The 55,052-nt window shown below is 45.1% G+C and carries 48 protein-coding genes, 2 tRNA genes and 1 pseudogene; 30 read left to right on the top strand and 21 right to left on the bottom strand.

Translation table 11 applies throughout. The features are described 5' to 3' along the window. Positions 1 to 1,874: gliding motility-associated C-terminal domain-containing protein (locus tag ACIQ6T_RS06555; protein WP_395785109.1), on the top strand; the 1,874-nt coding region annotated here is incomplete at its 5' end. Positions 1,875 to 1,996: 122 nt separating this feature from the next. Further along, a complete protein-coding gene (locus ACIQ6T_RS06550) occupies positions 1,997 to 2,989 on the top strand; it encodes a type IX secretion system membrane protein PorP/SprF (RefSeq protein ID WP_395785108.1) in 993 nt (330 codons plus the stop codon). A gap of 75 nt (positions 2,990 to 3,064) precedes the next feature. On the opposite strand, the gene ACIQ6T_RS06545 is transcribed toward ACIQ6T_RS06550, so the two are convergent. Further along, entirely contained in the window at positions 3,065 to 4,030 is a 966-nt protein-coding gene (locus ACIQ6T_RS06545; RefSeq protein ID WP_395785107.1) for a zinc-binding alcohol dehydrogenase family protein, read from the bottom strand. Between the two features lie 297 nt (positions 4,031 to 4,327). Between ACIQ6T_RS06545 and ACIQ6T_RS06540 the strand changes: the two genes are divergently transcribed. Beyond that, on the top strand, positions 4,328 to 5,377 hold the full coding sequence (locus ACIQ6T_RS06540) for a Fic family protein (RefSeq protein ID WP_395785106.1): 1,050 nt from the start codon (positions 4,328 to 4,330) through the stop codon (positions 5,375 to 5,377). 156 nt (positions 5,378 to 5,533) lie between these two features. Beyond that, on the top strand, positions 5,534 to 6,889 hold the full coding sequence (gene hemN, locus ACIQ6T_RS06535; RefSeq protein ID WP_395785105.1) for an oxygen-independent coproporphyrinogen III oxidase: 1,356 nt from the start codon (positions 5,534 to 5,536) through the stop codon (positions 6,887 to 6,889). A gap of 169 nt (positions 6,890 to 7,058) precedes the next feature. On the opposite strand, the gene ACIQ6T_RS06530 is transcribed toward hemN, so the two are convergent. Together ACIQ6T_RS06530 and ACIQ6T_RS06525 are read right to left on the bottom strand one after the other, a co-directional pair. Next, entirely contained in the window at positions 7,059 to 7,220 is a 162-nt protein-coding gene (locus ACIQ6T_RS06530; protein ID WP_395785104.1) for a hypothetical protein, read from the bottom strand. 45 nt (positions 7,221 to 7,265) lie between these two features. Further along, positions 7,266 to 8,309: a Fic family protein gene (locus tag ACIQ6T_RS06525; protein WP_395785103.1), complete on the bottom strand. Its 1,044-nt coding sequence runs from the start codon at positions 8,307 to 8,309 to the stop codon at positions 7,266 to 7,268. Between the two features lie 157 nt (positions 8,310 to 8,466). Here ACIQ6T_RS06525 and uxuA point away from each other — a divergent pair, with 157 nt between their 5' ends. From uxuA to ACIQ6T_RS06490, 7 genes are all read left to right on the top strand, one after another. Continuing rightward, positions 8,467 to 9,651, top strand: a complete 1,185-nt coding sequence (uxuA, locus tag ACIQ6T_RS06520) for a mannonate dehydratase (RefSeq protein WP_395785102.1) — start codon at positions 8,467 to 8,469, stop codon at positions 9,649 to 9,651. Positions 9,652 to 9,658: 7 nt separating this feature from the next. Next, positions 9,659 to 10,420: an SDR family NAD(P)-dependent oxidoreductase gene (locus ACIQ6T_RS06515; RefSeq protein ID WP_395785101.1), complete on the top strand. Its 762-nt coding sequence runs from the start codon at positions 9,659 to 9,661 to the stop codon at positions 10,418 to 10,420. Next, positions 10,420 to 11,688: an MFS transporter gene (locus tag ACIQ6T_RS06510; protein WP_395785100.1), complete on the top strand. Its 1,269-nt coding sequence runs from the start codon at positions 10,420 to 10,422 to the stop codon at positions 11,686 to 11,688. Before ACIQ6T_RS06515 ends, ACIQ6T_RS06510 begins: the two co-directional genes overlap by 1 nt. 4 nt (positions 11,689 to 11,692) lie before the next feature. Further along, the gene (locus ACIQ6T_RS06505; RefSeq protein ID WP_395785099.1) at positions 11,693 to 12,625 is read left to right on the top strand and encodes a DUF1080 domain-containing protein; all 933 of its coding nucleotides are present in this window, start codon (positions 11,693 to 11,695) and stop codon (positions 12,623 to 12,625) included. Between the two features lie 104 nt (positions 12,626 to 12,729). After that, positions 12,730 to 13,983 (top strand): YeiH family protein, encoded by a 1,254-nt coding sequence (locus ACIQ6T_RS06500; RefSeq protein WP_395785098.1) that lies wholly within the window; start codon positions 12,730 to 12,732, stop codon positions 13,981 to 13,983. An 82-nt stretch (positions 13,984 to 14,065) separates the two neighbouring features. Beyond that, on the top strand, positions 14,066 to 14,773 hold the full coding sequence (locus ACIQ6T_RS06495) for a DUF2490 domain-containing protein (protein ID WP_395785097.1): 708 nt from the start codon (positions 14,066 to 14,068) through the stop codon (positions 14,771 to 14,773). A gap of 325 nt (positions 14,774 to 15,098) precedes the next feature. Continuing rightward, positions 15,099 to 17,387, top strand: coding sequence for an NADP-dependent malic enzyme (locus ACIQ6T_RS06490; protein ID WP_395785096.1), 2,289 nt, complete (start codon positions 15,099 to 15,101; stop codon positions 17,385 to 17,387). Positions 17,388 to 17,582: 195 nt separating this feature from the next. Here the strand turns inward: ACIQ6T_RS06490 and ACIQ6T_RS06485 are convergent, their stop codons facing one another. The 4 genes from ACIQ6T_RS06485 to ACIQ6T_RS06470 are packed head-to-tail and all read right to left on the bottom strand — an operon-like array spanning position 17,583 to position 19,626. Next, the gene (locus ACIQ6T_RS06485; protein ID WP_395785095.1) at positions 17,583 to 17,852 is read right to left on the bottom strand and encodes a hypothetical protein; all 270 of its coding nucleotides are present in this window, start codon (positions 17,850 to 17,852) and stop codon (positions 17,583 to 17,585) included. Next, positions 17,849 to 18,568 carry a pirin family protein gene (locus ACIQ6T_RS06480; RefSeq protein ID WP_395785094.1) on the bottom strand — a complete coding sequence of 240 codons (720 nt, stop codon included), beginning with the start codon at positions 18,566 to 18,568 and terminating at the stop codon, positions 17,849 to 17,851. The genes ACIQ6T_RS06485 and ACIQ6T_RS06480 overlap by 4 nt, the downstream gene beginning before the upstream one ends. Next, positions 18,555 to 19,055 carry a DUF4442 domain-containing protein gene (locus tag ACIQ6T_RS06475; RefSeq protein WP_395785093.1) on the bottom strand — a complete coding sequence of 167 codons (501 nt, stop codon included), beginning with the start codon at positions 19,053 to 19,055 and terminating at the stop codon, positions 18,555 to 18,557. Before ACIQ6T_RS06475 ends, ACIQ6T_RS06480 begins: the two co-directional genes overlap by 14 nt. Position 19,056: 1 nt before the next feature. After that, positions 19,057 to 19,626 carry a methyltransferase family protein gene (locus ACIQ6T_RS06470; protein WP_395785092.1) on the bottom strand — a complete coding sequence of 190 codons (570 nt, stop codon included), beginning with the start codon at positions 19,624 to 19,626 and terminating at the stop codon, positions 19,057 to 19,059. Here ACIQ6T_RS06470 and ACIQ6T_RS06465 point away from each other — a divergent pair. After that, on the top strand, positions 19,625 to 20,077 hold the full coding sequence (locus tag ACIQ6T_RS06465; RefSeq protein ID WP_395785091.1) for a GNAT family N-acetyltransferase: 453 nt from the start codon (positions 19,625 to 19,627) through the stop codon (positions 20,075 to 20,077). The genes ACIQ6T_RS06470 and ACIQ6T_RS06465 overlap by 2 nt on opposite strands. A gap of 132 nt (positions 20,078 to 20,209) precedes the next feature. Here the strand turns inward: ACIQ6T_RS06465 and ACIQ6T_RS06460 are convergent, their stop codons facing one another. Continuing rightward, entirely contained in the window at positions 20,210 to 20,722 is a 513-nt protein-coding gene (locus ACIQ6T_RS06460) for a gamma carbonic anhydrase family protein (protein ID WP_395785090.1), read from the bottom strand. Continuing rightward, positions 20,713 to 21,222 carry a KdsC family phosphatase gene (locus tag ACIQ6T_RS06455; RefSeq protein ID WP_395785089.1) on the bottom strand — a complete coding sequence of 170 codons (510 nt, stop codon included), beginning with the start codon at positions 21,220 to 21,222 and terminating at the stop codon, positions 20,713 to 20,715. The genes ACIQ6T_RS06460 and ACIQ6T_RS06455 overlap by 10 nt, the downstream gene beginning before the upstream one ends. A 96-nt stretch (positions 21,223 to 21,318) precedes the next feature. Between ACIQ6T_RS06455 and ACIQ6T_RS06450 the strand changes: the two genes are divergently transcribed. The 10 genes and pseudogenes from ACIQ6T_RS06450 (at position 21,319) to ACIQ6T_RS06405 (ending at position 32,814) form a co-directional block, all read left to right on the top strand. Continuing rightward, the gene (locus ACIQ6T_RS06450) at positions 21,319 to 25,746 is read left to right on the top strand and encodes a hypothetical protein (protein WP_395785088.1); all 4,428 of its coding nucleotides are present in this window, start codon (positions 21,319 to 21,321) and stop codon (positions 25,744 to 25,746) included. Position 25,747: 1 nt separating this feature from the next. Next, complete coding sequence (locus tag ACIQ6T_RS06445) at positions 25,748 to 26,527, top strand: lysophospholipid acyltransferase family protein (protein ID WP_395785087.1); 780 nt, start codon at positions 25,748 to 25,750, stop codon at positions 26,525 to 26,527. After that, the gene (gene recO, locus ACIQ6T_RS06440; RefSeq protein ID WP_395785086.1) at positions 26,521 to 27,207 is read left to right on the top strand and encodes a DNA repair protein RecO; all 687 of its coding nucleotides are present in this window, start codon (positions 26,521 to 26,523) and stop codon (positions 27,205 to 27,207) included. Before ACIQ6T_RS06445 ends, recO begins: the two co-directional genes overlap by 7 nt. Continuing rightward, positions 27,204 to 28,682 carry a hypothetical protein gene (locus ACIQ6T_RS06435; RefSeq protein ID WP_395785085.1) on the top strand — a complete coding sequence of 493 codons (1,479 nt, stop codon included), beginning with the start codon at positions 27,204 to 27,206 and terminating at the stop codon, positions 28,680 to 28,682. The genes recO and ACIQ6T_RS06435 overlap by 4 nt, the downstream gene beginning before the upstream one ends. 31 nt (positions 28,683 to 28,713) lie before the next feature. Then, on the top strand, positions 28,714 to 29,085 hold the full coding sequence (locus ACIQ6T_RS06430; protein WP_395785084.1) for a helix-turn-helix domain-containing protein: 372 nt from the start codon (positions 28,714 to 28,716) through the stop codon (positions 29,083 to 29,085). A 31-nt stretch (positions 29,086 to 29,116) separates the two neighbouring features. Then, complete coding sequence (hemB, locus tag ACIQ6T_RS06425; protein WP_395785083.1) at positions 29,117 to 30,088, top strand: porphobilinogen synthase; 972 nt, start codon at positions 29,117 to 29,119, stop codon at positions 30,086 to 30,088. Between the two features lie 2 nt (positions 30,089 to 30,090). Then, on the top strand, positions 30,091 to 31,260 hold the full coding sequence (locus ACIQ6T_RS06420) for an AIR synthase related protein (protein WP_395785082.1): 1,170 nt from the start codon (positions 30,091 to 30,093) through the stop codon (positions 31,258 to 31,260). Between the two features lie 107 nt (positions 31,261 to 31,367). Further along, positions 31,368 to 31,682, top strand: coding sequence for a 50S ribosomal protein L21 (gene rplU / locus ACIQ6T_RS06415; RefSeq protein ID WP_395785081.1), 315 nt, complete (start codon positions 31,368 to 31,370; stop codon positions 31,680 to 31,682). 38 nt (positions 31,683 to 31,720) lie between these two features. Beyond that, a pseudogene (gene rpmA, locus ACIQ6T_RS06410) lies at positions 31,721 to 31,978 on the top strand (50S ribosomal protein L27); the annotation flags it as partial. A 236-nt stretch (positions 31,979 to 32,214) separates the two neighbouring features. Continuing rightward, positions 32,215 to 32,814: a NifU family protein gene (locus tag ACIQ6T_RS06405; protein WP_395785110.1), complete on the top strand. Its 600-nt coding sequence runs from the start codon at positions 32,215 to 32,217 to the stop codon at positions 32,812 to 32,814. Between the two features lie 220 nt (positions 32,815 to 33,034). On the opposite strand, the gene tpiA is transcribed toward ACIQ6T_RS06405, so the two are convergent. Further along, positions 33,035 to 33,796: a triose-phosphate isomerase gene (tpiA, locus tag ACIQ6T_RS06400; protein ID WP_395785080.1), complete on the bottom strand. Its 762-nt coding sequence runs from the start codon at positions 33,794 to 33,796 to the stop codon at positions 33,035 to 33,037. 105 nt (positions 33,797 to 33,901) lie between these two features. Between tpiA and ACIQ6T_RS06395 the strand changes: the two genes are divergently transcribed. From ACIQ6T_RS06395 to ACIQ6T_RS06380, 4 genes are read left to right on the top strand one after another with little or no spacing between them, the layout of a single operon-like run. Beyond that, on the top strand, positions 33,902 to 37,012 hold the full coding sequence (locus tag ACIQ6T_RS06395) for a glycoside hydrolase family 3 N-terminal domain-containing protein (protein WP_395785079.1): 3,111 nt from the start codon (positions 33,902 to 33,904) through the stop codon (positions 37,010 to 37,012). Further along, complete coding sequence (locus tag ACIQ6T_RS06390; protein WP_395785078.1) at positions 37,012 to 37,887, top strand: TIGR01777 family oxidoreductase; 876 nt, start codon at positions 37,012 to 37,014, stop codon at positions 37,885 to 37,887. Before ACIQ6T_RS06395 ends, ACIQ6T_RS06390 begins: the two co-directional genes overlap by 1 nt. Next, on the top strand, positions 37,880 to 38,461 hold the full coding sequence (locus tag ACIQ6T_RS06385; protein WP_395785077.1) for a TIGR00730 family Rossman fold protein: 582 nt from the start codon (positions 37,880 to 37,882) through the stop codon (positions 38,459 to 38,461). The genes ACIQ6T_RS06390 and ACIQ6T_RS06385 overlap by 8 nt, the downstream gene beginning before the upstream one ends. Then, on the top strand, positions 38,443 to 40,053 hold the full coding sequence (locus ACIQ6T_RS06380; RefSeq protein ID WP_395785076.1) for an OmpA family protein: 1,611 nt from the start codon (positions 38,443 to 38,445) through the stop codon (positions 40,051 to 40,053). Before ACIQ6T_RS06385 ends, ACIQ6T_RS06380 begins: the two co-directional genes overlap by 19 nt. Here ACIQ6T_RS06380 and ACIQ6T_RS06375 read toward each other — a convergent pair. The 5 genes from ACIQ6T_RS06375 to ACIQ6T_RS06355 all read right to left on the bottom strand — a co-directional run bounded on the left by ACIQ6T_RS06375 (position 40,048) and on the right by ACIQ6T_RS06355 (position 44,019). Further along, the gene (locus ACIQ6T_RS06375) at positions 40,048 to 41,205 is read right to left on the bottom strand and encodes a helix-turn-helix domain-containing protein (RefSeq protein WP_395785075.1); all 1,158 of its coding nucleotides are present in this window, start codon (positions 41,203 to 41,205) and stop codon (positions 40,048 to 40,050) included. The two genes, ACIQ6T_RS06380 and ACIQ6T_RS06375, sit on opposite strands and share 6 nt — an antisense overlap. Positions 41,206 to 41,272: 67 nt before the next feature. Continuing rightward, positions 41,273 to 42,274 carry a glycosyl transferase gene (locus tag ACIQ6T_RS06370; protein WP_395785074.1) on the bottom strand — a complete coding sequence of 334 codons (1,002 nt, stop codon included), beginning with the start codon at positions 42,272 to 42,274 and terminating at the stop codon, positions 41,273 to 41,275. A gap of 132 nt (positions 42,275 to 42,406) precedes the next feature. Further along, positions 42,407 to 43,663 (bottom strand): serine hydrolase domain-containing protein, encoded by a 1,257-nt coding sequence (locus ACIQ6T_RS06365; protein WP_395785073.1) that lies wholly within the window; start codon positions 43,661 to 43,663, stop codon positions 42,407 to 42,409. Positions 43,664 to 43,815: 152 nt separating this feature from the next. Next, positions 43,816 to 43,901: transfer RNA gene (locus tag ACIQ6T_RS06360), tRNA-Leu, on the bottom strand. Positions 43,902 to 43,946: 45 nt separating this feature from the next. Continuing rightward, a tRNA-Gly gene (locus tag ACIQ6T_RS06355) sits at positions 43,947 to 44,019 on the bottom strand. Between the two features lie 99 nt (positions 44,020 to 44,118). On the opposite strand from ACIQ6T_RS06355, the gene ACIQ6T_RS06350 reads away from it, so the two are divergent. Next, positions 44,119 to 44,589: an Lrp/AsnC family transcriptional regulator gene (locus ACIQ6T_RS06350; RefSeq protein ID WP_377983256.1), complete on the top strand. Its 471-nt coding sequence runs from the start codon at positions 44,119 to 44,121 to the stop codon at positions 44,587 to 44,589. Here ACIQ6T_RS06350 and tgt read toward each other — a convergent pair whose 3' ends face one another. The 6 genes from tgt to ACIQ6T_RS06320 all read right to left on the bottom strand — a co-directional run bounded on the left by tgt (position 44,590) and on the right by ACIQ6T_RS06320 (position 53,005). Further along, the gene (tgt, locus tag ACIQ6T_RS06345) at positions 44,590 to 45,723 is read right to left on the bottom strand and encodes a tRNA guanosine(34) transglycosylase Tgt (RefSeq protein ID WP_395785072.1); all 1,134 of its coding nucleotides are present in this window, start codon (positions 45,721 to 45,723) and stop codon (positions 44,590 to 44,592) included. 130 nt (positions 45,724 to 45,853) lie between these two features. Continuing rightward, positions 45,854 to 49,459, bottom strand: coding sequence for a PVC-type heme-binding CxxCH protein (locus tag ACIQ6T_RS06340; protein ID WP_395785071.1), 3,606 nt, complete (start codon positions 49,457 to 49,459; stop codon positions 45,854 to 45,856). A 3-nt stretch (positions 49,460 to 49,462) separates the two neighbouring features. Then, entirely contained in the window at positions 49,463 to 50,575 is a 1,113-nt protein-coding gene (locus ACIQ6T_RS06335) for a Gfo/Idh/MocA family protein (RefSeq protein WP_395785070.1), read from the bottom strand. 106 nt (positions 50,576 to 50,681) lie between these two features. Beyond that, positions 50,682 to 51,554, bottom strand: coding sequence for a DMT family transporter (locus ACIQ6T_RS06330; protein ID WP_395785069.1), 873 nt, complete (start codon positions 51,552 to 51,554; stop codon positions 50,682 to 50,684). Then, the gene (locus ACIQ6T_RS06325) at positions 51,555 to 52,631 is read right to left on the bottom strand and encodes an LptF/LptG family permease (RefSeq protein ID WP_395785068.1); all 1,077 of its coding nucleotides are present in this window, start codon (positions 52,629 to 52,631) and stop codon (positions 51,555 to 51,557) included. It abuts the gene before it with no gap. Further along, a complete protein-coding gene (locus ACIQ6T_RS06320; protein WP_395785067.1) occupies positions 52,628 to 53,005 on the bottom strand; it encodes a DUF983 domain-containing protein in 378 nt (125 codons plus the stop codon). Before ACIQ6T_RS06320 ends, ACIQ6T_RS06325 begins: the two co-directional genes overlap by 4 nt. A gap of 113 nt (positions 53,006 to 53,118) precedes the next feature. Here ACIQ6T_RS06320 and ACIQ6T_RS06315 point away from each other — a divergent pair, with 113 nt between their 5' ends. From ACIQ6T_RS06315 to ACIQ6T_RS06305, 3 genes are read left to right on the top strand one after another with little or no spacing between them, the layout of a single operon-like run. Next, positions 53,119 to 53,556: a hypothetical protein gene (locus ACIQ6T_RS06315; protein WP_395785066.1), complete on the top strand. Its 438-nt coding sequence runs from the start codon at positions 53,119 to 53,121 to the stop codon at positions 53,554 to 53,556. Positions 53,557 to 53,560: 4 nt separating this feature from the next. Beyond that, the gene (locus ACIQ6T_RS06310; protein ID WP_395785065.1) at positions 53,561 to 54,073 is read left to right on the top strand and encodes a D-glycero-alpha-D-manno-heptose-1,7-bisphosphate 7-phosphatase; all 513 of its coding nucleotides are present in this window, start codon (positions 53,561 to 53,563) and stop codon (positions 54,071 to 54,073) included. Further along, a complete protein-coding gene (locus ACIQ6T_RS06305) occupies positions 54,070 to 54,951 on the top strand; it encodes an aldo/keto reductase family oxidoreductase (RefSeq protein ID WP_395785064.1) in 882 nt (293 codons plus the stop codon). The genes ACIQ6T_RS06310 and ACIQ6T_RS06305 overlap by 4 nt, the downstream gene beginning before the upstream one ends. The last annotated feature ends 101 nt before the right edge of the window (positions 54,952 to 55,052 follow it).

The raw sequence follows: 55,052 nt of genomic DNA, 5'->3' as shown, positions 1-55,052 counted from the left end.
GCGATACAATTCCAGATAGTTGGGAGGGTGCCGACCGCTGTCCAAGCTGCACCGGCCTACAAGATGACCAAGGTGATGGCTACGACGACCGCAAGCAATTCAATTCTCCTGCACCTATTGATACCGACAAAGATGGCAAACCTGATTTCTTAGATTTAGATTCGGATAATGATGGTATCCCAGATCGCGTGGAATTAGGAGCAGATCCAGATGGCGATGGCCGACCAAACTTCCGGGATGTGGACTCAGATAATGACGGCATTCCAGATAGTGTGGAGGCGGGGAAAGACCCAAGCAATCCGGTGGATACCGACGGGGATGGAAAGCCGGATTACCAAGATACCGACTCAGATAATGACGGATTGCCGGATAGCTTAGAAGCAGGCAAAGATCCGACAAAACCAGTGGATACCGACGGCGACGGTAAGCCAGATTATTTGGATATTGACTCAGATAATGACGGTATTCCAGACAGTGTGGAAGCGGGTAAAGATCCGTTGAAGCCAGTGGATACGGACGGCGATGGTAAGCCAGATTATTTGGATACAGACTCCGATAATGATGGTATTCCGGACAGCGTGGAAGCGGGTAAAGATCCGACAAAACCAGTGGATACGGACGGCGATGGTAAGCCGGATTACCAAGATACTGACTCGGATAATGACGGTCTTCCAGATTTTGTTGAGGCAGGAAAAGATCCAACGAAACCGGTGGATACTGATGGAGATGGCAAGCCGGATTATTTGGATACCGACTCGGATAATGATGGCATCCCGGATACGCTTGAGGCAGGAACTGATCCTTTAAAGCCAGTTGACACAGACGGCGACGGTAAGCCAGATTACCAAGATACCGATTCCGATAATGATGGTATTCCGGATGCGGTGGAAGCGGGTAAAGATCCGTTGAATCCGGTGGACACCGATAAAGATGGCAAGCCTGATTACTTGGATACCGATTCCGATAATGACGGCATACCAGATGCGGTTGAAGCTGGTAAAGACCCAGCGATTCCGGTTGATACGGATGGCGATGGCAAGCCGGATTATTTGGATACCGACTCGGATAATGATGGTATTTCGGATACCGTGGAGGCAGGCAAAGATCCAACCAAACCAGTTGACACGGATGGTGATGGCAAGCCGGATTACCAAGATTTGGATTCCGATAATGACGGCATTCCAGATGCGGTGGAGGCAGGACCAAATCCGAATAAACCGATCGATACTGATGGGGATGGCAAGCCGGATTACCAAGATACAGACTCCGATAATGATGGCATTCCAGATGCGGTTGAGGCAGGTAAAGATCCATCGAAACCAGTGGACACCGACGGCGATGGACTACCAGATTACCGTGATTTGGATTCCGATAATGATGGATATAGTGATGCGTATGAGGCAGGTCCAGATAAGAATAATCCGGTGGATACCGACAAAGATGGCAAGCCAGATTATCAAGATACGGATTCAGATGGTGATGGCATTGAGGACAAGTTGGAGGATGACGTGAACTATGGCGCATTGCCAGATTGTGATAAAGATGGTATTGAAAACCGATTGGATCCGGATGATTGCGCGGACTTTGCACCGCAAGGTATTTCGCCAAACGGGGATGGTTTGAATGACGTCTTAATCATTCCGGGAATCCTGCGGCGTCAGCCAAACAGGTTGACCATCTTTAACCGTTGGGGCAATGTGGTTTATGAAACCGAGAATTATAAAAATGACTGGGGCGGTAAAACCGACCGTGCATTTAGCCTCTTGGAAGATGACCAATTATTGCCTGACGGAGTGTATTACTATGTGATTGATTACCGCGGCAAATGGCCGGATATCGGGCAGTACGTGTATATCAATCGGTTAGCAAAATAAGTCATCAGTGGTCAGTAGCCAGTGGTCAGTAGCCTGTAATTAGTATTTAGTTCTCACTGACGACTGGCTACTGATTACTGGCTACTGACCACTGATTACTGACTACTATTAAATTTATTTAAATGAAAAACATTACCCAACTCGCCTTAGGCATCCTATTTTTGCTGATTTGTTCAGTGGAAATTGCGCATGCCCAAATAGAGCCGCAGTACAATATGTATCGCTTAAATCCGCAGGTGTATAATCCGATGACGGCGGGAAGTCGGGGCGATACCAGTGAGGTTTTTGTGATGTATCGCCAGCAGTGGTTGGGGATACAGGGCGCGCCCCAAACGTTCTTTTTTAATGGAAATTTTAAGTGGAAGGAGCGTCGCGGGATTGGAGTCAATGCGATGTTGGACCAATTAGGCCCCGTCAAAATGACGACTTTTTCAGGAGATTTTGCGTACCATACGCGCCTATCAGAAAAGTGGATTTTGTCTGGGGGTATCCGTTTGGGCTTGGCTAATGTGGCGTTGAATTTTACCGGTTTGGCATTAACAAATCAAGGGGATCCGCTCTTTAATGCGGATCGGTCCACGGGCCTGAAATTCAATACGGGCTGGGGTGTTAAGATCAGTAAGCAGGATGGATTTTTTGTGAGTTTTGCGATGCCAAGAATTATTAAGTATGATTTTGGTGAGCTTTCTGGAGGCTATCAAGACGCAACCTACATGTATACGATGCTGGGGACGAAGCTTGAACTAAGCGATGATCTAACCTTATATCCGAATGCCATGGCGCGCATTGCGACTGACTTTCCACTGAGCTGGGATGTTCAATTAATGGCGAATCTTCGCGGAAAGTTAGATGCGGGATTGAACTACCGTCACCAAGAAAGTATTGGTATTCGGTTGGGCATACAGGCGAGTAAGAAGTTTTATTTGGGCTATGTGTATGAAATGCCAACGGGCGTAGTGTCCAAAATTAGTAACCAAACGCACGAATTTGCCTTGCGCTTTTTCATCTTGAAAGACAAATCGCAGCGCACTACTTCGCCGGATATTGATCCACAACGTGGCCCGCGCCAAGCGCCTAAAGTCCAGTCGACGCTGAAGGAGATTCAACCGAGGTAGGGAGTAGTCAGTTTGTAGAGACGCGATACTTCGCGTCTATTTTATTTGGTTTTTAAGACGCGAAGTATCGCGTCTCTACAAGTCCTTCGGACTGACAACTGCTTTGATCACTCCCATCTCCGGCAGGTGAATCTTCGGAAATACCTCAGCGACTGCCGACCAAGCCACGTGGTGGCTGATGAAATCACGCGCGTTAATTTGCTTATTCCGAAGTAAATCCATGACATACAGGAAGTCTTCAGTAGTGGCGTTGCGGCTACTCATGAGCGTCGCTTCGCGTTTATGGAATTCGGGGTGGATGAAGGAAATGGCCTCTTTTTGTAGCCCAATGAGGATATATTGGCCGCCGTGGGCGATTTTGGCAAAACCAGATTCGATGGCTGCGCGGTTTCCGGTGGCGTCGATGACCGTTTGATAGCTCGATTGTGAAGCTGCAGGGATGCCTAATTTTTGCGTACAAAATGCTAATCGCGCCGCATTCGGTTCAGCCACTTCGACCTGTGCCCCTTGGATTTTGGCGAGTAAAATGGTGAATAATCCGATGGGCCCGGCACCCATGACAAGCACCTTTTCGCCCGCCTGAATTTTTCCACGACGTAGGCCATGTGCGGCGATGGATAAGGGTTCTACTAGGGCTAGTTCGTCTGCCGAAAGCCCGTTCCCGGCTAAGATAAATCGGTCCTCTACGGCGATATATTCCCGCATTCCGCCATCGGTATGCACGCCAAAAACCTGAATATGTTCACAACAATTCGGTTTGGCTTGTTGGCACGCGGAGCAAGTCCCACAATTAAAATAAGGGATAATCGTCACTAATTCACCGCTTGAAAATCGTTCGGATTCCACGACTTCGGCCGCCAATTCATGCCCTAAAATTCGGGGATATTGAAAGAAGGGTTGGTTCCCAGCAAACGCGTGTATGTCGGTGCCACAAATTCCAATCGCGCGGACGCGCAACAGCGAATATCCTGCAGGACGATGAGGTATTTTTGTTTCTTGTAATTCAAAAGTTCCCGGTTGGGCGCATGACCAAGTTTGCATCAGGATTAAATCGGTTTAGGTTTCTGAAATTAGCAATTTAAATTAAATTAGTTTTTATAATTCTATTGCCTTTTCTCTAATGGTCTTTGGTATGAGTGACAAATTCGTGAGGAATAAAAAATCCAAAACGGGTTCTTACTCGCTTATGAATTTGAATACTTCCTTGATTAACGGATGTTCCTATTGATGGATCATTGGGCGGGCGGCGATTTTGTCGATCATAAAAAACTGATTTATTGATCAAAAAAGCAAACATTACGATCGACAATATGTATTTTTGCGATCGATAAAAAAGTAATGCCCAAAAAACGTATTAATAGAGACTCAGAGATCATTCAGTTTGTGAAAGATCATCCCCAAAGTTCTTCGCAGGAAATTTTGGATGGGTTACAGTTGCCTTTCAGTGTAATTACGTTAAGAAGATCGCTTCAGCATTTGGTTGCGCAAGGACTTTTGAATCGAATAGGGGAACTGAAAGGTAGTCGATATGCAGTAAGTCCAGGTTTTAGCGTGTTAAGCCCAATCGATTTAGGCGATTATTTCAGCCAAGAAATTGATGATCGAACGATTCAGGCATCATTTAATTTGGACTTAATTCGTGAGACCTTTAAGTATCTGACGCTTTTCACGGAAAGAGAATCGGCTTTGTTGCAAGTTTTGCAAGAGAAGCATAAAGCTAATACGGCTAAATTATCAGAAGAGGGATATAAAAAAGAATTGGAGCGATTGGCGATTGATTTGAGCTGGAAATCATCGCAGATAGAGGGTAATACGTATTCTTTGTTGGAAACGGAGCGCTTATTAAAGGATAAGGAAACCGCGGCAGGGAAAACGAAGGATGAAGCAATCATGCTATTGAATCACAAGGAAGCGATTGATTTTATCATCCAAAATCCCACGTATATTAACCCGCTGACGGTTTCGAGCATCGAGGATATTCATAGTATTTTGGCCAAAGAATTATCCATTTCTAGAAATATCAGGAATAGTCGCGTGGGAATATCCGGGACGAATTACACGCCTTTGGACAACGAATATCAAATTAGAGAGGCTCTGGAGCAGATGTGTCAGCTAGTAAACACGAAGCAGGATGTGTTTGAAAAGGCCCTTTTAGTCTTGGTTTTGATTTCATATATACAACCCTTTACAGATGGGAATAAGCGCACGGCTCGGATTATAAGCAATGCGATTTTGTTGAAAAATGGATATTGCCCGATCTCGTTTCGAACGATTGATTCCCTTGAATACAAGAAGGCTATGTTGGTTTTTTACGAACAAACAAATATTTATCCGTTCAAACAGATATTTATGGGACAGTTTGAGTTTGCCGTGAATACATACTTTTGATTTTAGGTGAGAGGTGAGAACTAAGAGGTGAGAGGTGAGAACTAAGAGGTGAGAGGTGAGAACTAAGAGGTGAGAGGTGGGTTGATTTTTACCTCTCACCTCTCACCTGATTATTGTCATTTTCCTCCCCAATTCCACTATCTACCTTTGCAGCCTATGCAAGAGGTAAGTCTAGATTTATTGACCAAATACAATGTCCCTATCCCGCGTTACACGTCGTATCCGACGGTTCCGTATTGGGATGAGCGCATCGACAAAACACATTGGAAAGCGTTATTTGCCCAGAAGTTCGATGAAAATCGGGAGATCAGCCTGTACTTGCACCTGCCATTTTGCGAAAGCCTTTGTACGTTTTGTGGCTGCAATAAACGCATTACTACGAATCACGATGTGGAGGAAGAATACCTGCAAGCGCTGTTGCAGGAATGGGCTTTGTACCTAAAACTCATGCACGGGAAACCCATTTTGCGCGAAGTGCATTTGGGTGGCGGTACGCCCACGTTTTTTTCTCCGGCCAATTTAAAACGCTTGCTCGAAGGGATTTTTGCAACTGCCATTATTCCAGAAACGCATGAATTTGGTTTTGAGGGACATCCCAATAATACGACCCGCGCGCACTTACAAACGCTTTTTGACCTGGGCTTTAATCGGGTCAGCTTCGGAATGCAGGACAGTAATCCAGAAGTTCAAAAAGTCATTAATCGAATACAGCCGCACGGGAATGTGGTACAAGTTGTACAGTGGGCAAGGGAGCTGGGGTATGCATCTGTGAACCTGGATTTGGTGTATGGGCTGCCGTTACAAACCTCGCGCCGACTGGAAAAAACGATTCAAGATGCGTTAGAAATTAAGCCCGATCGCATTGCATTTTATTCCTATGCGCATGTGCCCTGGACGAGCAAGGCCCAACGGCTTTTTGACGAAAATGATTTGCCTTCAGGCCATCAAAAAATGGAGTTATACCAGCTTGGCAAAAAGCGATTTACCGATGCGGGATATACGGACATCGGGATGGATCACTTTGCGCTACCAAGCGACTTAATGGTTCAGGCGCATTTGGAGGGGACGTTGCACCGGAATTTTATGGGGTATACGGTCCAAAAGACCAGCCTATTACTAGGTCTCGGGGTATCGAGTATTTCGGATATCACGGGGGCATTTGCCCAAAATAAAAAGACCTTGCGGGAATATTACGACCAGGTTCACGCAGGCGAGTTACCTGTATTTCGAGGCTATTTTTTGACCGAAGAAGACCAAATCATGCGGCAATATATCCTTGATGTGGCCTGCCGCGGCAAAGCTTATTTTGCCAAAAAAGACCTTGATTTATTGCGCCAATATACCTTTCATGAACTTGACGAATTGGCATTGGATGAGCTTGTGACCTGGGGGGAGCATGGGTTAATTGTCACTGATTTAGGGAAACATTTCATTCGAAATATTTGTAAGGCTTTTGACCTAAAATTACTTTCAGCCGAAGTTCAGAAAAAGACATTCAGCCAGGCGATTTAAAAATGAGGCGATTAAAAAAGCCTATTATCTGGCACTTCAGCAGGCAGAAAAAGGACTCGATTGGGTTATTTGGTTTATTGATATGTTACTCGAGGCGCAAACCTATGCGGACAAAATGATCCAGTTTACGATTGCTAAATGGCATTTCTTTTCTGTCTTTGAACACAAATTAAATCCCCGCCAAAATTAAGGTCATCAACCACATGCTAGCCGATGGCCCCGACCTCTTCCAAGGGGGAATGAACGTGCGCAAATATGTAGGAATAACCGGTACGTCGCGAGCAACTGCCACGCGGGACTTGCAAGAGTTGGTTTCTATGCAGGTTTTCATTCCAGCTGGCGCCGGTAGGTCAGCCAGCGATGAATTGATTTTTGATTAAACTAAAAAATATACGGTTCCCCTCCCATTGCCCTCTTTATATATAAACTCTCTTCCCACTAACTCGCTAAGGTTTTTCTTTATCGTTGGCAGGGCTAAATCTAGTTTGCTTGCAATCTCTCCTGACCTACATCCTGGATGATTCTCGATGAAGAAAACAATTTTGCGCTCCCTTAAATTCAGAGATTCCGCATTGGTTTTACTTTGTTCTAATTTTATCATCAAATTGGTTTGAATGTTACTAAGACAACTTAGAAAAAAGGAAACCCATGCTGTTATATTTTCACCAGGCCTATTTCGCTGTGTATCAATTAGTGCTTTATAATACGCTGATTTTTGATTTTCAATTTCCTGTTCGAAGCTGATATACTGTAACCACGTATACCCATATTTTAAAAGTAAAAGGCTGCCAATTAACCTGCTTAATCTTCCATTCCCATCTTGGAATGGGTGGATACTTAAAAATTCATAAACAAATACCGCGGCCTTTATGATAGGCAAGGTTTCCTGATCCGAATGATACCAATCAAATAATCGAATCATATTGTCTTGGGTCTGGAGCCCAGGGGCACTTGTTTTGAATAGTAATTGCTTACTTCCATCCACAAATTTCGCTTCTACTGAATTACTTAATTGTTTGTATTTGCCACGATGCCATGCATCTTTTTCGCCATATTTCAGCAATAGCGAATGTAGTCCCATCACTTGATTTTCTGTTATTTCAATCGTGGAAAATTGTTCAGTTATGGTATCGAGCGTTTCGTAATAGCCGGCGACTTCTTGTTGATCCCTTTCCTCGAATGTCGAGATATGTATGTTTTGTATAAGCGCTTCAACTTCAATATTGGTCATGTTAGACCCTTCTATTCGAGTGGATGATCCAACACTTTGAACTGTAGCGATTGATTTCAATTGCTTTAGGGAGTGCCCATCTCTTTTTATAATAGTTTCCCATGTGGCATCAAATCGGTCAATTTTAGATATTTTGGACAAAAGTGCCATATCTAAATCAAGTACAAGCTGGTTTATTAGTATAGCCACGATATACGTATTTATTCGTAAATATACGATAATATATTCGAATCAGTCAATCAAACTATACGATTTGTTATCCGTGTTAACCTCTATAGCTATACTAAATTCAGTAAATTTTGTGTATTTTGCGCTTTAAAACCCGTAAGCCTCTAAACATTTTTACATGATACATACGATGCGCTGGTTCGGCCCGAACGACCCGGTTTCGTTGATGGATATTCGACAAGCCGGTTGTACTGGAGTTGTTACCGCATTACATCAAATTCCCGTGGGGGAGGTTTGGCCCATCGAAGCCATTCAAGAACGCATCTCCATTATTGAAGCGGGAAATACCGATTGGTCTCCCTTGTACTGGTCGGTGGTCGAATCGCTTCCCGTACATGAGGGGATTAAGAAAGCGTTGCCATCGCGTGCGCAACTGATTGAAAATTACTGCGCATCCTTGCGAAATCTAGCGGCCTGTGGTATCAAAACCGTTTGCTATAATTTCATGCCCGTGCTCGATTGGTCACGGACCAAATTGAATTTCGAAATGCCGGACGGCGCGCGTGCGCTGCGTTTTGTGTGGACCGACTTTGCTGTTTTTGATTTACATATTTTACAACGTCCGGGAGCTTTAGTTGATTATACTTCGGAGGTGCAGGCGGCAGCTGCTCATCGTTTTTTAACGATGTCTGCAGAAGAAAAAGCGGAGTTGAAAAACACCGCACTTTTAGGTTTACCGGGTTCCGAAGAAGCTTTTCATTTAGAAAATTTCCAAAGTCTTTTAGACGAATACCGCGACATTTCTGCAGACCAATTGCGGGAGAATTTACATTTCTTTATACGCTCCATCGCGCCTTTGGCACAAGAATTAGGCATCAATTTGTGCATCCATCCCGATGACCCACCGTTTCCTTTATTGGGCTTGCCACGTGTGGTGAGTACAGAATCGGATTTGGCGGCGTTAATGTCCGCATCTCCGGAACGTGCGAATGGCATTACCTTTTGTACGGGATCTTTAGGGGTTCGGGCAGATAATGATTTGCCCGCGATGATTCGTCGGTTCGCAGATCGCATTCATTTCCTGCATTTGCGCACAACTTTCCGGGAACAAAATGATCCCTTGATTTTTCATGAAGCACCCCACTTAACGGGCGATGTGGATATGTTCGAGGTGGTTAAAGAGGTCGTAGCGGAGGAAAAAAGAAGAGGAGGCGCGGAGATTCCGATGCGTCCAGATCATGGTCACCAAATGCTCGATGATTTGAATAAGAAAACATACCCAGGCTATTCGGCGATTGGACGATTACGCGGTTTGGCGGAAATACGTGGACTAGAATTAGCGATTCGCTCCACTTTACAATAGAATAAATATGATGCAAACACCATTTTCATTACAAGGGCGTGTGGCGCTCATCACGGGTGGCGGAACCGGAATCGGATTCGACATCGCGAAATGTTTTTTAGCGTCCGGTGCGACGGTCGTGATAACCGGTCGGCGCGCAGATGTGCTGAAAGAAGCCGCAGCTAGCCTGGGCGCAGGTGCCCATTTTGCGGTCAATGATGTGTCGGATTTGAGTTTGACTTCTTCTTTAGTTTCTGAGATTGTTTCGAAACATGGGGGTATCGATATTTTGGTGAATAATGCGGGCATCAATATGAAGCGGCATGCGGTGGAAGTTTCGGATGACGATTTTGCGAATATTATCAATGTGAATTTGAATGCGGTTTTTGCGCTGACGCGCGAAGTGGGGAAACATATGTTGGAAAGAGGCAAGGGTTCGATTATCATGATTTCATCCATGGCGGCTTATTACGGAATCGATCGGGTGGCGGCATATGCGTCTTCAAAAACGGGTATTTATGGATTGGTTCGTGTGCTGGCTTCGGAGTGGTCGGGACAGGGTGTGCGCGTGAATGCGATTGCCCCCGGATTCATTGAAACGGCGATGAGTCGGACAGCCATGAATTCAGATCCTGATCGCAAACACAAGGCGATGGATCGCACGCCGATGGGCCATTTCGGAAAACCAGAGGATATCGGTTGGGCCGCAGTGTACTTAGCTTCGGATGCATCAAATTACGTAACAGGCGTCTCAATCCCGGTTGACGGCGGGAATTCAATTGGATTCTAATGAAAGGAAATTACCGCTGGGTGGTGGTCGCCCTCTTGTTTTTTGCGACGACGATTAACTATTTGGATCGCCAGGTGATTGGCTTATTGAAGCCTACACTGGAGAAAGAATTAAATTGGTCGGAGACCGATTACAGTTTCATCGTGATGTGTTTCACGGCTTCCTATGCGATCGGATTGTTGGCTTTTGGTAAGGTGATCGATAAGATCGGTTCCAAAATGGGCTATTCGATTTCGATTGTTATTTGGTCTATTGCATGCATGGCACACGCCTTAGCGAAGACAACTTTTGGATTCGGTGTTGCACGCGCAGCTTTAGGAGCCGGTGAAGCAGGGAATTTTCCAGCTGCGATAAAGACGGTTGCGGAGTGGTTTCCGAAACGGGAGCGTGCTTTGGCAACAGGAATATTTAATTCCGGGGCAAATATCGGAGCCATGGTGGCGCCCATTATGGTGCCTTGGATTTTGGGAGCTTATGGCTGGGAGGAGGCGTTTCTGATTACGGGTGCAATTGGATTTATTTGGTTGGCCTTGTGGTGGTGGTTTTATGAGATTCCAGCTAAGCACAAATCCGTGACACCCGAAGAATTAGCGCACATTCAAAACGAGGAGGAGGATGTGACCGAAGTTGCACCCATTGCTTGGGGTAAACTTTTCGGGTATCGCCAAACCTGGGTTTTCATCGTTGGCAAGTTTTTCACCGATCCGATCTGGTGGTTTTTCTTATTTTGGTTGCCGTCTTATTTCTCGACGACCTTTGCGCTGGACTTGAAAAAGCCAAGTTTACATTTGGCGATTTTGTTTACGTGCACGTCGATCGGTAGTATTGGCGGAGGATATATTTCCGGGTATTTTATCAAGAAAGGTTGGCCGGTATATAAGGCGCGCAAATATTCGATGTTCTTTTTTGCGTTGTGTGCCGTGCCGATTATCGGGGCGCGTTGGGCGACGGATATTTGGCAGGCTGTATTTTTAATTAGCATTGCGGCCTCGGCACATCAGGCGTGGTCTGCAAATATTTTTACCACTGTATCCGACATGTTTCCAAAGCATGCGGTTTCTTCGGTGGTGGGAATTGGTGGTTTGGCTGGATCATTAGGCGGTGTGATTTTCCCGTATATTATTGGTGTAATTTTAGATTCCTACAAGGCAGACCAGGCTTTGTCGGCCGGATATAATGTTATATTTGTGGCTTGTGGCTGCGCGTATTTATTTGCGTGGTTGCTTATTCATTTCATTTCGCCTAAAATGGAGGCGGTTAAATCGTAGACCTATGAAAAAATTATTGATTGCGTTAATGGCATTATCATCCAGTGCTTTGGCACAGGAGCACCATCCGTTAGAAGGTGCGTGGGATTTAACGGTTTCGATGGAAAATCGGAACGGGGGTGTGTCGACAGCACCATCTTGGTTGCAGGTTCGCCATTCTGGATTGCGGACATTGACTGGGCATTTTGTGGGGGATGGCGGTTCGGCGCGTCCGATCGCTGAAGTGTTTTTTAAGGATGGCCATGTGTCGTTTAAGATTCCACCACAGTGGGAGAAGGAGGACGCGTATTTGTCATTTGAGGGAGATTTGAAAGATGGAAAATTAACGGGGACATTGGTTAAGCCAAACGGGAAATCGATGGCATTTACAGGTGTTCGCGCACCGTCGTTGTTGCGAACTCAGGCACCTGTTTGGGGAAAGCCAATTAGCCTATTGAATGGGAAAGATCTAACGGGCTGGAAGGCTTTGGGTCCGAAAAACCAATGGGTGGTGGAGAATGGCGTGATGAAAAGTCCAGCGTCTGGGGCAAATATTTGCACGGAGCAGAAGTTCACAGATTTTAAATTACACATCGAATTTCGGTTGCCACCGGCAAGTAATAGTGGTGTTTATTTGCGCGGTCGCTATGAGGTGCAAGTGGAGGATAGTTATGGGAAAGAGCCTTATAGCATTTATTTAGGCGGAATTTATGGATTTATTGATCCTTTATTCCAGGCAGCAAAACCGTCGGGCGAGTGGCAAACCTATGACATTACGTTGGTGGGGCGTAAGGTCTCTGTGACATTGAATGGTCAGGCGGTCATTGTCGAGTCGAATATTCCGGGTATCACGGGTGGTGCGATGGATAGCGATGAGGCGGCCCCAGGGCCGATTATGATTCAAGGGGATCATGGTCCGGTGGAGTATCGTAATATAGTTATTACTCCAGCTTTGTAAGATTATCAGGAAACTTTTAGAATAAAAATGGAAATTTGCTGTAGACGCTGCCGGGGTCGCAGACCCCGGCAGCGTCACCCCCGCACGTAAAAAGGAGCATAAACATGAAGGAAAAAAAAATAGTACTCTCAGAAGACTGGACGGTCGTTTTTCTCGGATTTTTACTCATCGGTATCGCACTACTTGGTATTCTGATCCCCACCCCAAGTTTCGGTTGGGAAAATCAAGTAGAATTACAGGAGAAGGTGCTGACAAGCAAAAATTTGTGGAAGTTGGGCCAGGTATTTCTATTCACCTATGCCATTGCGATCGTTGCTGCCCGACTACTTGGCAAGTCAATAAAGGGCACTGCGCAAGGATTTCCCATTGTTTTTGCGTTGACGAGTCTCGCGTTAATTTTAGCAGGCAACGCATTCCTCAAAAATTGGAATTTGGAAGCGGTGATTTTCAGCTTAACGATAGGTCTATTATTAAGCAATTTTTTCACGCTGCCGGGGTGGCTAACAGAATCGCTGTCCACCGAGCTATTTGTGAAAATTGGACTTATTTTACTAGGTACCAGTGTGATTTTTGGAGATATCTTGAAGGCGGGTTCGCTTGGTTTAATTCAGGCCTTGGTGGTGGTGATTTCGGTTTGGTATTTTGCGTTTTGGGTTTCGAAAAAAATGGGGATAGATGAAGAATTTGCCATCATGATTTCGAGTGCGGTGTCTATTTGTGGTGTTTCGGCAGCGATTGCAACGGCCGGCGCGATTAAAGGCGATTCAAAAAAATTGTCTTATGTGATTTCAATTGTGTTGATTACCGCTATTCCGATGATCATTTTTTTACCATTTATCGCACAAGCTTTAGGACTTTCGCAAGCAGTGACGGGTGCCTGGTTAGGTGGAACCATCGACACGACGGGTGCGGTGATCGCGTCTGGGACGATGGTGGGGGAAGAGGCCTTGAAGATTTCGACGATTGTTAAATTTTCGCAGAATGTGTTATTGGGCTTTGCCGCCTTCGCAATTTCTATTTATTGGACCGTAACAAATAACAACTCAGCAACGGCAAAAGAGGCAAAACCTACCGTGGCAGTTATTTGGGAGCGCTTTCCAAAATTCGTTTTGGGATTTATTGCGGCGTCCTTACTTTTTTCATTTGTCATTCCTGCAGCGTCAATCGACGCAGTAAAGGGGGGATTTAAAACCTTGCAGGGCCTTTGGTTTGCCTTAGCTTTTACAAGCATTGGTTTGGAAACCAAATTTTCAGATTTGTTTTCGAAGGAAGGAAAGAAACCATTGTATGCTTTTTTAATCGCTCAGTTATTTAACGTGTTTGTGACGCTGGCGGTGGCGTACGTGCTCTTTAACTAGTTTTTGGTTAAGTTTTCTTAGAGGTAAAATATTTACTATATTTAATCTATCGTTTTTATAGAATATAATTTATCTTTGCGGAATGAAGGGTTTGTTTTTCTTTTTGGTTCCAATGTTTGGTCTATTTGCTCAACACAAAATTGAGCATCAATCCCAAGTTTGGTACGGGTATTATTTAACTTATCCCATTAATAATCAATGGTTTGTGCAGGGAGAAGTACACACGCGGCATTTTGTTGACCCGCTTGTACATCATCAAAACGCATTTCGTGCGCATGTGCATCGTACATTTGGGGAGAATTGGGATGTTTCTGCCGGAGCAGCTATTTTTTTAAATACGCCAAACGATCCGCTTACATCTACACGCTTGGCCATCCCAGAATATCGACCACATGTCGATATTGTTTATCGACATCGTTTGTCGGCATTTCGCTTAGACCATCGTTTTCGTTCAGAAATGCGGTTTAATCGGGGAACAGATTTTTCCCGAACGCAGTTGACCGATGCCGTTAATTTAAATAGCTACCGGTTTCGTTACCGCATTCAAGCCTTATTCCCGTTAGTTAAAACGATTCAGGGTAAAGTTAATACAGAGATTTTATTGAATGCGGGCCAGGAGAATCCGGCGAATGTTTTAGATCAACACCGGATGTTTGCAGGATTTAGTATTCCCATTCGTGATAATCTGACGGTGGATGTTGGGTATTTGCATGCGTTTCAGCAAAGACCGAATCTGAATTATTATGATCGCAGTATCCTGAGTTTAATGCTGTTTCATCAAATTAATTAGATCACTTAGTTTATCAGTTTTCGTAAAAATTTGCGCTTTACCGCATGGATTTGTTTATTTACCGGTTAGTTCTACTTATCAGGTGTGGTGGTGACGCTGCCGGGGTCGTAGACCCCGGCAGCGTCTACCCTCGAGTTACCCTTATATTTCATAAGTTTTCTGATAAACTCAGTCCGATGCGCTCTTAAGCGCTAAAGCAAACTTCAGTAACTTGATATTTAACGAGGGAACAAGGTTTTACTTTAAATTTGTTGAAACTTATTAAGTTTTTACACCATCATGAATGAAATTTCGCAACTTTGCACCTTGAATTCATCAACAAATTATGTCATCAACAAATTCGCTTAAAGAAGAAGCCCTTCATTACCACGCCAAAGGCAGACCCGGCAAAATTGAGGTCATTCCATCCAAAGAAACGGCGTCTCAAAAGGATTTAACGCTGGCGTACTCACCCGGTGTCGCCGACCCCTGCCTCGAAATCGCAGCTAACCCTGAAGACATATATAAATACACGGCCAAAGGAAACTTAGTTGCCGTAATCTCGAATGGTACCGCCGTGCTTGGCCTCGGTGACATCGGTCCCGGCGCCAGTAAACCCGTCATGGAAGGCAAGGGGCTCTTGTTTAAAATCTATGCTGATATTGATGTTTTTGACCTGGAATTAAACACCAAAGACGTCGACGAATTCGTTCGTACGGTGAAAATATTAGAGCCTACTTTTGGTGGTGTCAACTTAGAAGATATCTCCGCTCCCGAATGTTTCGAGATCGAAGAACGCCTCAAAGCGGAATTGAATATCCCGGTCATGCACGATGACCAGCACGGAACAGCCATTATTTCCTCCGCCGCGTTGTTAAATGCACTCGAAATTGTGGGCAAGGATATCGCAAAAGTAAAAATAATCATCAATGGTGCCGGAGCATCTGCTACCTCATGTACCCGATTGTATTGTTCATTGGGCGCTAAAAAAGAGAACATTCTGATGTTCGATTCCAAAGGCCTGATTCACCCAAGTCGGACAAACTTGGACGGCCGCAAATCCGAATTTGCGAATGGACATTACCCGGCAGAAACTACCTTGACACAAGCGCTCGTAGGCGCCGATGTATTCGTTGGCCTTTCCAAAGGAAACATCCTGACCGAGGAAATGATCAATCCGATGGCCAAAGACCTAATCGTTTTTGCCATGGCGAATCCGACGCCGGAAATCGCCTACGACAAAGCGATGAACGCGCGTAAAGACATTATTTTTGCCACTGGACGTAGCGATTACCCGAACCAAGTGAATAACGTGTTGGGCTTTCCCTACATTTTCCGCGGAGCGCTCGATGTTCGTTCGAAGGTCATTAATGAAGAAATGAAATTAGCCGCTGTCTATGCTTTGGCAGATTTGGCGAAAAAACCAGTTCCTGATATCGTTAATTTGGCGTATGATCACGATAACCTAGTTTTTGGCCGAGAATATATTATCCCCAAACCGGTAGATCCACGTTTGTTGACAACCGTTGCACCGGCCGTTGCCCGCGCCGCCATGGAAACGGGTGTGGCTAAATTCCCGATCCAAGATTGGGATGCGTACGAGTTGCAATTGTCCAAACGTTTGGGACTTGATAATACGTTGATGAAGGTGATCATCAACAAAGCTAAATCGAAACCGAAACGTGTCGTTTTAGCCGATGCTGAAAATCTTTCTGTTTTGAAAGCTGCCAAAGAAGTCCGGGAGGAAGGCATCGCTACGCCCATCTTGTTGGGCAACCGCGAGGTGATCGAACAGATGCTGACCGATAATAAAATTGACCTGCCAAATGTCGAAATTATTGATCCATATGTTCCGGCAACGAAGGAAGATAAGGCACGTTCTACGCGTTACAGTGAGGAGTTTTTCTTACGTCGCCAGCGTCAAGGATACAATAAAGCAGAGGCCCAAAAAATCATTCGTCGGCGAAATTATTTCGGTAGCATGATGGTGGACATGGGTGATGCGGATGCCATGATCGGTGGTATGAGTCGGAATTATCCGGACACCGTTCGCCCAGCTTTGCAGACGATTGGTCGGAAAGAAGGCGTACAAAAAGTGTCGGGTATGTACATTTTGATGACGCGTTTTGGCCCGTTATTTTTAGCGGATACGACGGTGAATTTCAACCCAACCGCTGAAGAAATTGTGGAGATTGCCGAGCTTTCAGCGAAGCAAGTGGAGAAGTTTAACATCAAACCGCGGATCGCGCTGATTACGTATTCCAACTTTGGAAGTGCGGATGGGGATGATGCGAAGAAGATGAGGAAGGCAGTTCATATGCTGAAGCAACGTAATCCAAAAATGATTGTGGATGGTGAAATGCAAGCGCATTTACCGTTTAATTTGGACTTGATGAAAGAGAATCATCCGTTCAGCGATTTGGCGGAACAAGGGGCGAATGTTCTAATTTTCCCGAATTTATCTTCGTCTAATATTGCGTACAACTTGGTGAAAGAAATTGCAGATATCGAAAAAATTGGACCTATTCTTTTAGGTTTGAAGAAACCGGTGCACGTGGTGCAGCTCGGTTCAACGACTCGAGAAATTGTCAATATGATTGCCATCGCCGTCGTGGATGCGCAAATGAACAAATAATTTTTTAAATTAATTTATACGCTGCCGGTGGTCAACGACCCCGGCAGCGTATCGCGAAAATACTAGATTTAAACGAATAAGCGGGCCCAACTAATTGATAAAATGCTTTTTAGCTATTGAAATTTTGCTCTTCTTAGCTAGCTTTGGCAAAGCTCCAAGCTTTGCCAAAGCTAAGGCTGAAACACCTTTTTTGCCTTATAAATAAGGCTGTAATTCTGCCCGTAACAAGCCACTTCCACCTCCAAAATGTTGGATAATCGGTACCGAAACCCTCCCTCGAACTAGCGCCTCATCCGCAGTCGAAACGCCGCTACTTAACAGCAATACATCCATCGGAATCCCCGGAGCTAATACCTTCTGGGCATCCTGAAATCCGCTGGCCGTGAACTCGGGGTAGTTCCCAATTAAGCGCACCAACAACCCCACGATGTCTTTATTACCGCCAAAAATCACGATATGTTTCATAATTGCATGGGAACTTCCATGAGTAAAATTTCGGCGTCTTGACTCATTTCGCCGAATGAAACGGAAGCCGCATCGCGAATACCGAGGCCATCACGCGAAGCTAAGGCCTGCCCGTCTACGGTCACTTCTCCACGTAAGACGAATACATAAAGGCCATTTCCAGCCTTTTTGATGCTATATTCAGCCGACACCCCTGCATCGAATTTCCCGATATGAAACCAGGCATCTTGGTGAATCCATACCCCGGCATCATCCGGTGATGGCGATAAAATTTGATCAAACTTATTGGCACGATTCGCCGGATTTAACTCGATTTGATCATACCGTGGCGTTACATTTTTCTTATTTGGGAAAATCCAAATCTGCAAAAACTTCACCGTCGCATCTTTATTTCGATTGTATTCGCTGTGGTAAATCCCCGTCCCCGCACTCATCACCTGAATTTCTCCATGGCGAATCACGGTCGTATTTCCCATACTGTCCTTGTGCTCCAGATCGCCTTCCAACGGAATACTGATAATCTCCATATTATCATGTGGATGTTGGCCAAAGCCCATCCCACCTGAAACGGTGTCATCATTTAATACGCGAAGTGCACCAAAGTGGATACGTTTCGGATCATAGTAATTCGCAAAACTGAAGGTGTGAAAACTTTTCAACCAGCCATGATCTGCGGCTCCGCGGGTTTCCGCTACATGTAAGTCATAAGATGTCATTTGAATTCTTCGCTTTAAAGGTCCATGATATGGTAAATTCAGCGACTTGTTGGCCAGCTGAATTTGTTCCCACCGACTTCGAAACCAATTTACTCCCTGAATTGTTCACGAGCGCTTCTTCGACCGCAGCTTGAAATGCAAGTCCATCTTCGCAGGTGAAGTGCACGACGCCGGTCGCTTTTTTGGTGAACGTGGCCTCTACTTTTTCTACTAGCATGCTAACGGCGGGATCGCGTTTGTAGACTTGACCGAAGGCCAACATCCCCGCGCTCATTTCGGCTGCCATAGCCTCGACGGCGAAGTAGATTGAGCGAAAGGGGTTTTGGCTAAACCAAGAATATTTGACCCGAACGACGCATGTTTTTTCATCAAAATGAGCGATCGAAAGTCCAGCCCAAAATGCAGCGGATAGCTTTTGAAGGATAAATAATTTAAATAAAATGGGGTTCGTGATGAGCCGTTTGAAGGCTGGGAAGTTTGGATTCATCTTATAAAATAAATGGAATGAGGGCCTTAACTCGTTGTTGGTACGCTCGATATTCAGCACCGAAAATGGCTATTAATTTTCGTTCTTCCAAACGGTAACCGATGCCAATGTAGGTGTACGATATGAGTAACGTCAATCCCATTTTCTGGGTAGGCAGACATAAAAATAGGCCCAAAATGAGCACAATTGTCGCGAAGTAAAGTGGATGGCGCACATATTTATACATTCCTTTTTGGACTAACAGTGGCGTCGCTTCTTTTTTAATGCCTAAAAATTCGGCACCATCAAATGCCTGAAAGGCACGTACGAGCAAAACCAATCCCAAGGCCATGCAAATTATGCCCAGGTACCAGGTCCAAGTGGGAAGTTCTAGTGCCTGATTGGGCGCAGCGATGCTTACATATAAGAGCGGTAATAAGATCGAAATGGCAATAATATTATAGCCAATTCGATAAAAAGGAAAGACGGTAGGGAGCGTTTTTTCCACCCAATTTTTCACCTGTGTGGCCGCCAAAAAACTATGGACAAAAAAGTATGCCGCCCATGCGCTTGCGAGTAAATAGATTTCCATGCATGCTAGTTGGCAATTTTCTTCCTCATTTACACCTTTTTCTTATAATTTTACGGCCATGACGATTCAAGAAATATCCCTCGAAACGGTTTGGCAAATTCGCCATGAGGTCATGTGGCCGGAGCGCGACACAAGCTTTGTGCGCATTCCTGAAGATGCGCAAGCGAAACATCTCGGGGTGGTCGTGGCCAACCAAGTTGTCTCGATCATTTCACTTTTTGACACACCTGAAGGCCTACAGTTTCGAAAATTTGCGACGCTTACAACGGAGCAAGGAAAGGGTTATGGATCTTATTTATTGCAACATGTGATTGATTTGCGTCCAGGTCAAAACATTTGGTGCCATGCCCGAGTCGAAAAACAGGCTTTTTATGAGAAATTCGGCCTATTTGCACGTTCGATCCCCTTTGTGAAGTCTGGGAAAACTTATGTGCGCATGGAGCGCGATTAACGTATTTTTAAATTCTGAATACCTGTAGAGACGCGATACTTCGCGTCTTATTTTTTGGTATTTAGACGCGAGGTATCGCGTCTCTACGTTTTTGTATTTAGACGCGAAGTATCGCGTCTCTACAACTAACCTTTACTGTTGAAACCACCCCGCATACTCCACATAATTCATCGCCGTCCGCATAAAAACACCTGCCGCATCGTCACTCACCGGCTTCAAAAATTTTGCCGGGTTCCCCGCATAAATACTGCCAGCCGGGACGCGCGTATTTGATGTCACCACTGCACCCGCGGCAATAATTGAACCTGTCTCAATCACCGCCCCATCCATCACGATAGCACCCATGCCAATCAGCACGTGGTCCTCAATTGTGCAGCCATGCACAATAGCGTTATGCGCCACCGACACATAATTTCCGATCGTCGTTTCGGTCTTTTGGTACGTACAATGAATCACGGCACCATCCTGAATATTTGTATAATTTCCAATGCGAATGCGATTCACATCCCCACGAACCACCGCGTTAAACCAAACCGTGCAATGCTCCCCAAAGGTCACATCACCTACAATCGTGGCATTCGGTGCCTGCCAATTTTCCGCGCCAAACACAGGCGAAACGCCCTTTACTGGTAAGATTAATGCCATTTTCCTTGTAGTTTCATTACTTTTTCAATCACATCACGTACGGCTCCTTTTCCCCCGCCAAACGGCGAAACATATTTTACCGCTTGCTGGATCTCCGGAATCGCATCCGCCGGACACGTACTCAATAGCTCCGGTCGCGACAAGATTTTTAAGTCCGGAACATCATCACCCATGTATAAAACTTCGGATTCTTTCAGGCCCGTTTTTGCCAACCACCCCAAGTAGGTTTCCAATTTGTCCTTACCCCCCAAACCAAAATAAATATCCTGAAATTTTAGATTTTCTAAACGCTTTTTCACCCCCGCATGACCCCCACCCGTAATCACACACATCCGATATTCCGCCATCCGCGCACGCTCAATCGCATACCCATCCCGAATATAAAACGTGCGGTAATGTTCCCCACTTTCAAGCACATGTACCGAACCATCCGTCATGACACCATCCACATCAAATACAAATGCTTTAATGGAGGAAAATAAGGAAAGGACGTTCGACATGATTGGGGGATTTGTGCCAACAAATATCTGCAATTTTTACGTATTTTTACCCCCATGTGGAATCGAATTATTTGGTGTTTATGTATTTGCTTGGTTATGCCAAAGCCACTGCATGCCCAGCAATTTTCAGGTAATCCCGATCGCTTTGCCGACGAGGTTAAAAGCTGGATGCTTCAAAGCAAATACCAAGATGCCCCTCAAATTGCCGCCAAATGGAGCGCTTTTTGGCAGTCCACCCCCCAAGAAAATCTACGCACGCAAATCACCCAAACGGCCTCAAAAGGGATGCGTTCGCCTCAAATTGCCTACTTATTCGTGCGCGTTTATCTCCAATCTGTACCTGAATTGCAATCGGAATTACTGGAGATTTGGCCTAAATTACTTGAAGCAAAAGACCCCAAAATAGCCATTTCCCTCCTAGAACAAATCGACACATGGCAGTTTAATCAAACCCTAGAAGGAACGGGAAATTACCAAATTCGAATCCAAGGAAACCTACATCTGGCATGGTACCAAACCCAAGCTGTCGTTTCAGCCGCCGATAGCTGGGATTCCGAATCTCCCCTTAGTGAGACCACACCTACATTTACTTTTTCAAATGGACCTATTCTGACATGGAATAAGGCCGTTTTACAATCCAAAATTACGCGCGATAGCCTTGCACTTGTGCCAGAATCCTTTCAGTGGTCGATTAAAGATCGCATCGGAATTGGGACTCAAGCGCGCACGAAAGGTGGCGCTTACGGGGATTGGGAGATGAAAACATTTCAATTAATTCCGCGTAAAGGGGTGTTGGTCAGTCAGGAAGGAACGCTGAAATTAGGTGAACGCCTACTCGAAGGATCGGGGAAATTATCCCTTAAGCGCAAAGCAGGAACTCCATTTTTCTCCTTTGATTTCCAATCAAAAACAGACTTAAAAGAACCGTTACAAGGCCTGTATTGGAAGGCGTTTGGCCGTTTAAACATTCAAGATAATAAGCAAGGAATTTCCGCTAATGGATCAACCCCCGCGCGGATTGAAGTCTATGCGCAAAAACAGAAATTAGCCGAATTTAAGACGCCGCTTGCTTACATTAATGCCGATGAGAAAATTCAGATGTCCCAAAGCGAATTCACTGCTTTTGTTGGCCCCAAAGATTCACTTTATCATGCCAATGTGCGCGCAAATTGGTTTCCAGGAGAGGAAGCTTGGCACATAAATCTGAACGAAAGCAAGCAAATGTTTGAAGAAAGTTTTCATCAAATGCGCTTCGCGGTAGATTTGGCCATTCTGAAAGTGCCCACCCGAATGATTGATTTTTACCGTGTTTCGGGAAGGACCCAAGTGCCCGCTTGGGTTGAATCATTTGATTTTTTTGACGCTGAGCGCATCGGCTCCGAACAAGGAATTTTGACCTATGACCCGCTCCGCGTGTTGTATAATTATTTAAATGAAACGAAGCAGAGCGAGGCCTATTTGGGCGACATCGCCACCCGATATCAGCGGGATCCTAAATCGCTACAAGGCGGCTTCGAACAATTTAAACGCGCAGGCTTATTGAATTATCAAGCGTCCACCGATCGGGTTTCTTGGACGCGCCTCGGGAAACATTATGCGCAAGTTAAGTTTGCGAAAAAAGATTTTGATCGGTTTTATGTTCCTTCCTATGGCAACTTAGTTCCTCGGGATTCAGCCAATATTTCCCTTGATTTGGCACAAAAAAAACTCATGGTGCGCGGGATCAAAGAAGTCATGATTTCCGATTCGCTCAAGGCTAATTTCCTTCCTTCCGATTCCCAAATTTCATTCAGCCAAGGACGCGATTTCGACTTTAAAGGCGAAATAAAAATAGGCAATTACCGCTTTCGTGGCCCCGCATTTTTTTTCAATTTTACCAATTTTGCGGTCCAATTTCCCAAGATTGATTCCATTACGTTTCTGCCTAAAAACAGCTCTCATGAAGTTGGCGGCCAACTTAAATACGAAGCAGGTACCATTTTACTCAGCCCTCCATCCAACAAATCGGGCCGGAACGGAATCGCGGCCTACCCCAAATTACTTATTCCGAATGGCGTAGTTTCCTATTTCGATGAAGACTGGCGCGCGCAAGGTGTATATACCAAAAAGCATTATTTCAAAGTTCCGCGTATCGAATTAGACAGCCTCACCCAAAAGGAAATAACCTTTCAAGGGAGTTTTTATTCAGATGGTCTTTTGCCCACACTAAAAGCCTCATTGGCTTTAATGGCCGACCAGTCTTTTGGTTTTCAATATACCAGCAAAACGCCGCTTGAGATCTATAAAGGACAAGCCAAATATACCCTTAGCGCCCCACTAACCATGAATCATGCGGGTCTGCAGAGTCAAGGAAATTTGCAATATCTTGGTCTACTTGCCCAAGAAAAAGCAACCCATTTTTACCCCGATTCATTGATTTCATCGGGAACAGAAGCTAAAATAACCTCCGTTTTCGGAGGCAAATCTATTTTCCCAGAAGCTAAAATTCCGGCCCATAGTTTACGCTGGATCCCATCGCAAGACAGTTTGTGGATCCAACCAGAAAAATCGGCTATTTCACTATTCCAAAATCAGGTACAACTGGAAGGCCGACTCGGCATGCATCAGAAACAAGTATTTGCCCAAGGAAAAATGACGTTTAATGATGGGGTTTTCATGGGGAATAACTTTCGATTGAATGCAAATTTGTGGCACGGGGATCAGGTGGAGATGAAGATAGGCCGACAAATGGCTTTGTTCAAACCTGCGGTTCAAGCGCAATCAGTGACAATTGACGCGACAGTGGGTACAGGAAAAATGACAATCAAGCAGATGAAAGGCGAAGAAAGCCCCATTGTTTTTCCGTTCATTGCCTACCAAAGTACACTCAAAGATGCTGTTTGGGATACACAAAATCAGACGTTTAAATTGACAGGAAAGTCAGGGTTTGAACTACAGCGCTGGGCAGAAAATGATAGCTTAATTCCAGATCAGTCCCAAGGGCTCATTCGTGCAAATACGGCCGAATATGATTTAAAAGGACAGCTTTTATCACTTAGTGGGGTTAAGGAAGTTAGTTCAGGGCCGAGTATCATTTACCCGGCGAAAGGGGTTTTTGGTTTACAAAAAGAGGGGGCATTTAAACCGTTTGCGGGCGCAAGAGCGTTGTTAAACGGAACACATATGTTGGCCGACTTAAAAGTAACCGAAGGCAATTCGACCTCTTGGAAGGGCGAGGCGAATTATTTATTTCCGCGGAGTGATGGGGATACGGTGAAAGTGACCTTACGCAATTTTGCATTTGTGGAGTCGGTTTTGGCGAATAAAAAAACAGAAACAGTCATTACGGCGGAGGGATTAATTTCCGAGAAAACGCCTTTGAATTTTAGTAAACATCAGCAATTTAAGGGAGAAGTTGCCCTGAATTCGGGGAAGGCAAATTTACAGTTTAAAGGATTTTTGCGTCCCGTTTTGGGCTTACCCAATTTCAAGGCTGCATGGATTCCGTTTGAAAATGCGAAGGGTGAAACGCCTACACTTAAGCTGGATCCAAGTGTCCGCGATGAGGCCGGTAGGCCAGTGACGGCGGGAATTTTTATCAATGTGGATAATAAATTGTACCCTACATTTTTGGGGCCGGTTTCAGACGATTTAGATCCGGTTTTGTTTCAGGCGGAGGGGGAAGTTGTGGAGGAAAAGGATCGTTATGAGGTGAAGGGGAAGGATTCAGAAATTCGTTTGTTTGTAGAAAAGCGGCGCATGGAGGCGGAAGGAGCGGTGCAATTATTTACGGGGAATAAGCCGATTAAAGCATTTGGGAAAATAGATATGTCCACGGATTCCTTGGTACCACGTTTAGAAACGTGGTTAAGTCTTCAATTTGCTTTCCCGCCAAATCTACTCAAAGTGATGGGCGACCGCATCGTTAAGTTTGGGTTGGATGAGGGAATACCGGGAGAGTCAGCGGATGAGCCTGAAAATCGAGATGCGTATTTGAAGCGAGCGGCACAGGTATTGGGGCGTGCCATTCCGGAAGCGATTCGTACGAAAATGGATCAAGTACATTTGGGCTTGGACAAAGTAGCACCGGAATTTGCGGGTAGTATCAATCTTTCGGCGGTTCGTTGGGTTTGGTCACCAAACACGTCGTCGTTTTATTCGGTGGGAGGTTTGCCGGTGGTGAATGTGGGTGCGGTGGATGTTAATAGTACGGTGAAAGGATATATGGAGGTGATTAAAAAGCCGAGCAAAGAAGAGTTCTATGGCTATTGGGAATTGTCGGAGGATCTTTGGTATTATTTTGCCTATTTTAATGAAGAATTAGGTGTTTATTCGTCGGATAATGCGTTTCTTGCGGCGATTCGCGAGGCTGTGAAGGGGGATAAAAAGGGTAAATTGGCCGTAGTTGAGGCTGCTGCGGATGAAAAGGATGCATTTTTGAAGCGGTTTTTGAGTTATTACCGAGGGGTGTCACCTGCTAAAAAAGCAGCACCTGTGAAGAAGTCGGCACCAGCTAAGCCGGCGGTAAAAAAGGGAGGATTTTAATATGGAAACGAAGTTAGGAAAGCTTTTTCGGTTTATGGATACGCTCGGATTGGGGGAAAGAGATCCTTTTGGAAATCCAATATTGTTTAAGCGAATCGTTGTGATGATTCTGGGATTTATCACGTATAATCGATTGAATGTTTATAATAAAACGAAGGTTACGGGGACTGAATATTTAGACGATTTGCCGATGAATGGCGTTTTGTTTTTACCGAATCATCAAACTTATTTTATGGATGTGGTGTGTTTGTATCATATCTTTTTTTCGGTCAAATGGGGATTTCGAAATTCCTTGAATTACCCGATTTATTTGGTGGCCCCGAGGTCCAATTTATTCTATGTGGCGGCGGCGGAAACAATGAAAAATGATGGTTTATTACCTCGAATTTTGGCATTTGCGGGGGCAATTTTAGTAAATCGCTCATGGCGCGCGGAGGGCCAAGATGTCAAGCGCGATGTTGATTTAGCTGCTGTTGAAAAGATTGGGAAGGGGTTAAAATCTGGTTGGGTGATTAGCTTTCCACAGGGCACGACGCGTGCTTTTGCGCCATTACGGAAGGGAACGGCTCACTTGATTAAGGGCGAAAATCCAATTGTGGTACCTGTTCGAATTAATGGATTTCGGCGGGCATTTGATAAGAAAGGTTTGTTGATGCGCAAGCGCCAAACAACCTTGACTGTTGAATTCCGTGAGCCAATTCGCTTTGATTCGTCAGCGACGCCAGAGGAAATTTTGGAGCGTTTGCGGTTGGAAATTGGATTGGAAGCGGAGGCATGTTAACGAAGACCAAAGGCTTGGTGATTTCCAATATGCGTTACCGTGAATCATCGTTGCTGGTCACGATTTACACGGCGGAATGTGGCATTACAACGTACATTGAAAATGGGGTGCGTTCGGTGAAGGCGAAACATAAAATGGCCCTTTTTCAGCCATTGACTTTGTTGGAGCTCGAGGTTTTTCACAAGCCGGGCAAGGGAATTCATCGTATTTCTTCTGCCAAATGTTATTATCCATACCGAAAAATACCCTTTGATATTGCGTATTCGAGCATTGCTTTATTTTTAAGTGAGGTCTTGTCGAAAGTGTTGAAGGAGGAGGAGGCGAATCCGGTGTTGTTTGAATTTCTGGAAACTTCGTTTCAGTTTTTGGATCAAGCTCCGGGGCATACGGAGAATTTTCACTTGCAATTTCTGTGGAATTTGACGGAGTTTTTGGGTTTTTATCCGGGTTTGGCGTCTGAGTTTTTGGAGCAATTGCGCGTGGCGGGAGTTCCGGGTTTGGCGGGGATTGATGCAGCAGCTTTAGGGGCTCTTTTTCATGCGGATTATGGGCAAGAGGTGCTGATGAAGCGCGGCCAACGGCAAGCTATTTTGGCAGCTTTAATTTTTTATTATCAATTGCACATGGAGTCGTTTGGAGAGTTACGATCGTTGCAAATTTTACAAGAGGTATTGTCATGAGTCGATTGTTGCGCTATACGATTGAGGGGGAGGATCGGTTTTTATCGATTTCGTTGGAGTTTACGCCGCAGCGTGTGGGGCCACAGGAGATTCATTTGCCTATTTGGCGGCCGGGGCGGTATCAGGCTCAGTATTTTGCCAAGAATATCGCTGGAATTACTTCTTCGCGGGGATTGATTCGGAAGTCGGGTTTATCTACGTGGACGCTTACCATAGATTCACTGGATCCGGTTGTTTTGTCTTATCGGTATTTTGCGGATCAGCCGGATGCGGGGGGCTGTGTTTCGCAGTCGGACTTACTTTATATCAATTTTATTGCTTGTTTAATCTTACCAGATCGGGGAGAAAATAGGCCTTGTGAGGTAAACATCTCGCTGCCGTTTTCCATTCCGCCTGCGATTCCCACGCCGGCGATTTCTATTCCGCCTGCGATTTCCACGCTGCCGGGGTATCGCGTAAATGCCTGTTCTTTAACTACTTACGGGTCTGGATTTCGGGCTAAATCGTATCGCGAATTGGTTGATTCTCCGTTTATAGCTGCTCCAGAAATCTTTTCATATAGCTGGAAGTCACATGGAGTACAGTTTTTTATTGAAGGTGTGGGGCCCCAGCAGCATTTTTCGAAGCGGTTGTTGCAGGCATATGAACGATTTGTGGATTTTCAGATTGGATACATGGAGGGATTTCCGGGTAAGAAATACCATTTTTTGCATTGGATATGCCCGAAGCCATTTTACCATGGGGTGGAGCATACGGCATCTACGATGATGGTGATGGGGCCTGAGGATCGAGATTCGTATGATGATTTGATTGGTTTGGCATCGCATGAATTATTTCATGTTTGGAATGTGGCGACGATCCGACCGAAGGAATTATTGCCCTATGATTATACGCGTGCTGTAATTTTCGATACGGGTTGGGTGATTGAGGGGATTACAACGTATTTGGGGGATTGGTTTTTGTGGGCATCAGGTGTGGTGACAGCGGACGAGTATGTGGGGATGTTACTTGGGAATTTGAAATTACATTTTGAACGGGATGGCGAGTCCAAGCAATCTTTGGTCGAAAGTTCGATTGATTTATGGTTGGATGGTTACGGACAGGCCTTGCCGGGGAAGCGAGTTTCTATTTATTTCAAGGGTGCTCTGGTGGCTTTAGCCTTGGATTTGATGATTCGTCAAAAATTCAATCATCAGCGTTCGTTACGCGATGTATTATTGGCTATGAAGGCGGAATTTAAAAAGGGATATACTAGGACGGATTTTTATGCATTGGTAGAAAACGTGTATGAAGCACCCTTAAGTGATTTTTGGCGAATCTGGGTGGAAGGAAACGAGCCATTGGGTAAACGAATTGGAGAGCTAATGGTATTTGTTGGGTTGTCATTTAAAGAATCCCCGATGCAGTTGGAGATACAAAATGCGGCGCTTTTAGCCTCATTCGCATTGGCAAATAGTCAGAAACAGAATATTTAGGGCGAATTAAGAACTAATTTGGCTAAATTGTATGAACGTTATAGCCTATATGTTTTTGATATTTACCACCATGAAAGAATATTCGATGCGTATACGCAAATTTCGCCAGTTACAAGATTTTAGTCAGGAATTTATGGCGATGAAGATGGGCATAACGATGTCGGCCTATTCCAAAATTGAACGCGGAAAAACGGAGTTGACTCTTTTTCGTTTGTCTCAAATCGCTTCAGTTCTTGAAGTGGATATTATCGATTTTCTCAGGGAAAGTACGGTTGGGAATGTTGCGGAGACTGCCACCCCAGATTATGGTTTTGTTACCCGAGGCGAATTTGCGGAACAGGCGGCGGCGGTGCACCAACTGCAGTTGAAATTAAGCGAAATCCTGTCCAAACTGCCGCAATAAATTCCTACCTTTGTCGCTTAAATTCATCGTTATGCTGCAAAGGCCCCGTAGAAATCGTCAAAGTGCTGTCATTCGTGATATGGTAGAGGAAACTCGCCTGTCGGTGAAAGACATGTTATTCCCACTATTTGTTCAGGCTGGTTCGGGCAAAAAGACGCCAATCGTCTCGATGCCCGGAATTAATCGCTATTCTGTTGATTTGTTGTTGAAGGAAATTGATGAATGTGCCAATTTGGGCATTCGTTCATTCGCTTTATTTCCGCAGGTGGAGGAGTCGTTAAAGGACTCAATTGCCTCTGAAAGTCACCGAAAAGGCTCTTTATATTTAGACGCGATTCATGCGGTTTCGAGCCGTTTCCCAGAAATATCTTTATTGACCGACGTTGCCATGGACCCATACAGTTCGGATGGTCATGACGGAATCGTCAAAGATGGTCAAATTTTAAATGACGAAACCTTACCGGTTCTTGCCAAAATGGCGATTGCTCAAGCGCAAGCTGGCTCTCGCTTGATAGGCCCATCAGACATGATGGATGGTCGGGTTGGTTATTTGCGCGAAGCATTGGATGGCGCAGGATTTTCGAATGTGGGAATTATGGCCTATACCGCCAAATATGCGTCCGCTTTTTATGGTCCGTTCCGGGATGCATTGGAGTCGGCACCTAAATTTGGCGATAAAAAATCCTATCAAATGAACCCTGCGAATCGTCGGGAAGCATTAATTGAATTGGAATTAGACGAGGCGGAAGGTGCAGATTTTCTTATGGTAAAGCCCGCTTTGGCCTATTTAGATATCATCGCTTTGTTGCGTGAAAATAGTCACTTGCCAATTGCCGCTTATAATGTTTCCGGCGAATATGCCATGATTAAAGCCGCCGCTCAAAATGGTTGGCTTGATGGCGAAAAGGCGATGTTGGAAAGTTTATTATCGATTAAACGGGCGGGCGCTCAGGTCATTCTGACGTATTTTGCCAAAGAATTTGCTCAATTAACCAAAGCGTAAATATGTCAACCGATCGCTACATGCAACGGGGAGTTTCGGCTTCTAAAGAAGATGTTCATAAGGCCATTGCCAAGCTAGATAAGGGCTTATTTCCGCAGGCATTTTGCAAGATTTCACCGGATATTTTGGGTGGAGATGCGGATTTTTGCAACATCATGCATGCAGATGGAGCGGGAACGAAGTCCTCTTTGGCCTATTTATATTGGAAAGAAACGGGTGACATTTCGGTGTGGAAAGGGATTGCACAAGATGCGGTTGTGATGAATACGGATGATTTGATATGTGTGGGGGCGACGGACCAAATGTTGCTTTCAAGTACGATCGGTCGGAATAAAAATTTGATTCCAGGCGAAGTGATTGCGGAGATTATCAACGGGACCGAAGAGGTGTTGGAGATGTTGCGGGAGAATGGTTTAGGCATATATAGTACCGGAGGTGAAACGGCCGACGTAGGGGATTTGGTCCGTACAATTATTGTTGATAGTACGGTGATTGGTCGGATGAAGCGTTCGGATGTGATTTCGAATGGAAATATTCGGGCGGGCGATGTGATTATCGGCCTAGCTTCAGATGGTCAGTCAACCTATGAAAAAACGTATAATGGCGGTATGGGCAGCAATGGCTTGACTTCTGCGCGCCATGATGTGCTGGGCAATTATTTGGCCGGGAAATACCCGGAAAGCTTTGACCCGTCGGTGCCGTCTGATTTAGTGTATTCGGGATCCCGTTCTTTGACGGAAGCGGTACCGGGGACGCCTTTAAATGTAGGCCAATTAATTTTGTCGCCAACGCGTACCTATGCGCCGGTTATTAAGGCCATTTTGGGTGATATGCGGGCACAGATTCACGGAATGGTGCATTGTTCAGGTGGGGCACAGACGAAGGTGATGCACTTTGTGGAGGAGGTTCATGTGATTAAGGACAATTTATTTCCGATTCCACCCCTGTTTGATTTGATTCAAAAAGAGAGTGGCACGAGCTTCCAGGAAATGTATAAGGTGTTTAATATGGGTCACCGGATGGAGATTTATGTGGCGCCTGAATTTGCGGAGGAGATCATTCAGATTTCGGAGTCATTTGGCATTCCGGCTCAGATTGTAGGACGTGTCGAGTCGGCCACAGTTAAGAAATTAACAATAAAAAGTACGTACGGAGAATTTATTTACGACTAGGGTTTGCCTTTGTTCTAAATACTTTTTATATTTGCGACCCCATTTAAAAGGCTTTGTAAAGGTAACGACCTGGCCTCGTGGGTTTGTTTCACTTAAATACATCTAAAATGTACGCAATCGTAGAAATTGCCGGGCAGCAATTTAAAGTAGAAAAAGACCGTACCGTATACACCCACCGTTTGGCGGGAGCGGAAGGCGCTGCACTGGTTATCGACAAGGTATTACTTGTTGACAATGACGGAAAGATTTCCGTAGGAGCACCCACCGTGGCTGGTGCGACTGTTCAAGCTAAAATCTTAGCCCATGTTCGTGGTGAAAAGGTTTTGGTCTTTAAAAAGAAACGTAGAAAGTCTTACCAAAAAATGAATGGACACCGTCAAAATTTGACGCAGGTGTTAATCGAAGGTATTTCTGTTAAATAATTGAAAATTAGCGTTTTATACGCATAAAATAAAAAAACATGGCACATAAGAAAGGCGCCGGATCGTCGAAAAACGGGCGCGAATCACATAGTAAACGTTTAGGCGTTAAGTTATTTGGAGGCCAGGCAGTAATCGCTGGTAACATTATTGTACGTCAAAGAGGTACAGCCCACAACCCAGGTGAAAATGTAGGTCTTGGAAAAGATCACACATTATTTGCTTTAGCGGATGGTGTAGTTGCATTCAAAAAAGGATTTAAAGGTCGTTCATTCGTGCACGTTTTGCCATCTGTGGCAACTGTTGCACCAGTAGCGAAAAAAGCGCCAGCGAAAAAAGCAGCTCCGGCTGTTGAAGCAGCTGTTGCTGAAGTAGCTGTAGAAGCTGCGCCAAAAGCGAAAAAAGCTCCTGCTAAGAAAAAAGAAGCTGCTGCAGAGTAGTTTTTTCTAGATTTTTTAAGAAACCTGGTATTTTCATGCCAGGTTTTTTATTTTTCGGAAACTTTGTGCCTAAATTAGTGGTTTAGCTTTCATAAATTAGTTTTATGCTTACTCCTCAAATTCATATATATACTGAGTCTACGCCCAATCCGCATTCCATGAAATTCGTTTTCAATGTGGAATTGTTGCCTGAGGGTATGTCCTTCGACTATACGCAACCTGCCGACGGGTTAACAAAAGAGAAGAATTCTCCATTGGCTGTAGCTTTATTCGGATTTGAGTTTGTAAGTCGGGTGTTTATAACAACTAATTTTATTACGTTAACGAAGACGGAAAGCGCTGCTTGGGAGGATGAGTTGTTTGGGATAAAGCAGTATTTGAAGCAGTATTTTGCCGAAAAACGTCCCGTTTTTGTATTGCCAGATGCGGTGATCAACGAGGAGGGTGTTTCAGATACCGAGATTATCGGTAAAATCAAGCAAGTTTTAGAAGAATATGTACGTCCAGCTGTAGAATCTGATGGCGGCGCCATTTCATTTCATTCATTCGACGAGGCTTCTGGCCAAGTTAAAGTATTATTGCAGGGCTCCTGTTCTGGATGCCCCTCTTCTCAAATGACGTTAAAAGCCGGTATCGAAACCTTAATGACGCGCATGATTCCTGAAGTAAAGGAAGTGGTCGCAGAAGGCGTTTAATATCAGTTTGTTGGACAATTAATCTTTTTTTTGATCGTTGTCGGCGGGTAGACGCTGCCGGGGTCGCAGACCCCGGCAGCGTCACTTCTCGGTCCCACTTTTTCGAAAGTCAAACTCCCGCGCGAAACGTATTATTTTTCCCTCATTACAGGCCATAGGGCCTATTTTTAGCGTTTAACTGTCCAGTTTATTGATAAACTGCCCGGCAGCGTTTACCCGATTAAAACGATTTTGCGATCGTAATGAAATCCGCCGCGATCAACGAAGCACCGCCGATCAACCCGCCATCCACATCTGGACCCGCGAATATCTCTTGCGCATTCTTCGCATTGCAAGATCCACCATATAAAATAGAACAATCATCCGCGATAGTTGCGCCGTATTTGGCAGCAATATGTACACGTAAATGCGCATGCATCTCTTGTGCCTGCCCAGCCGAAGCCGTCAAACCCGTTCCAATCGCCCAAATAGGTTCGTAAGCAATGACTACTTTTCCGAATTCCTCTGCCGACAAATGAAATAAACTTGCCGTTAATTGATCCGCTACAAAAGCTAAGAAATTACCGCCCTCACGTAAAGATAAACTCTCGCCACAACAGAAAATCGGTGTGATGCCGTTGGCTAAAGCTGCGTCTACCTTCAATGCCAACTGCTCATTCGATTCCGAAAAATATTCACGGCGCTCCGAGTGACCAATTAATACATAAGGAATCGCAGCTGATGCCAATTGCACCGCTGAAATCTCACCTGTATAGGCGCCAGAAGCTTTTTCGTGACAGTTTTGTGCCGCAACGGCTAAATTTGATATGCCCTCAACAACCTGAGAAACACCCGTTAAGTACAAGGCCGGCGTCGCCATAATCACTTGTACATCCGCCGGAACGTCCGACTTCACTAATTGAGCCACCTCAGTAGCCAAAACGAATGCCTCAACAGCCGTCTTATTCATTTTCCAGTTTCCAGCAACAATTTTTTTTCTCATACGTTCATCTAATTAAGCTTCAAAAATACAATTCCTTTCTCGCTTGCGAAAATTCGACGAAAAAAATCCCAAACATTCCGTATTTTCACAGACTAATCCACACATATGAGACGATTTTTTGCCGCATTTGCCTGCCTTTCCCTCCTTTTTTCACTTCCCGCTTTCAGCCAAAAAGACCTCTTTCCCCATACCAAATCCAAATGGGTAGACTCAGTCATGGCCTCACTAAGCATCGACCAGAAAATTGGACAAGTGCTCATGCCCCGCGGAAATTCGAACCCCACCTACGACACGACCCGCCTTTTCGACATCGTTCGGAAATACCATGTAGGTGGCTTCGTGCTTTTTGCCGGCTACCCAACGACCCAAGCTAGACTTGTCAATAAGCTTCAAGCAATGTCTCAAGTCCCACTTTTCATCGGCATGGATCTCGAATGGGGCTTAAATATGCGCCTCGATTCCACCGTCCGCTACCCCTACCAAATGACGCTCGGGGCCATGCAAGGAAATGATGCGCTGATCGAGAAAATGGGTTTTCAAATAGCCCAACAATGCAAACGCATCGGTGTACATATCAATTACGCACCCGTCGTGGATGTGAATAATAATCCAAATAACCCGGTCATCAACTTCCGGTCTTTTGGTGAAAATAGAAATCAAGTCACCCAAAAATCATTAGCCTACATGCGCGGCCTGCAAAAAGGCGGCATCATCACATCTGCCAAACACTTTCCCGGACACGGCGACACCGGCGTCGATTCCCATTACGACATTCCGGTCTTGCCGCACAACCGCGCGCGCCTCGATAGCCTGGAATTATTTCCATATGCAGAACTCATCGATAAAGGTTTGCAAGGTGTGATGGTGGGCCATCTAAGCATTCCATCCCTCGATACTACGGCGAATTTGGCATCCACCATGTCTAAACCGATTGTCACCGGATTGCTCAGAGACCAATTGAAATTTCAAGGCCTTGTATTTACAGACGCCATGGACATGAAAGGCGCCACCAAAATGTTCCCTGAAGGACAAGCAAATGTCAAAGCTTTTCTAGCCGGCAACGACATCCTCGAAACATTTGTGGACGTACCCGCTGCATTTAACGCGATTAAAAAAGCACTCACCGACGGGGAAATTACGGAAGCGGAATTAGACGTGCGTGTCCGTAGAATATTAAATGCCAAAGCCTGGGCTGGGCTTGATCAATATCAGCCTACCCAAATCAAGCAGTTGATTGAAGACTTGAATCCAATCAACGCTGAGATTTTAAAGCGCACTCTGGCTGAGAAAACAGTGACCGTATTGAAAAACCCGAAAGGCCTGATCCCAATTCGCCAATTAGACAGTTTGAAAATTGCCACCCTGGCGATCGGTAAAGCGAATTACGGATCCGTTTTCCCAACTGAATTCCAGAAGATGGCCCAAAATTATGTGGAAATGGACCACTACTACCTCGATGAAAATTCGGCAGATAGCACCATCACCCGTATCGAAAACGCGTTAAAAAATATGGACGTCGTGCTCGTGGGTTTGCATGGTATCTCCTACCGACCCGTTAATAATTACGCCATCAAGCCCAAAATTCAAGCTTTGGTCAGTCGGTTTGCTACTGAAAAAGCCATTTATACCCATTTTGCGAATCCCTTCACCTTCAAGTCATTTGAGAATTTGAACAAGACGGCCGGACTCGTTTTAACGTATCAGGATGGAATTGCCCAACAAGAAGCTGCGGCGATGGCGATTTTTGGTGGGATTGCGGCAGAAGGGAAATTGCCAGTGAGCGCTTCCGCAGAATATCCGGCAGGGATGGGCGTGATGACGCCGTCATTAGGCAGGTTGCAGTATCAAGTAATTCCGGAAGCGGTGGGTATTTCGAGCCAATTTCTACACCGAAAAGTAGACTCGTTGGCACAAAAAGCCATCGATATCAAAGGTGCTCCAGGCGCTGTTGTACTGATTGCCAAAGAAGGGAAAGTGATTTACCACAAGGCTTTTGGTACGCAAATTTACGAATCAAAAGAGCCGATGAAGACCAGTGATATTTTCGATTTGGCATCGATTACGAAAATTTCAACTTCAGTGCCAGCATTGATGAAGTGGCAAGATGAAGGGAAATTCTCTGTGCAAACTACGATGGGGAGTTTGATTCCGGGTTTCGAAGCGAGCAATAAAAGTGACTTAAAATACCTGGATATTTTGACGCACCAAGCACGCTTGCGGGCATGGATTCCGTTTTGGCAAGATTACGTGGATAGCACGAACATGATTTTGCATAGTAAAAAGTACCGAAAGCAGTTCGATGCAGATGCTTTTGTGAATAAATATGTGTTGAAATCGAATGCCGCGGAACGCTTAAAGCGCATCAAACAAAATCAAAAAGTGATGTGGGATACGTGTGTTGATCTGAAAAACGAGGTGACCCGCTGGAAACCACGCACACTTTCTTATGCGGCTTCGGAAGAATATCCAACCCAAGTGGCGCCTAATCTTTGGGCACATCGTAGCATGGGAGCTATGATTGCGGAGGCGATCAAAAATTCAGCTTTGCGAGATAAGAAGGAATATGTTTATTCGGATTTATCGTATTATTTATTGCCGCAAATCTCCACGCGCATGACAGGAAAAACGTGGACGAATTATTTATCGGATACTTTTTATAAGCCTTTGGGGGCAAAAACATTGGTTTATCAGGCGGAAAAGCATTTTCCGTTAGCACGTATTGTGCCAACTGAATACGATTCGCTGTTCCGTAAAACCTTGATTCATGGTAAAGTTCATGATGAAGGTGCCGCGCTTTTAGACGGGATTAGTGGCCATGCTGGTTTGTTTGGTAATGCAAATGACCTCGCGAAATTGATGCAAATGTATTTGCAAAAAGGCTATTATGGCGGCAAGCAATTCATCGATGAAAAGACGGTTAAGCAATGGACCTCGTATCCATTCTCGATGGAAGAAAACGCACGCCGCGGGATTGGTTTTGATAAGCCAGATCGTAAAAAGCCAGGTATTTCTGCTGCGGAATCTGCTAGCCAAGAGAGCTTTGGCCACTCTGGATTTACTGGAACGTATACCTGGGTAGATCCTGTACATGATATTGTCTATGTATTCTTGTCGAATCGCGTATATCCAACAAGAAATAATAGTCGTATTTCGGATGCGAATATTCGGACAGGCATTAATGAAGTCATTTATCAGGCAATCAAAAAAGGAAATTAATGCACGTTCTCATCACGGGAGGAACCGGATTTATTGGGCAGGCACTGCAAACATACTTGCAAAGTACCGGTCACGAAGTGCGCATTTTGTCGCGTAAATCCGGTTGGGATGTGTTGAATCAAACCATGGATCCAAGTGTCTTAGATGGAATCGACGCCATCGTGCATTTGGCGGGTGCGGGGATTGCCGATAAACGTTGGACCACTGCGCGTAAAAAAGAATTGATTTCGTCGCGCGTAGATTCTACGCGACTTTTAGCGCGTGTCTTGCGGACCGAGAAACATGAGGTGCACACCTTCGTTTCAGCATCAGCAATCGGATATTATGGTGCGGATTCAGGCCAAAAAACATGCATAGAAACCACCGAATCAGGAGCAGATTTTTTAGCGGAATGTACGCGGGCCTGGGAAGATGCGGTAGATGAAATGACAGGATTACGTGTGGTGAAATTACGCATCGGCTTGGTCATGGAGCGCGATGGGGGCATATTTCCGGTGTTGGCGCGACCTATTCGTTTGTTTGCAGGCTTTATACTAGGCGACGGAAACCAAGGGCAATCGTGGATTCATCGGGATGATTTAGTCCGGATGTTTGCGCAGGCGCTGACGGACGAACGCGCAGTTGGTGTTTATAATGCAGTCGCACCGGAACCATTGACGCATGCGGCGATGACCAGGGAGATTGCGGGGGCGTTGCACCGACCGGTTTGGTGGCCGCATGTTCCGGCATTCATGTTACGACTCATATTAGGTGAAATGGCTTGTTTGGTGACGGGCGGAAATTTTGTTTCGTCCCAAAAAATACAAAACGAGCTTGGTTTTACGTTTACATACAAGCGCTTCTCGGAAGCGATTAAACAATTAGTGCATGTCTAAGAAAATTTTAGTGTATTGTGGGTCGTCTAAGGGGCATAATTCGATTTATGAACAGGAAGCGAAGCGCCTCGTACATGCGTTGAAACGCTATGATTGCGAATTGATTTTTGGTGCAGGAAGTGTGGGAATTATGGGTGTTCTGGCGGATGAATATTTGAAAATTGGCGGTCATTGTGTGGGGGTTATTCCCTCGTTTATGGAACCGTGGGAAGTCAAGCATACCGGGATTCAGGAATGTTTAATTACCGAATCTATGCATGCGCGTAAGCAATTGATGGCGAATCGCGCGGATGGGGTAATTGCCTTGCCGGGTGGATTTGGGACGCTGGATGAACTCTTTGAGATGTTGACCTGGAAGCAATTAGATTTACACCAAATGCCGATTTCCATCCTCAATACCAATGGCTATTATGACCATTTATTGGCTCAAATGCAGCACATGGTGGATGAAGGATTTTTGAAAGTACCTAATTTAGAAGCCTTGCAGGTGGAACAAGATCCAGATGTGTTGATCGACTGGATGATGGCTTATGAGCCAGAAAAAATGGAAAAGAAATGGATTTATCGCGGTTAATTTGTGTGATTTTAGTGAGTGCGAGCACGATTTTCGCGCAGCAAAAACCGGAGAATTTGGGTTCTGCGATCAATAGTGATTACTCGGAATTAAACCCGGTGATGGCTCCTGATGGGAACACCTTGTTTTTTGGCAGGAAGAATCATCCGTCCAATAAGTATGGAACGCAAGGCTCGGAGACCGTGGCAGGTTCGCAGGATATCTGGTTTAGTGAACGCGTAGGTGAGGCCTGGTCCACGGCACGGCGTATGCCCGATGTGCTGAATCGCGATCAATACAACACGATTTTATCAATTTCGCCCGATGGCCAAACTATCCTGCTGAAAGGCTCGTATGTCAATGGCACCTATGAAACTAGAGGATTTTCTTTAGCGAAGAAACAGATTAGCGGTTGGTCCATTCCCGAGAAAATCAACATTCCCAATTACGAGCGGATGAGTAAAGGACTCAATGAGTACGCCTATTTGTCGATGGATGGCAAGACGCTTTTGCTCGCTTTTTCGGAGAAGAAGAAGAGTGACCGCGATGATATTTATGTGAGTTTTTTGCAGGCGAGTGGTTGGACCAAACCCGAAAAATTGTCGGATGCCATTAATTCTGAATACTCCGAAACGACGCCTTTTTTGGCTGCTGATGGGATGACGATGTATTTCTCGTCGGACCGACCGGGTGGCCAGGGAAGTCAAGATATCTACATGACGAAGCGCTTGGGTCAGGGCTGGACATCGTGGAGAAAGCCTGTGAATATCGGACCGCCGGTGAATACGCCAGCGTACGATGCTTACTATACGTTATCTGCCAAAGGCGATTTTGCTTATTTTTTATCATCTACTGAAACGGGAAAGAAGGATATTTTTCGGATTGCGGTGGAGCCGGAGCCGGTCGTTGCAGCGGTGGCGAAAGAGGAGCCGATCATCCAACAGGAGGTGAAGTCGAGTCCGCGTATAGCTTCATCGGAGACTTCTTCTGCTGTAGTCTTACTTTCGGGTAAAATTTTGAATGCGACGGGGACGGTTCCTGGTGGAGCATCTGTTGCGTATGAGGATTTAAAAACGGGTAAGATTATTGGCCAAGCCACGCCGGATCCATCTACGGGGCAATATAAATTGGTCTTGCCTTATGGGATCAATTATGGCATTACGGCGAAGGCGGACGGATTTTTGCCGAGTTCCTTGCACTTGGATTTAAGCCAAATTCGGGGACGTTATTTGGAATTAGATGATCGTGACTTGACGATGGTTCCGATCGCTAAAGGGTCAACTATGACGGTTAACAACTTATTTTTCGAGTTGAACAAGGCGACGTTGACGCCAGAATCTGATCCAGAACTGAGGCGGATGGTGCAGGTGATGCAAGATAATCCGAGTCTTCGAATTGAAATTAGTGGGCACACGGATAATACGGGTACGGATTTAATTAACGACCGTTTATCGCAAGCACGTGCTGATGCAGTTCAAGCGTATTTATTGGCCGCCGGCGTTGCACAAACGCGTATTCAATCAAAGGGATATGGGTCGAAGAAGCCGAAGGTTTCCAATGAAACGGAAGAGGGTCGGAGTCAAAATCGTCGGGTGGAATTTGCGATTTTATAGTGATTGCATTTTTTCGCGGTACTCGCCTGGTGAGCAACCTTCGATTTCCTGAAAGGCGGCATAGAAACGTGAGCGGGCGCTAAATCCAGATTCTAGGCCGATTCCTTCATAACTTAAGTAGTCATTTTCTGGATTTTCGAGAAGCTTTTTGGCATAAGTAATGCGGTACTCTGATCGCATTTTAGGGAAGCCTTGTTTGAATATAAATCGAAAACAATACGAAATATGGTGTTGGGGGACGTCTAAGTTTTGAGCTAAGTCAACAAGTGAAAAGTCTGGATTTAAGTAGGGTTTTTCCGTTTCAAAATACGTTTTTATCTGCTCCCCCAGTTCATGAAATTGTACGTCAAAGGCTAATTCTTCAGTAAGTTTATTTGGTTTTGTACTTGCGCTATTGCGCTTGAGGTTAATGGGGAACCCATATAAAATTTGTGGAAAAATAAGTAAAAATATCCCGGTCCCCAGTAAGGTGATACTAATGATGGCCGTTGCTCCGTTTAGTAAGATGACTGAAGGGCCATAAGATTCAGAAATAAATCCGATACTGATTAATAAATAGGCAATTCCTGATAAGACGGTGAGTATTAAAAATGAAAAAAGCCAACGAAAAGTTAGGCCAAAGCTGGTCAATTGCACCCGATTTTTTTGCTTAAAACGGGATAAAATGAAGTAGGAATAGCTTGCATAGAGTAGCAATGAAAGCGGTCGCATCACAAAATTCACGCGCAATGGTAAAATAAAATTTATTTCGTGCTTGGATAACTCTCGGATGTCAGCAACAATGGCATTGGCAAATACTAATTTTTCCGAAAATGGAGATAATATATATGGGATTAAACCGACAAAGTGAATTAAAAATGGGAGTAAATGCCATGCATCAGACCGATTAAGTGAATAATTATCTTTGATATTTCCGCGAATGTAAAAGTAAATTAGCGGGCCGGCCAACAGGTTTAATGGGGCGAAATGGCCATAAAAAATAGCTACTAAAAATGGAATTTTAGCAATGGAGGTAAAGTAATGACTCATGGCGTAAATGGCAATGAGGATCAAAAAACCACCTAGGTATAAACTGTTCTTGTTCTCATTCCAATTGTAGATAATTAGAATGATGGATAATAGAATGATTAAAATAGCTAAGTATAAAAGCATATTTTTTTAAAGAACTATGGTCAAATATACGCTATGTAATTTAATTCTATGTTGGCGTAAGGAAAAATTATAACTTAACTCGATCGATAAAATCAATGATTAAGCGGAAGGGGAGACTTAGGTATTTGCGTACACGAAGAAAGCGCTTGCGCGGCACAACAACTTCAGGTTTGATGTAAAAGCAAGGGTATTTTTTGTACTCATGGTGCCCGTTTTTTATCAGGGCTTGTGCATAAAAATCGAATAAGGAGGCCACATCTCCCTTTTCTTGGAAGGTATAGCGGTTCTGGTATTTCGAAATTTCACTCGGATTTTCAGGGGAGTATCCAGAGAAATGGAAAAAGATTAGCGGTGTATTTCCATTAATTTCGTAGGGTTCTTGGTCGTTTGTAATGCTGCGTTCATGCAAATTCCAATAGGCCATATTTAAGCCAAGGTGTCTGCTTACATATACATCATCGTAAAATACGGGCGCAAAATTGGTCCAGATTTGGTCCACGAACATGCCATTCGCTAGGTCAATGTAACAATGGTCACGAAGTCGATCTTTCCACCACGTCAAAAATTTGGCTGTATTTTCCGTGCGGCGTGTACCTAAATAACCCAGGTTAAAAATACCCGTGTTCAAGTGATCGCGTTCCTGCGGTCTATTTTCGTCCGGATATGGACTCGTGATGTGTGGCGTTAGAAATAAACTATTTGTCTTAAGGGCGTCCTCGATGATGGTCAAAGGTTGATAGACAATGATGTCTGGATCAAAATAATGCACTATTTCTGCGTCCGCGTACGTCGCGTAGACATATTCGAGGAAGAATGGCTTAACCGCGGTATTCAGTTCGGTGATGTTGTATTTGGCACACATCTGGTCCAAATCTTCAATCCCGATGGTGTGGAGTTCGATTAATGGGTAGTTGGGCAACTGGCTTTTTTCGATGGCCGACTGGTCTAAGCGGTCCACGAGTCCGATCAAAAACTGATAATCTGGATTGTGCTTTAGGAGGGAATCACCAAGTGTTTTCGCCTGCGCGAGGTAGTTAATGGAACAAATGGTGATGACTATTTTTTGCATGCGTCAGATTATCAGTTGCAAAAATACGAAATGTAAGTTGGAAATCGTTAGGGCTTTGGCGCTGCGACTACGCTGCCGGGGTTGAAGACCCCGGCAGCGTTTCCCCGCGCGCAGGCTGGCAGTCGCCAAGCCTTATTTTTTCAAACTACCGTAAATGATATTTTCGATTTTCGGAGTTATTTCGCTATGCGAATTTGGACTTTGCTGCGTCATGATGAGTACGATCATTTTCTCCTTTGGATCTGCCCAGTAGGTCGTTCCGTAGTATCCGCCCCAACTAAACGATCCTTCGGAGCGCATGCCCAAGAAAGATGATCTTTTGGATGTTAGTGAAAATCCAAGGCTAAATAAATCTTTCTCGGTATTTGTGATTTCATATTGTGGGCTGAGCATAACTTCAACCGTTCTGCGGCCCAACAATTGTTTGCCGTTGTAAACACCACCATTCAAAAGCATTTGTAGAAAAATCGCATAATCAAGCGCCGTTGACGAAAGTCCCGCACCACCTGAAAAATATTCTTTTGGGAAAAGCGGATAATTTGGATCCAGGTTGCGGAACGTTGGCGCCCACGGAATAACTTGCTTGTTGGCATCTTCCGTATACACCTTCGGCATGCGTGCGGCTTTTTCTAAGGGAACTGTAAAATACGTATCCTTCATGCCGAGCGGCTCGAAGATTTGGGTATTGAAATATTCTTCCAATGTCTTCCCAGAGATGACTTCAATTAGGCAACCCAATAAATCTGAATTTAGGCCATACGTGAATTTTTCACCCGGCTGGTGCACAAGCGGCAATCGCCCCAAGGCCTTCATTTTGTCTAGCAATTGTGCGTTAATATTTCCTAACCCAGAAGGAATGCCGGCTTTGGCGTAAATGGCTTTCATTTTATCAGATCCTATAGCGGGATAATCGATACCGGAGCGGTGCGTCAATAAATCGCGAATATTGATTTTACGTTTGGCGGGTTCGGTTGTGTAGCTGGAATCTGCGGGATTGAAATCTTTTAAGACAGTTTGATTTTCGAATTCGGGGATAAAATCAGAAACGGGCTGATCTAAACGTAAAAGTCCTTGTTCGAATAATTGCATGATGGCAAAGCTCGTGATGGCTTTTGTTTGGCTCATTATGCGGTAAATGGCATCGGCAGGCATCGGTTTTTTATTGGCCAAATCCGAATAGCCGTGTCCCTTGTAATAAACGACGGCATTGTCTTTGACGATGAGCGTTCCGGCGCCGGCCAACCACCCTTTGGCTACATATTCGTTCATCGTGGAATCGATTAAGGCCAAACGTTTATCATCCATTTGGGGATGAGACTTCTGAATGGGAGAGAGGATTTGGGCTGATGCAACGCTGATGCTCAGAAAGAAAAACAGGATAATTCTCATGGGTTTGTCAATTATACCGCAAACTAACAATTGTGGGGCTGACTTGCAAATAAACATTGGACGCTAGACGGCTTTGTAGAGACGCAAGGTGTTGCGTCTCTACAAAACAAAAAACCTACTCAGTTTCCTAAGTAGGTTTTCGTCGATTAATGTACCTGGGATGGGAATCGAACCCACACGAGCGTTTCTGCTCACAGGATTTTAAGTCCTGCGTGTCTACCAGTTCCACCACCCAGGCAGCCCTGTAAAACTTAAAAGCACCTAGAGGTGCCTTCTCGTTTTGAGCGAAAGACGGGGTTCGAACCCGCGACCTCGACCTTGGCAAGGTCGCGCTCTACCAGCTGAGCTACTTTCGCGTTTTGTGGGTACAAAAGTAGAACCTTAAAGTTATTTATGCAAGAGAGAAGCGAAAAAATCCTTAAAAAATCTTTAGTTTTGTCTTTTAAAACCAACAAATGAGCATCAACAAACTTGACCAAATCGACCATAAATTATTGGAGATTTTACAGCAAAATGCGAAAATTACGAACGCCCAATTATCCAAGGAAGTAGGCCTTTCGCCGGCACCTACCTTGGAGCGTGTGAAGAAATTGGAGTCGCTCGGAATCATTCAAAGTTATCATGCTCAAGTAGATAGAGATAAAGTTGGCCTAGGCGTAAGCACCTTCGTAACCGTAACTTTAACAGGACATAAAAAGCAAGTGACGGAGTCATTTGTCCAACAAATCAACCTGATTCCGGAAGTGATTGAATGTCACCACGTGACCGGTTCTGGAGACTTTATGTTGAAGATTATTTCAAAGGATATATCGACGTACCAAAAACTGATGTTGGAGAAAATCAACGAAATCGAGGAGGTTGCAGCAACATCCACGATGGTCATTTTGTCTAGCTTCAAAGAAAGTAAGGTATTGCCTATTCCGTGATTATAGGCGCTGACTGAATTGCGGAACCATCCGGTTTTTCCACGCCGTAAATGTGCCTGCCTGAATCTCCTTGCGGGCTTCACCCACCATCCATTGGTAGAATCTCAGGTTGCAAACACTCGCAATCATCGATCCAAGCATCTCCTCGCAGCGAATCAAATGCCGCAAGTAGGCTTTCGTGTATTGCCCATGTAGTCCATCAGCAAATTGCGGATCAATCACCGAAAAGTCATTTTTCCACTTTTCATTGCGGATATTAATCGTACCCTGACTCGTAAATATCATTCCATTGCGTGCATTGCGCGTAGGCATCACGCAATCAAACATGTCAATGCCCAAAGCAATTCCCTCCAAGATATTCGCCGGCGTACCCACACCCATCAAATAGCGGGGCTTGTCTTTGGGTAGAATATCAGTGACCTCATCGGCCATTTGGTACATATCTTCAATCGGTTCCCCCACCGATAATCCTCCAATAGCATTGCCAAAAGCGCCTTTTGACGCAATATATTCTGCTGAAATTTTTCGTAAATCTGAGTATACACTTCCTTGAACGATCGGAAAAAGCGTTTGCGCATAGCCGTACTTTGGCTCGGTCTCGTTGAAACGTGTGATGCAACGATCCAACCACCGATGCGTCATGTTCATCGAATTACGCGCGTATTCGTAGGTACACGGATAAGGTGTGCATTCGTCAAATGCCATGATGATATCCGCGCCAATGGTCCGTTGGATATCCATCACGCCTTCTGGACTAAAAAAGTGCGTGCTGCCATCTACGTGCGACTTAAATTTGACGCCTTCTTCCTGGATTTTACGGCCTGTACCAGCCAAAGAATAGACTTGATAACCACCCGAATCGGTCAAAATAGGCTTATCCCAGCCATTGAACTTATGTAAACCGCCCGCCTGCTCAATGATGTCTAGGCCTGGACGCAAGTATAAATGATAGGTATTCCCGAGGATGATTTGAGCTTGAATCGGGTCATGTAATTCAGAAATGTGCACGGCTTTGACTGTTCCCGCGGTACCTACTGGCATAAAAATCGGCGTCTCAATGACCCCATGATCCGTATATAGTTTTCCCGCGCGCGCCTTTGAATTCGGGTCAAATGTCTCAATGTCAAATTTCATGCGGCAAAGGTACGAAAGATAGTCGCAAGTCGCTAGTCACTAGTCGACAGTCCGAAGGGAAATAGTCCGAAGTCAGTTGACAGTAATCAGTGGTCAGTAGCTAGTTGTCAGTCCAGTTCACCTCTCACTTCTACTCCACTTTCATCACCCCATTCATGATCCGCCAATGTCCCGGGAATGTACATAAGAATGGATAATCACCTGGTACAGTTGGTGCTTTGAAAACGATTTTCGCCCGCCCATCTGAATCAACCAGCGGTGTATATGCCAAAATTTCTGGCATCGACGGGATGTAATTTTTCGCTACGCCATCCGCTGCTGTGATCATTTTGTCAGCGGCTAAACCAATTTTTTCTTGACTTCCCAATGCACCCAACACCCAGTTGTGCTGCATCGCATCCACATTTTCAAAAATCAATTCCACCGTTGCACCCGCCGGAACCGTGAATTCAGCCGGGCTATATTTCATCTCCTCTTTAATCGTTTGAATGACCCGACGAATCACCACGCCCTTCGTTGCAAGCGTCGGAATTTCTACTTTCCAAGAGCTAGCCAAACGCTCCCACGCATCGATTTGCTGCGGCTGTAAGTTGGTACCTAATTGGATAAATGCCGACTTCGAATTGTCACTCAGTTCAGCTACCCGCTTGGCATTCCAAGTTCCAGCAGCACCTTTAATCGCCGCGCCCATGGCGATACTCGATTTATTTTGAATTAATGAAAGGTGATCCATCACCTCATTGGCAGTCCAACTCACCGCCCCGGCACGGAATATTTTTTCCACCATATACGCACTCAATGACGTATTGGCATTGACCGAAATGGCTTGTCGGTAGGTATTATTTGCCCGATTTGATTCACCTAAAACCGCTTTGGTGTCCAGGTTAATTTCCATCACATAATTACCAGCGGATTCCGCGGTCCAACCTAAATTCCCGACCCACGGACCATTATTGTTTTTCACAATCGAAACGGTTTCTCCCGACGCGACACCATCCACAAACGTATACGATTCCAGATCAATTCGTGTGCCCATGCCTTCAATTTTAACGGTTAATGGAACCGGAGTACCTTTGGTGATCGCCATGTCTCCCCGGTTTTTTACCCGAATTACAAAGGGAGAACCCTCACGCAAACGGAAGGTTCCACTTTTGACCTGGACCTCTTCCACGACCAAATCAACGCCAGCCTGCGTGCCTTCTACCGAAGGATTTTTCAAGTCTTTCGCTAATTTTTCAGCGACAACTGCGGATGCTTTCGCACCTTCTGAAGTGATGAAAGATTTGATACGCGACTGATTTGCCGACATCATCCAGGCGGTTAGTGCATCTGGGATCCAACGGTCCGTCGAAGTTTTCGACTGTGCAATTTTTTGTGCCATCGCTTTGTCCACTGCTGGACTCGAAGGCATTTCGATCAATGCCAAAATGCTGTTTAATACCACCAAAGAGTCTTTATCATTCAACAATCCATTTGATAAAATCGCTTTTGCGCCCGCCTCAGTACGAGGCAATACCTGAACCGCTTGTTTGCGAACCGCTGCACTTGGGTGTTTAAATGCGTTTGTGACAACTGAAAGCGGTAAGGCGCCTAAACCTTCCAATGTTCTTAGTGCATGAATCGCACCGGGTGCTAAGCCAATCTCGTCTGTTTTGGCTGTTTGGACTAGTTTGATTAAGGCAGGAACAACGTCTTTGTTACCGCGCTCCACCAATAATCGTTGAGCTGTTAAGCGCCAAAATAAATTCGAATTCGATAACGCATTGATGCAATTTTCGGGCGTGCTTAAGTCCAAAGGTACATAAGCAGGTGCTTGGTTATACCCCACGCGGTAAATACGACCATGCGTAAAATCACGTAAATCTGTGTCATATGCATTTCCAGGGCCGTTCTTGAATCCTGGAGGAAGGGGATTGTGCTGAATGATATAGGAATACCAGTCGGCCACCCAAACGGCGCCGTCCGGGCCAACTTGCGCAAATACGGGCGATACCCACTCATCTGCTCCGGCTAAGAAATTAAAGGCTTCTTTGTCGTTGAAATCTGAACCTGTTTTAACTTGATTGTTTTGATGAATCACGTGGCCAGTTGGCTCAGAAACGAAGGCGATTTGATTCCAATATTTCTTCGGAAATGAACGCGCCGTGTAAAAATTATGACCTGCTGCGGCTGTATATCCACCAAATACGTCCACTTGGCGCACCTTTTTCGTAATCGTCCGCATGTCTTTGTGCGTATCCGTATTTTTCGAACCGTTTAAGGACATCGGCGCACGCCATATATTCCGGTGCGGAATTGCCATGTACCAACCATGCGCATTGTTGGCCGTCGACCCAAACACATCACCTTCCTCATTGAAATCAAAACCCCAGGTATTGTTTGATGTAGTGGTCATGTGTTCCATTTTAGAACCATCGGGTTTGAAACGGAAAAATGCCTGAGCGAATTGCAGTGAATCAGCACCCACTTTCCCTTTGTATCCAGAATAACCCACGGCACCCCAAATCCAGTTGTCGAAACCATAATGTAAATTCGATGGGCCCGCATGTGTATCTCCCGTGCCAAAGCCCGTGAACAATATTTTTTTCTCATCCGCTTTGTCGTCGCCATCGGTATCCTTTAAGAAAACCATGTGCGGAGCTTGCGAAATAATCAAACCGCCATTGGCGAACACCATGCCCGTTGGGATGCTCAAACCATCTGCCCATTTGGTAAATTTATCTGCTTTTCCGTCGTTATTTGTGTCTTCGCAAAGGAGGATGTAATCACTTCCGCCGGACTCTTTACGCTCGTTCGGGTAGTCTTTGGTGATCAAAACGTATAGTCGGCCTTTCGCATCCCAAGCCATGGCAATCGGGTGCATCACGTTCGGTTCGGATGCAAAAACTTGCAAATTAAAGTCGACAGGAACCTGAATAAATTTCACAGATTCTTCGGGAGTCAAGGGCAATTGTTGCATTTGAGGGCCCTTGCGTTTTTCGTAATTAGGCAAACGAGCCTCGCGATATTTCAATTCAGGAAGCTTCAACGCAGCCAAAATCGCCCGTTTTTCAGCGCCCACCGCATGCAAAATTCCTTGCGTCACTAGATCTTGAAATCCTTCAGTCTCCCATGTGCGCTCGTCGTGGCCATAGGCTGTGTAAAACACGTTCCCTTTTCCGTACGTGCGTGTCCAGGTGTATGGTTCCGTGGTTGCGCCCGGTTTATCTTTGGCTTGTTCAGGTCCTAAAATTCGATTTTGCCAAATAATATTGTCGGCCTGCAATTGACTATGTAAATACGTTTCGTCAACCGTTTTGATGTTTACCTGCGTGTTCGCCACATTTTTCACGCGAATTGAATCCATGCCATGGCGCCAAAACTGCCCGCCCACCATCTTCACAAATTCCTTCGAATTCCGGAAGTTGAATGAAGCGCAGTGGATCGCGACAAGTCCGTGGCCGCTGGCAACGTAGGCAAGCAACGCTTTTTCCTGCGGTGCGGCAATCGAATCGTGGTTTGCGAAAATGACTAATGCGTCAAATTTGTTCAAATACGCCGTATTCAAGTCTTTGATGGATTCCGTGTAGGTGACGTTCATGCCTTTTATGCCCACTGCCGACTGTAATGCTGGGTAGCGATCGAAGGGTTTGTGGTGGCCTTTGTCGCCTAAAAATAGGAGTTCAAGTCGGCGCGCCGTTTGCGCTTGTGACACGAATTGGGACAAAAACAGACAGGCAATTAGCAAATAGCGCATGGCTTAGAATTTAGGGATTTCAATAATTTTTCCGCCTTGTAGGGCAGATTCGTGGGCTAAAATACCCACAGATGTCCAGTTGGCCGACTGCGGAGCGTTCGGGAACGGATCGCGGTCAGCGGCCAAAGCTTGTAAAAACTCGTTGACAAGATGCGGGTGCGATCCCCCGTGACCGCCACCTTGCGTGAAGGATAGGTGGGTATTTTCGTCTTCGTCGTAGACACCTTTGGTGGTGAATCGCTGGATTTCTTCCGGCAAATAATGCGCGAAATCGGGCGTGGGCACTTTGCTTGGGATTTCGGGCTCGGGTTTTTTGGCCGTATGAATGACTAATTCTTCGCCTTCGATTAAAGGCCATTCAACGGATTTTTTGGAACCGTATACCTCGAAACTTTCGCGGTATTGGCGGGCTACATCGAAAAGTGAACGGTAAACCATTGCGCTTAGGTCAGAATCGCGGAATTTAATGTGTGCGGATTCAACGGCGAATGGCGAATTGTAATGTTGGATCAGCTCTTCGCGGATCGTTCCGGATCCGAAGCAAGAAACGTATTCTGCTTCGAGTTTTAATAGACCAGCAACTGGCCCCACGCAGTGTGTCGCGTAGTGCATCGGCGGGAGACCTGGCCAGTAATCCGGCCAACCGTCCATGTCTTGTTGGTGCGAAGCCTTCAAAAACTGCACTTTCCCCAACTCGCCTTTTTCGTATAGTTCCTTAATGTATAAAAATTCACGGGCGTAGACCACGGTCTCCATCATCATGTATTTTTTGCCCATCCGTTTACTTGCTTCGACAATCGCTTTGCACTCTTCAACCGAGGTGGCCATCGGAACGGTGCAGGCTACATGTTTTCCGGCGTTTAGTGCTTTGAGTGTTTGCTCGGCGTGTAGGTGAATGGGTGAGTTAATGTGGACGACGTCGACATTCGGGTCTTGGATTAATTTTTCAAAATCTGTGTAGCGCGTTGCGATTCCATAAGCTTCACCGATAGAGTTAAGCTTTTCCTCATTGCGCTGACAGATGGCATACATATTTGCCAACGGATGTTTCAAATAAATGGGGATGAATTCCGCCCCAAATCCCAAGCCAACGATGGCTATATTGTATTTTTTCATAGGTCTAGTTTTTGAGGCTATCAGCTAGCTTTGCCAATCCTCCAAGGTTTGGCAAAGCTAAGGGGTAGGGAGGATTTTTCCTATGGGTTATTGACCAGGAAACTGATTATTTTTTCTTCAGAAAAGGGTGGGTCATGACCGTTAAAACCAATAAACCCGTGCCCCAATAGAACCCGGGTTGCATGATTTCTTTTTGGCCGAAAATGAAGACGGCGAGCAAAATACCGTACACGGGCTCCAACGTAATCACCAGATTAATCGAGAAAACACTGAAAACCTTATACAAATGGATCGTTTCTGTGTACGCATATACCGTGCAAACAACCGCCAAAATCCCAATCCAGAGCCAATCCAGTCCCAGTGGCACAAAACCCACAGTCCCCGAACTTAATCCATACATCCAAACCAACCCCGTCATCGCACCCGCCGCAACCATCTCGTAAACCGTAATTAATTTAGGATCATGCGAGTGCGTGTAATTTCCGTTAATCACCGAAAATAACGCCCCGAAAAATCCGGAACCAATCCCCATGACCAATCCGAGCCATTGGCCGGGCTGGACAGAAAAAATAATCGCTAAAGCGACAACCAGAATCAACCCTAGCAACACCTCGATCCAAGCGATCTTTTGTTTTTTGGCAATAGGCTCCATAATGGAAGTCCAAAAAGTCTGCGTCGACAGGCCCGCTAGGCACATGGCGACTGTCGATACTTTGGCAGCGCCGAAAAACAAGAGCCAGTGCAAAGCAATAAACACCCCATTTAGCAGCCACACCCCCCAGACATCCCGCGAAACGCGAAATGAGGTTTTGGAGAAATATAAAATACCCGCTAAGCCCACCGCCGCAATCATACAACGAAAAAATACGATCGTCAGCGCATTCGCATGCGTCGCATTGCCTAATATCGCCGTGAACGCGTACAGGATAACGATAAAGTGAATTTTGAAATAGTCGAGAAGTCGGGGCGCCTGTTTCATTTACCTCGGAATCGTATAGTACAAACCCACTCCCACCGCTGAAAACACCAGATTGGGGAGCCATACGGCTAGCATCGGTGGCATACCGCCCCCTTCCGCAATCCCCTTACTCATCATAAAAAATAAAATGTAGATAAATGCCAAAGAGAATCCCAATGCAATCTGAAATCCCACGCCACCACGCGCCTTCCGCGCCGAAACCAAAAACCCGATAATCGTTAAAATAATCACTGAAAACGGATTGGCAAAACGTAAATATTTTTCAATTAAAAATATTTCAATCCCATCCGCACCCCGCGATCGAACCAAATCGATATGTCGGTTCAGCTCCGGCAACGTAAAAGTCTCGTGCAACAAGTGTTTATTCTGAAAATCTTTGGGTAATAAATTCAGTGTTGTGTCGATTTTGGTGCCATAGACTAATGCGTTTCCACCTCCAGAAAGTGTACGAATGCGGTAGTCGTGTATGGTCCATTTTTTGGCGACGGAATCCCAGGTGATTCGGTCCGACATTAATTTTTGCTTGATTTCGTTATCTGCAATACGCTCCAAACTAAACCGATATCCTGTATTTGTATTATTGTCGTAACTCTCAATATAGGCGTACACATCAGGTGCGATTTTGATGTGCACATCGCGTTTGTCAAAATAATACGTACCGTTTATGTACTCGTGCTCGAACGGAACGCGGATTTTGTTGGCATTTGGGACGATCCAACCGATCATCACGAAGGTACCTAAGGCGATGATGGAAGATCCGATAATGTACGGACGCATCAAGCGCGGAAAGCTAATTCCAGAGCTTAAAATTGCGATAATTTCGGTTTTTGAGGCCATACCCGCCGTGAAAAAAACAGTCGCAATAAACACCATGAGCGGACTAATGTAATTCGCCCAATACGGAATAAAGTTCAAATAGTAATCGAAGATAATGGCTCGAAATGGAGCCTCTTTTCGGATGAAATCGTCGATTTTTTCGGTGTAATCGATGACCATAACGATTAATACAATTAGAAAAACCGCGAAGACATAGGTCTTCAAGAATTTTTTCAAAATGTACCAATCGAGTATTTTCATTTGTTAGGACGGTAGGTGACGCCTGAAAACAAATGTATAAAAATCACTCGGGAAATGCGGAAATTCGCAGGAACTAAAGCCAGCGAAATCAGGGTAATTGGAATCACATAGCCCATTGCGTCCGGGTCGTTGAACAAATTGTAAATAATTAGGCCTCCCACGAGCATAATTCCAACGGTAAACGCGTAGGAAATGTACATAGCCCCGTAAAAAAATCCTGGCTCAACTTCATAGCGCATGTTGCACGCCGAACAATTTTCTTCCATTTGGGCGAAATTGAAAAGATTCCACCACTTGTATTTGAACAAACGACCTTCCCGACATTGCGGGCAACGGGCATTGATGGCGGCCTTTAAAGCGGATGAATTTGGCATGTTTTTGGGATAAAATATGCGCCAAAGGTAAAGAAAAATAGAGGATTATTCGTAACAAAGGTCACGTTCCGCGTGCTTTTTGTATCTTTGCGACAAACCAAAACTTATCACCCATGTATTCAATTGTTACAAACGTTCACATCGCACTATTCGTAGTCGTGTTCATTTTAGGTATCAATGTGATTGTGCGCGCGTTACGCGGCCAGTCAAATAATTCATTATTTACGGATTCAGATCGCAAAGCCGGTTTGTTTTTCATGATCTCATTGCACACGCAATTATTGATCGGATTAGCGCTTTATTTCTTCTTAAGTCCAGTAACAACGGCTGCATTCGCTGATTTTGGCGCGGCGATGAAGGATCCTGCCACGCGTTTATTGGCCGTTGAGCACATCTCGGTGAACATCATCGCGGTGGTTTTGGCGACTGTAAATAATGCCAAAAACAAGAAGGCAATTGCGGATGCTGCGAAGCATAAAAATGCGTTAATTTTCACTTTGGCGGCATTAGTATTGATTTTGAGCCGTATCCCTTGGAGTCGTATTTTCTAGTTTAATGAAGCAAAAGTGTATTTTTTTAGACCGGGACGGCGTCTTGAACGTTGACCGTGTCGATTACGTTTACCGCATGGAGGATTTCATCATCCCGCCCGGGGTAGGCGAGGCGCTTAAAGCTTTGAAATCAGCCGGTTATTTGATGGTGATTATTACCAATCAAAGTGGCATTGCCAAAGGCATTTACCGCCGGGAAGATGTCATGATGATTCATCAGGCTATTCAGGATGGTACGGGAGTGGCATTAGATGACATTTATTTCTGCCCTTACCATGAAAAATTTGATAGTCATTCATTGACTAGAAAGCCAGGCTCATTGATGATCGAAAAGGCCGCGGCCAAATATAAAGTTGACCTAGACGCCTCCTGGATGGTGGGCGATCACGAACGTGATATTACCGCTGGAACGCGTGCCGGATTGCGTACAATTCGTATTGCACCACCTTCAACAGAAACTAAAGCGACCCATTTGGTCGATGATTTATTAGCCGCCTCTCAAGTTATACTCGCATGAACAAGGTCTATTTAAGTGATGCCGGTCCCAAAGTTTCACCAGCTATGTATGGTTTTTGGCGCTGGACTGCTGAACAGGGCAACATGGAGCAGATTGTCAATTTGTGTCTTGAATTAGGTATTAATACCTTCGATCATGCGGATCGATACGGAGATTATACCTGTGAAAAGCGCTTTGGCGAGGTGCTTGCGAAGCAATCATTTAAGCGTTCGGACATTGTTCTTTTTTCTAAATGTGGTGTTAATCCAACGCCCCAATTTCGGGTGAATCACGTAAATACCTCCGCGGAACACATTACGAAATCGGTCGAAAATTCATTGCGCAACTTGCAAACTGATTACCTAGATGTGTTTTTATTGGACCAATTAGACCCACTTTCCGACCTGGAAGCTACCGCGCATGCGTTGGAAAAATTGAAGTCGGCAGGTAAAGTGAAGAACATCGGCGTATCGGATTTCTCCGTGCACCAGCACCAGTTATTGGTGTCCTATTTGAACATTCCGATCGTTTCCAGTCACATCGATTTGAACTTGCTGAATACCACTACGCTAGATAATGGTGCGCTTGATTACATCAAACAAAAATACATGCGCCCCTTGGCGACGTCGCCTTTGGCGGGTGGCCGGATTGAGCATGGCACCGACGAGCGTGCGTTGAAATTGCGTAAAAAACTCAATGAAATTGCCGCTAAATATAATGCTAATATCGAATCCATCGCCGTAGCGTGGTTGGTGAAATTAGGCGCTTTACCGCTCATTGGAACCTTAGAAGAAAACCGAATTCGCAACATTGTGAATTCATTCCAAATCAACTTGGATCATGAGGATTGGTATGATTTATTGCAGGCGAGTAGGGCGACAGTGGATATAAGATCTTAATGTAGAGACGCGATACTTGAACTGCACCCAAAAAGTTGGACAACTTATTGGGTGTTTTTTTATGTCAAGAAAAATCAAGTACTCCTACGATCTCAAGCTTT

This window comes from Aquirufa sp. (assembly GCF_044377215.1).
GTDB lineage: Bacteria > Bacteroidota > Bacteroidia > Cytophagales > Spirosomataceae > Aquirufa.
This window is presented reverse-complemented; position numbering and strand designations above follow the sequence as displayed.

Bases quoted from the DNA above. Each gene is read 5' to 3' on its own strand.
- ACIQ6T_RS06550 (WP_395785108.1), top strand. From the start codon at position 1,997: ATGAAAAACATTACCCAACTCGCCTTAGGCATCCTATTTTTGCTGATT.
- ACIQ6T_RS06545 (WP_395785107.1), bottom strand. From the start codon at position 4,030: ATGCAAACTTGGTCATGCGCCCAACCGGGAACTTTTGAATTACAAGAA.
- ACIQ6T_RS06540 (WP_395785106.1), top strand. From the start codon at position 4,328: ATGCCCAAAAAACGTATTAATAGAGACTCAGAGATCATTCAGTTTGTG.
- hemN (WP_395785105.1), top strand. From the start codon at position 5,534: ATGCAAGAGGTAAGTCTAGATTTATTGACCAAATACAATGTCCCTATC.
- ACIQ6T_RS06530 (WP_395785104.1), bottom strand. From the start codon at position 7,220: ATGAAAACCTGCATAGAAACCAACTCTTGCAAGTCCCGCGTGGCAGTT.
- uxuA (WP_395785102.1), top strand. From the start codon at position 8,467: ATGATACATACGATGCGCTGGTTCGGCCCGAACGACCCGGTTTCGTTG.
- ACIQ6T_RS06515 (WP_395785101.1), top strand. From the start codon at position 9,659: ATGATGCAAACACCATTTTCATTACAAGGGCGTGTGGCGCTCATCACG.
- ACIQ6T_RS06510 (WP_395785100.1), top strand. From the start codon at position 10,420: ATGAAAGGAAATTACCGCTGGGTGGTGGTCGCCCTCTTGTTTTTTGCG.
- ACIQ6T_RS06505 (WP_395785099.1), top strand. From the start codon at position 11,693: ATGAAAAAATTATTGATTGCGTTAATGGCATTATCATCCAGTGCTTTG.
- ACIQ6T_RS06500 (WP_395785098.1), top strand. From the start codon at position 12,730: ATGAAGGAAAAAAAAATAGTACTCTCAGAAGACTGGACGGTCGTTTTT.
- ACIQ6T_RS06495 (WP_395785097.1), top strand. From the start codon at position 14,066: ATGAAGGGTTTGTTTTTCTTTTTGGTTCCAATGTTTGGTCTATTTGCT.
- ACIQ6T_RS06490 (WP_395785096.1), top strand. From the start codon at position 15,099: ATGTCATCAACAAATTCGCTTAAAGAAGAAGCCCTTCATTACCACGCC.
- ACIQ6T_RS06485 (WP_395785095.1), bottom strand. From the start codon at position 17,852: ATGAAACATATCGTGATTTTTGGCGGTAATAAAGACATCGTGGGGTTG.
- ACIQ6T_RS06480 (WP_395785094.1), bottom strand. From the start codon at position 18,568: ATGACATCTTATGACTTACATGTAGCGGAAACCCGCGGAGCCGCAGAT.
- ACIQ6T_RS06475 (WP_395785093.1), bottom strand. From the start codon at position 19,055: ATGAATCCAAACTTCCCAGCCTTCAAACGGCTCATCACGAACCCCATT.
- ACIQ6T_RS06465 (WP_395785091.1), top strand. From the start codon at position 19,625: ATGCATGCTAGTTGGCAATTTTCTTCCTCATTTACACCTTTTTCTTAT.
- ACIQ6T_RS06470 (WP_395785092.1), bottom strand. From the start codon at position 19,626: ATGGAAATCTATTTACTCGCAAGCGCATGGGCGGCATACTTTTTTGTC.
- ACIQ6T_RS06460 (WP_395785090.1), bottom strand. From the start codon at position 20,722: ATGGCATTAATCTTACCAGTAAAGGGCGTTTCGCCTGTGTTTGGCGCG.
- ACIQ6T_RS06455 (WP_395785089.1), bottom strand. From the start codon at position 21,222: ATGTCGAACGTCCTTTCCTTATTTTCCTCCATTAAAGCATTTGTATTT.
- ACIQ6T_RS06450 (WP_395785088.1), top strand. From the start codon at position 21,319: ATGCCAAAGCCACTGCATGCCCAGCAATTTTCAGGTAATCCCGATCGC.
- ACIQ6T_RS06445 (WP_395785087.1), top strand. From the start codon at position 25,748: ATGGAAACGAAGTTAGGAAAGCTTTTTCGGTTTATGGATACGCTCGGA.
- recO (WP_395785086.1), top strand. From the start codon at position 26,521: ATGTTAACGAAGACCAAAGGCTTGGTGATTTCCAATATGCGTTACCGT.
- ACIQ6T_RS06435 (WP_395785085.1), top strand. From the start codon at position 27,204: ATGAGTCGATTGTTGCGCTATACGATTGAGGGGGAGGATCGGTTTTTA.
- ACIQ6T_RS06430 (WP_395785084.1), top strand. From the start codon at position 28,714: ATGAACGTTATAGCCTATATGTTTTTGATATTTACCACCATGAAAGAA.
- hemB (WP_395785083.1), top strand. From the start codon at position 29,117: ATGCTGCAAAGGCCCCGTAGAAATCGTCAAAGTGCTGTCATTCGTGAT.
- ACIQ6T_RS06420 (WP_395785082.1), top strand. From the start codon at position 30,091: ATGTCAACCGATCGCTACATGCAACGGGGAGTTTCGGCTTCTAAAGAA.
- rplU (WP_395785081.1), top strand. From the start codon at position 31,368: ATGTACGCAATCGTAGAAATTGCCGGGCAGCAATTTAAAGTAGAAAAA.
- tpiA (WP_395785080.1), bottom strand. From the start codon at position 33,796: ATGAGAAAAAAAATTGTTGCTGGAAACTGGAAAATGAATAAGACGGCT.
- ACIQ6T_RS06395 (WP_395785079.1), top strand. From the start codon at position 33,902: ATGAGACGATTTTTTGCCGCATTTGCCTGCCTTTCCCTCCTTTTTTCA.
- ACIQ6T_RS06390 (WP_395785078.1), top strand. From the start codon at position 37,012: ATGCACGTTCTCATCACGGGAGGAACCGGATTTATTGGGCAGGCACTG.
- ACIQ6T_RS06385 (WP_395785077.1), top strand. From the start codon at position 37,880: ATGTCTAAGAAAATTTTAGTGTATTGTGGGTCGTCTAAGGGGCATAAT.
- ACIQ6T_RS06380 (WP_395785076.1), top strand. From the start codon at position 38,443: ATGGATTTATCGCGGTTAATTTGTGTGATTTTAGTGAGTGCGAGCACG.
- ACIQ6T_RS06375 (WP_395785075.1), bottom strand. From the start codon at position 41,205: ATGCTTTTATACTTAGCTATTTTAATCATTCTATTATCCATCATTCTA.
- ACIQ6T_RS06370 (WP_395785074.1), bottom strand. From the start codon at position 42,274: ATGCAAAAAATAGTCATCACCATTTGTTCCATTAACTACCTCGCGCAG.
- ACIQ6T_RS06365 (WP_395785073.1), bottom strand. From the start codon at position 43,663: ATGAGAATTATCCTGTTTTTCTTTCTGAGCATCAGCGTTGCATCAGCC.
- ACIQ6T_RS06350 (WP_377983256.1), top strand. From the start codon at position 44,119: ATGAGCATCAACAAACTTGACCAAATCGACCATAAATTATTGGAGATT.
- tgt (WP_395785072.1), bottom strand. From the start codon at position 45,723: ATGAAATTTGACATTGAGACATTTGACCCGAATTCAAAGGCGCGCGCG.
- ACIQ6T_RS06340 (WP_395785071.1), bottom strand. From the start codon at position 49,459: ATGCGCTATTTGCTAATTGCCTGTCTGTTTTTGTCCCAATTCGTGTCA.
- ACIQ6T_RS06335 (WP_395785070.1), bottom strand. From the start codon at position 50,575: ATGAAAAAATACAATATAGCCATCGTTGGCTTGGGATTTGGGGCGGAA.
- ACIQ6T_RS06330 (WP_395785069.1), bottom strand. From the start codon at position 51,554: ATGAAACAGGCGCCCCGACTTCTCGACTATTTCAAAATTCACTTTATC.
- ACIQ6T_RS06325 (WP_395785068.1), bottom strand. From the start codon at position 52,631: ATGAAAATACTCGATTGGTACATTTTGAAAAAATTCTTGAAGACCTAT.
- ACIQ6T_RS06320 (WP_395785067.1), bottom strand. From the start codon at position 53,005: ATGCCAAATTCATCCGCTTTAAAGGCCGCCATCAATGCCCGTTGCCCG.
- ACIQ6T_RS06315 (WP_395785066.1), top strand. From the start codon at position 53,119: ATGTATTCAATTGTTACAAACGTTCACATCGCACTATTCGTAGTCGTG.
- ACIQ6T_RS06310 (WP_395785065.1), top strand. From the start codon at position 53,561: ATGAAGCAAAAGTGTATTTTTTTAGACCGGGACGGCGTCTTGAACGTT.
- ACIQ6T_RS06305 (WP_395785064.1), top strand. From the start codon at position 54,070: ATGAACAAGGTCTATTTAAGTGATGCCGGTCCCAAAGTTTCACCAGCT.